At 70.9% G+C, this 56737-nt stretch carries 47 protein-coding genes and 5 pseudogenes (2 of these 52 running past the window's edge); 25 read left to right on the top strand and 27 right to left on the bottom strand.

Annotated features, from left to right (window positions below; genetic code table 11):
- Both ACFZBT_RS22955 and ACFZBT_RS22950 read left to right on the top strand, forming a co-directional pair.
- Positions 1 to 38, top strand: partial view of a hypothetical protein gene (locus tag ACFZBT_RS22955; RefSeq protein ID WP_391106249.1) — the 3' portion only. It extends 367 nt beyond the left edge of the window; 38 of the gene's 405 nt are visible here — the last part of the coding sequence; its start codon lies beyond the left edge, outside the window; it ends in the stop codon at positions 36 to 38.
- 581 nt (positions 39 to 619) lie between these two features.
- A pseudogene (locus tag ACFZBT_RS22950) lies at positions 620 to 1645 on the top strand (6-phosphofructokinase).
- An 8-nt stretch (positions 1646 to 1653) separates the two neighbouring features.
- Here ACFZBT_RS22950 and ACFZBT_RS22945 read toward each other — a convergent pair.
- Together ACFZBT_RS22945 and ACFZBT_RS22940 are read right to left on the bottom strand one after the other, a co-directional pair.
- Entirely contained in the window at positions 1654 to 2541 is an 888-nt protein-coding gene (locus ACFZBT_RS22945) for a universal stress protein (RefSeq protein ID WP_391106247.1), read from the bottom strand.
- A gap of 440 nt (positions 2542 to 2981) precedes the next feature.
- A complete protein-coding gene (locus ACFZBT_RS22940) occupies positions 2982 to 3545 on the bottom strand; it encodes a rhodanese-like domain-containing protein (protein WP_391106245.1) in 564 nt (187 codons plus the stop codon).
- 74 nt (positions 3546 to 3619) lie between these two features.
- Here ACFZBT_RS22940 and ACFZBT_RS22935 point away from each other — a divergent pair, with 74 nt between their 5' ends.
- Positions 3620 to 3901 (top strand): metal-sensing transcriptional repressor, encoded by a 282-nt coding sequence (locus tag ACFZBT_RS22935; protein ID WP_391106293.1) that lies wholly within the window; start codon positions 3620 to 3622, stop codon positions 3899 to 3901.
- Between the two features lie 23 nt (positions 3902 to 3924).
- Here the strand turns inward: ACFZBT_RS22935 and ACFZBT_RS22930 are convergent, their stop codons facing one another.
- The 9 genes and pseudogenes from ACFZBT_RS22930 to ACFZBT_RS22890 all read right to left on the bottom strand — a co-directional run.
- A complete protein-coding gene (locus ACFZBT_RS22930; RefSeq protein WP_391106243.1) occupies positions 3925 to 4674 on the bottom strand; it encodes a TSUP family transporter in 750 nt (249 codons plus the stop codon).
- Positions 4671 to 4919, bottom strand: coding sequence for a rhodanese-like domain-containing protein (locus ACFZBT_RS22925; protein ID WP_391106241.1), 249 nt, complete (start codon positions 4917 to 4919; stop codon positions 4671 to 4673). Before ACFZBT_RS22925 ends, ACFZBT_RS22930 begins: the two co-directional genes overlap by 4 nt.
- 34 nt (positions 4920 to 4953) lie before the next feature.
- Positions 4954 to 6330, bottom strand: a complete 1377-nt coding sequence (locus ACFZBT_RS22920; protein WP_391106239.1) for a rhodanese-like domain-containing protein — start codon at positions 6328 to 6330, stop codon at positions 4954 to 4956.
- Positions 6331 to 6461: 131 nt separating this feature from the next.
- Entirely contained in the window at positions 6462 to 6713 is a 252-nt protein-coding gene (locus ACFZBT_RS22915) for a phosphopantetheine-binding protein (RefSeq protein WP_391106237.1), read from the bottom strand.
- Positions 6710 to 8221 carry a 2-oxo acid dehydrogenase subunit E2 gene (locus ACFZBT_RS22910; RefSeq protein ID WP_391106235.1) on the bottom strand — a complete coding sequence of 504 codons (1512 nt, stop codon included), beginning with the start codon at positions 8219 to 8221 and terminating at the stop codon, positions 6710 to 6712. Before ACFZBT_RS22910 ends, ACFZBT_RS22915 begins: the two co-directional genes overlap by 4 nt.
- Before the next feature lie 2 nt (positions 8222 to 8223).
- A complete protein-coding gene (locus ACFZBT_RS22905) occupies positions 8224 to 9219 on the bottom strand; it encodes a pyruvate dehydrogenase complex E1 component subunit beta (protein WP_391106233.1) in 996 nt (331 codons plus the stop codon).
- 6 nt (positions 9220 to 9225) lie between these two features.
- Entirely contained in the window at positions 9226 to 10308 is a 1083-nt protein-coding gene (pdhA, locus tag ACFZBT_RS22900; protein WP_391106231.1) for a pyruvate dehydrogenase (acetyl-transferring) E1 component subunit alpha, read from the bottom strand.
- Entirely contained in the window at positions 10305 to 12074 is a 1770-nt protein-coding gene (gene acsA / locus ACFZBT_RS22895; RefSeq protein WP_391106229.1) for an acetate--CoA ligase, read from the bottom strand. Before acsA ends, pdhA begins: the two co-directional genes overlap by 4 nt.
- Before the next feature lie 305 nt (positions 12075 to 12379).
- Positions 12380 to 12964: pseudogene (locus ACFZBT_RS22890) on the bottom strand (zinc-binding dehydrogenase); the annotation flags it as partial.
- Between the two features lie 535 nt (positions 12965 to 13499).
- On the opposite strand from ACFZBT_RS22890, the gene ACFZBT_RS22885 reads away from it, so the two are divergent.
- The 5 genes and pseudogenes from ACFZBT_RS22885 to ACFZBT_RS22865 all read left to right on the top strand — a co-directional run bounded on the left by ACFZBT_RS22885 (position 13500) and on the right by ACFZBT_RS22865 (position 17138).
- Positions 13500 to 14105 (top strand): hypothetical protein, encoded by a 606-nt coding sequence (locus ACFZBT_RS22885; protein WP_391106227.1) that lies wholly within the window; start codon positions 13500 to 13502, stop codon positions 14103 to 14105.
- Between the two features lie 39 nt (positions 14106 to 14144).
- On the top strand, positions 14145 to 15545 hold the full coding sequence (locus tag ACFZBT_RS22880) for a nicotinate phosphoribosyltransferase (protein ID WP_391106225.1): 1401 nt from the start codon (positions 14145 to 14147) through the stop codon (positions 15543 to 15545).
- Between the two features lie 11 nt (positions 15546 to 15556).
- Entirely contained in the window at positions 15557 to 15841 is a 285-nt protein-coding gene (locus tag ACFZBT_RS22875; protein ID WP_391106223.1) for a dsRBD fold-containing protein, read from the top strand.
- Positions 15842 to 15994: 153 nt separating this feature from the next.
- A pseudogene (locus tag ACFZBT_RS22870) lies at positions 15995 to 16081 on the top strand (DNA-binding protein); the annotation flags it as partial.
- A 64-nt stretch (positions 16082 to 16145) separates the two neighbouring features.
- Positions 16146 to 17138, top strand: a complete 993-nt coding sequence (locus tag ACFZBT_RS22865) for an Acg family FMN-binding oxidoreductase (protein WP_391106221.1) — start codon at positions 16146 to 16148, stop codon at positions 17136 to 17138.
- A gap of 34 nt (positions 17139 to 17172) precedes the next feature.
- On the opposite strand, the pseudogene ACFZBT_RS22860 reads toward ACFZBT_RS22865, so the two are convergent.
- A pseudogene (locus ACFZBT_RS22860) lies at positions 17173 to 17352 on the bottom strand (BON domain-containing protein); the annotation flags it as partial.
- Positions 17353 to 18065: 713 nt separating this feature from the next.
- Here ACFZBT_RS22860 and ACFZBT_RS22855 point away from each other — a divergent pair.
- From ACFZBT_RS22855 to ACFZBT_RS22835, 5 genes and pseudogenes are all read left to right on the top strand, one after another.
- Positions 18066 to 18470: a hypothetical protein gene (locus tag ACFZBT_RS22855; RefSeq protein WP_391106219.1), complete on the top strand. Its 405-nt coding sequence runs from the start codon at positions 18066 to 18068 to the stop codon at positions 18468 to 18470.
- Positions 18470 to 19279 (top strand): hypothetical protein, encoded by an 810-nt coding sequence (locus ACFZBT_RS22850; protein WP_391106291.1) that lies wholly within the window; start codon positions 18470 to 18472, stop codon positions 19277 to 19279. The genes ACFZBT_RS22855 and ACFZBT_RS22850 overlap by 1 nt, the downstream gene beginning before the upstream one ends.
- A 38-nt stretch (positions 19280 to 19317) precedes the next feature.
- Positions 19318 to 19839 carry a roadblock/LC7 domain-containing protein gene (locus tag ACFZBT_RS22845; protein ID WP_391106217.1) on the top strand — a complete coding sequence of 174 codons (522 nt, stop codon included), beginning with the start codon at positions 19318 to 19320 and terminating at the stop codon, positions 19837 to 19839.
- 68 nt (positions 19840 to 19907) lie between these two features.
- The gene (locus ACFZBT_RS22840) at positions 19908 to 20282 is read left to right on the top strand and encodes a hypothetical protein (RefSeq protein ID WP_189727443.1); all 375 of its coding nucleotides are present in this window, start codon (positions 19908 to 19910) and stop codon (positions 20280 to 20282) included.
- Between the two features lie 97 nt (positions 20283 to 20379).
- Positions 20380 to 21897: pseudogene (locus tag ACFZBT_RS22835) on the top strand (FAD-dependent monooxygenase); the annotation flags it as partial.
- Positions 21898 to 21928: 31 nt separating this feature from the next.
- On the opposite strand, the gene ACFZBT_RS22830 reads toward ACFZBT_RS22835, so the two are convergent.
- From ACFZBT_RS22830 to ACFZBT_RS22810, 5 genes are all read right to left on the bottom strand, one after another.
- Positions 21929 to 22909: an alpha/beta fold hydrolase gene (locus ACFZBT_RS22830; RefSeq protein WP_391106214.1), complete on the bottom strand. Its 981-nt coding sequence runs from the start codon at positions 22907 to 22909 to the stop codon at positions 21929 to 21931.
- A gap of 102 nt (positions 22910 to 23011) precedes the next feature.
- The gene (locus ACFZBT_RS22825; protein ID WP_391106212.1) at positions 23012 to 23506 is read right to left on the bottom strand and encodes a lamin tail domain-containing protein; all 495 of its coding nucleotides are present in this window, start codon (positions 23504 to 23506) and stop codon (positions 23012 to 23014) included.
- A gap of 148 nt (positions 23507 to 23654) precedes the next feature.
- Complete coding sequence (locus tag ACFZBT_RS22820) at positions 23655 to 25019, bottom strand: FAD-dependent oxidoreductase (protein ID WP_391106210.1); 1365 nt, start codon at positions 25017 to 25019, stop codon at positions 23655 to 23657.
- Positions 25020 to 25147: 128 nt separating this feature from the next.
- Positions 25148 to 27883 carry a SpoIIE family protein phosphatase gene (locus tag ACFZBT_RS22815; RefSeq protein WP_391106208.1) on the bottom strand — a complete coding sequence of 912 codons (2736 nt, stop codon included), beginning with the start codon at positions 27881 to 27883 and terminating at the stop codon, positions 25148 to 25150.
- A gap of 190 nt (positions 27884 to 28073) precedes the next feature.
- Positions 28074 to 28619 (bottom strand): hypothetical protein, encoded by a 546-nt coding sequence (locus tag ACFZBT_RS22810; RefSeq protein ID WP_391106206.1) that lies wholly within the window; start codon positions 28617 to 28619, stop codon positions 28074 to 28076.
- Positions 28620 to 29101: 482 nt separating this feature from the next.
- Here ACFZBT_RS22810 and ACFZBT_RS22805 point away from each other — a divergent pair, with 482 nt between their 5' ends.
- Positions 29102 to 29332, top strand: coding sequence for a DUF397 domain-containing protein (locus tag ACFZBT_RS22805; RefSeq protein WP_391106204.1), 231 nt, complete (start codon positions 29102 to 29104; stop codon positions 29330 to 29332).
- 56 nt (positions 29333 to 29388) lie between these two features.
- Entirely contained in the window at positions 29389 to 30303 is a 915-nt protein-coding gene (locus ACFZBT_RS22800) for a Scr1 family TA system antitoxin-like transcriptional regulator (RefSeq protein WP_391106202.1), read from the top strand.
- A 50-nt stretch (positions 30304 to 30353) separates the two neighbouring features.
- On the opposite strand, the gene ACFZBT_RS22795 is transcribed toward ACFZBT_RS22800, so the two are convergent.
- Positions 30354 to 31181, bottom strand: a complete 828-nt coding sequence (locus ACFZBT_RS22795) for an SAM-dependent methyltransferase (protein ID WP_391106200.1) — start codon at positions 31179 to 31181, stop codon at positions 30354 to 30356.
- Positions 31182 to 31319: 138 nt separating this feature from the next.
- On the bottom strand, positions 31320 to 32726 hold the full coding sequence (locus ACFZBT_RS22790) for a GH1 family beta-glucosidase (RefSeq protein WP_391106198.1): 1407 nt from the start codon (positions 32724 to 32726) through the stop codon (positions 31320 to 31322).
- A 120-nt stretch (positions 32727 to 32846) separates the two neighbouring features.
- On the opposite strand from ACFZBT_RS22790, the gene ACFZBT_RS22785 reads away from it, so the two are divergent.
- The 4 genes from ACFZBT_RS22785 to ACFZBT_RS22770 all read left to right on the top strand — a co-directional run bounded on the left by ACFZBT_RS22785 (position 32847) and on the right by ACFZBT_RS22770 (position 35894).
- Entirely contained in the window at positions 32847 to 34529 is a 1683-nt protein-coding gene (locus tag ACFZBT_RS22785; protein ID WP_391106289.1) for a hypothetical protein, read from the top strand.
- The gene (locus ACFZBT_RS22780) at positions 34517 to 35242 is read left to right on the top strand and encodes a serine hydrolase (protein ID WP_391106196.1); all 726 of its coding nucleotides are present in this window, start codon (positions 34517 to 34519) and stop codon (positions 35240 to 35242) included. Before ACFZBT_RS22785 ends, ACFZBT_RS22780 begins: the two co-directional genes overlap by 13 nt.
- Positions 35239 to 35616 carry an antibiotic biosynthesis monooxygenase gene (locus ACFZBT_RS22775; RefSeq protein ID WP_391106194.1) on the top strand — a complete coding sequence of 126 codons (378 nt, stop codon included), beginning with the start codon at positions 35239 to 35241 and terminating at the stop codon, positions 35614 to 35616. Before ACFZBT_RS22780 ends, ACFZBT_RS22775 begins: the two co-directional genes overlap by 4 nt.
- Positions 35617 to 35720: 104 nt before the next feature.
- Positions 35721 to 35894, top strand: a complete 174-nt coding sequence (locus ACFZBT_RS22770; protein ID WP_184586600.1) for a CsbD family protein — start codon at positions 35721 to 35723, stop codon at positions 35892 to 35894.
- A 706-nt stretch (positions 35895 to 36600) separates the two neighbouring features.
- Here the strand turns inward: ACFZBT_RS22770 and ACFZBT_RS22765 are convergent.
- The 4 genes from ACFZBT_RS22765 to ACFZBT_RS22750 are packed head-to-tail and all read right to left on the bottom strand — an operon-like array spanning position 36601 to position 42055.
- Complete coding sequence (locus ACFZBT_RS22765) at positions 36601 to 37602, bottom strand: oligopeptide/dipeptide ABC transporter ATP-binding protein (RefSeq protein ID WP_391106191.1); 1002 nt, start codon at positions 37600 to 37602, stop codon at positions 36601 to 36603.
- Positions 37595 to 39559, bottom strand: a complete 1965-nt coding sequence (locus tag ACFZBT_RS22760; protein ID WP_391106189.1) for an oligopeptide/dipeptide ABC transporter ATP-binding protein — start codon at positions 39557 to 39559, stop codon at positions 37595 to 37597. Before ACFZBT_RS22760 ends, ACFZBT_RS22765 begins: the two co-directional genes overlap by 8 nt.
- 14 nt (positions 39560 to 39573) lie before the next feature.
- Positions 39574 to 40500, bottom strand: a complete 927-nt coding sequence (locus ACFZBT_RS22755) for an ABC transporter permease subunit (protein ID WP_391106187.1) — start codon at positions 40498 to 40500, stop codon at positions 39574 to 39576.
- Positions 40501 to 40513: 13 nt separating this feature from the next.
- Positions 40514 to 42055, bottom strand: coding sequence for an ABC transporter substrate-binding protein (locus ACFZBT_RS22750; protein ID WP_391106185.1), 1542 nt, complete (start codon positions 42053 to 42055; stop codon positions 40514 to 40516).
- A gap of 216 nt (positions 42056 to 42271) precedes the next feature.
- Here ACFZBT_RS22750 and ACFZBT_RS22745 point away from each other — a divergent pair, with 216 nt between their 5' ends.
- Complete coding sequence (locus ACFZBT_RS22745; RefSeq protein ID WP_391106183.1) at positions 42272 to 45433, top strand: glycoside hydrolase; 3162 nt, start codon at positions 42272 to 42274, stop codon at positions 45431 to 45433.
- Between the two features lie 54 nt (positions 45434 to 45487).
- On the opposite strand, the gene ACFZBT_RS22740 is transcribed toward ACFZBT_RS22745, so the two are convergent.
- Positions 45488 to 46933, bottom strand: coding sequence for a glyceraldehyde-3-phosphate dehydrogenase (locus ACFZBT_RS22740; RefSeq protein ID WP_391106181.1), 1446 nt, complete (start codon positions 46931 to 46933; stop codon positions 45488 to 45490).
- Positions 46934 to 47079: 146 nt separating this feature from the next.
- On the opposite strand from ACFZBT_RS22740, the gene ACFZBT_RS22735 reads away from it, so the two are divergent.
- Positions 47080 to 47961: a hypothetical protein gene (locus ACFZBT_RS22735; protein WP_391106179.1), complete on the top strand. Its 882-nt coding sequence runs from the start codon at positions 47080 to 47082 to the stop codon at positions 47959 to 47961.
- A 7-nt stretch (positions 47962 to 47968) separates the two neighbouring features.
- Here ACFZBT_RS22735 and ACFZBT_RS22730 read toward each other — a convergent pair whose 3' ends face one another.
- The gene (locus ACFZBT_RS22730; protein WP_391106177.1) at positions 47969 to 48151 is read right to left on the bottom strand and encodes a hypothetical protein; all 183 of its coding nucleotides are present in this window, start codon (positions 48149 to 48151) and stop codon (positions 47969 to 47971) included.
- Between the two features lie 289 nt (positions 48152 to 48440).
- Here ACFZBT_RS22730 and ACFZBT_RS22725 point away from each other — a divergent pair, with 289 nt between their 5' ends.
- The 3 genes from ACFZBT_RS22725 to ACFZBT_RS22715 all read left to right on the top strand — a co-directional run bounded on the left by ACFZBT_RS22725 (position 48441) and on the right by ACFZBT_RS22715 (position 52088).
- The gene (locus tag ACFZBT_RS22725) at positions 48441 to 48878 is read left to right on the top strand and encodes a Fur family transcriptional regulator (RefSeq protein ID WP_184586573.1); all 438 of its coding nucleotides are present in this window, start codon (positions 48441 to 48443) and stop codon (positions 48876 to 48878) included.
- 51 nt (positions 48879 to 48929) lie between these two features.
- Complete coding sequence (gene katG, locus ACFZBT_RS22720; protein ID WP_391106174.1) at positions 48930 to 51149, top strand: catalase/peroxidase HPI; 2220 nt, start codon at positions 48930 to 48932, stop codon at positions 51147 to 51149.
- 165 nt (positions 51150 to 51314) lie between these two features.
- Positions 51315 to 52088: a carbonic anhydrase gene (locus ACFZBT_RS22715; RefSeq protein ID WP_391106172.1), complete on the top strand. Its 774-nt coding sequence runs from the start codon at positions 51315 to 51317 to the stop codon at positions 52086 to 52088.
- A gap of 49 nt (positions 52089 to 52137) precedes the next feature.
- On the opposite strand, the gene ACFZBT_RS22710 is transcribed toward ACFZBT_RS22715, so the two are convergent.
- The gene (locus ACFZBT_RS22710) at positions 52138 to 53517 is read right to left on the bottom strand and encodes a Tat pathway signal sequence domain protein (protein ID WP_391106170.1); all 1380 of its coding nucleotides are present in this window, start codon (positions 53515 to 53517) and stop codon (positions 52138 to 52140) included.
- Positions 53518 to 53632: 115 nt separating this feature from the next.
- Positions 53633 to 55351 carry a VanW family protein gene (locus ACFZBT_RS22705; protein WP_391106168.1) on the bottom strand — a complete coding sequence of 573 codons (1719 nt, stop codon included), beginning with the start codon at positions 55349 to 55351 and terminating at the stop codon, positions 53633 to 53635.
- Between the two features lie 218 nt (positions 55352 to 55569).
- On the opposite strand from ACFZBT_RS22705, the gene ACFZBT_RS22700 reads away from it, so the two are divergent.
- Positions 55570 to 56737: the 5' portion of a glycosyltransferase gene (locus ACFZBT_RS22700; RefSeq protein WP_391106166.1), read on the top strand. 98 nt of this gene lie beyond the right edge of the window; only the first 1168 of its 1266 coding nucleotides appear in the window; the start codon lies at positions 55570 to 55572; its stop codon lies off the right edge, out of view.

The following is a 56737-nucleotide window of genomic DNA, read 5'->3' as shown; positions in this document are numbered from 1 at the left end:
TCGTCATCTGGGCCCTGTGCGTCGTGCGGGAGGACTGACGCCGACTGCCTGACTGCCGTGGCACTCCCGGAGGGCGTGCTCGCCGACGGATCGCCGGACGGCAGCGGGCCGGGATCCAGGAGGTCTCCGCCCGGCCCCTCGCCCCGCGGGCAGCTCCGCGTACGGGGAATCTCCCCCGCCTCACCCGGCACGGGTGACGCGGGCAGGAGTGTGAGCGTCCCATCTGGCCGATGAGTACGGTGCCGCTACCCGATCCGACCGTTCGGCGCCGGCCCTTCCATCTGCCGGCCAAGCCGGCTGGGGCGGTGTCCAGGAGCTGGATGCCTGCATCCGCCAGTTGACCGAGGCGCAAGGGCGACTTCCTCCCACACTCCGGCACCCACGACGAAACGGCGCTGCTCGGCGCTGCTCATCATGCGCCTGTGAGCAGTGTCGTGCGGAGCCAGAGCCCGCCGGGGCACTGACGAGACGACGCCCTGTGCACCGGACGTGTCGAGTGGCCACCCTGGACGGAACCGAGGGAGGCTGGAAGAAGGCGGCGACAAAGTGCCCCGGCAGGGGTGCCCGGTCGCACCGAGGGCACGAACGGACCGGGTGTGCAGCCGATGGGAGAATGCCCATGAAGGTCGGAGTGCTGACCGGCGGCGGTGACTGTCCCGGTCTCAACGCCGTGATCCGCAGCGTCGTCCGCAAAGGCGTCCAGGAGTACTCGCTCGATTTCGTCGGCGTGCGGGACGGCTGGCTCGGTCTCCTCAAGAACGACGTCGTTCCACTGGACATCTCCAGCGTGCGAGGCATTCTCCCCCGGGGCGGGACCATCCTCGGATCCTCCCGCACGAACCCCTTCAAGCACGAGGACGGGCTGCGACGGGTACGGGACACCCTCGCCGCGCATGATGTGGACGCGATCGTCGTGATCGGCGGAGAGGACACTCTGGGGGCGGCCAGGGATCTGAGCCGACAGGGGATCAACATCGTAGGCGTGCCCAAGACCATCGACAACGACGTCTCGGGCACCGACTACACCTTCGGCTTCGACACCGCCGTCGGTATCGCGACGGAGGCCATCGATCGTCTCCACACCACCGCCGAGTCACACATGCGCGCCCTCGTGGTGGAGGTCATGGGAAGGCATTCCGGATGGATCGCCCTGCACGCCGGCATCGCGGGCGGCGCCAACGTGATCCTCATCCCCGAGCGGCCGTTCGACATCGACTAGGTCTGCGAGCAGGTGAAGCGCCGGTTCCAGATCAACTACGCACCGATCGTCGTCGTGGCCGAAGGGGCCGTCCCCAAGGAAGGGCAGATGATCCTCAAGGACCAGTCACTGGACGAGTTCGGCCATGTGCGGCTGTCCGGCATCGGCGAATGGCTGGCCCAGGAGATCTCCGCGCGCACCGAGAAGGACGCCCGCACCACGGTCCTGGGCCACATCCAGCGCGGCGGCACACCGAGCGCCTTCGACCGGTGGCTGGCCACCCGTTTCGGACTGCATGCCATCGACGCGGTCAAGGAAGGCGATTTTGGCTCCATGGTCGCCTTGCGAGGCACGCGGATCGTTCGCGTGCCCCTTGCGGATGCCACGGCGGAGAACAAAGTGGTGGAGTCGTCGCTGTACGACGAGTTCGAGGCGTTCTACGGCTGAGCGAGCCGTCATCCTGCGTGCGGTACGACTGCTGCCGGACAGCGGGTGTGGTGCAGCACGGCGTGAGTGACCGGGCCCAGTCGGCCTTCTGCCGCCCCTGGCTCGGTGCGGCGCCCCATGACGAGCAGGTCCGCGCTCTGGGAGGCGGTCAGGAGCGCTTCCGCGGGGTGAAGCAGCATGAGGTCGGTGCCGACCGCCACCCGGGCGTACTTCTCCTGCCACGCCCGCAACGCGTCGGAGAGCCCCAGAACCTCCTGGTCCTCCCAGGTCGCACGGTCCTCCTCGGTCACCACCAGGTTCCGGGACGAGACGGACTCGGCGGGAAAGGCCCACGCCTGCACCACACGCAGACGCGCCGCCCGGGCCTCGGCGGCCGAGAACGCGAAGTCGGCCACCTCACCGACCGGCCGATGCGCGTCGAACCCCAGGACGACCTGGCCGGTACTGCGTGCCGAGGGCGCCCCGTTCGCGAAGGTACCGGGGCGGTGAGGTACGAGCACGACAGCACAAGAGGCTGCTGCTGCCGCCCGCATGGCCACCGAGCCGACCGCCAGCCCCTCGAAACCGCCCGTTCCCCGGGTGCCGACGACGAGGAGCCCCGCACCGCGTGCCGCGGTGAGCAGTGCCTCGGCTGGGGCGTCATCAGCATGCGTGCCCTCCACCGGGAGGTTGGGATGGCGGTCGGCCAGGTCCGCGAGCGTCCGCTGGAGCAACTGGACGCCCAGATGGTGCAACCGGTCCAGGGTCGGGCCCGGAACGACGGTGCCGGGAACCCGCGGAGACGCGTGCAGGAGCCGCAGCGAGACGCCGCGCAGCGTCGCCTCCCGCGCCGCCCAGTCGGCTGCGGCCGCAGCGTGCTCGGACCCGTCGATGCCCGCCAGCACAGGGGGACGCATCCTGGCCTCCTTCGTCCGGCCCCACACTCGTGGGCGTCACAGCCCCTGACCTCCTTCCACTGTTCCACGGCGGGACCGCTCTGGCGCCCGGACCGGATTCGGACGGCACACCGCACCGGCAGGGTCCCGTTCATGTCAGCGCCACGGTCTGCTTCGGCTCGGAGCTGTCGGACCGCCCATTGCATACCTGCGCGGTTCGGCGTTCAAGAGGGACGGCGTGGACTCCTCGTGTCGGCCGACCTCACCGGGCGGGCCGATCACCTCGGTGTGACCATCGAGGCCGATATCGTCAAGCAGAAGCAGCCGGAGAACAACCGCGTCGGGCTCATCGACAGCGGCGGGTGAGGCTCCCTCGCCTCCAGGAAGCGGCGACAGCAACGGGTGATGGTGCGGCCGCGGCCCCGCGGCGGGCTGCCCGGTGAGTGCCGGTGAGCGGGGCGTCAGCCGCTCAGCGTGGCGAGCGTGGCGTCGAGGTCGGATGCCCTCGGCCGGTTGTGAGGGAACCTGGCGAGTACGCGGGCCATGCCGCAGGTGTCGGTGAGCGCGGAGAAGACCAGGCCGCCGGCGACGCCGGCGGAGATCCAGCGCGCCCCGGGCCGGAGCCGCCCGGCGAGCAGACCCGCGAGGACGAGGGACCCGGCGGTCAGGCGGACCTGGCGATCCATCGGCCAGGGCGCGCGGGTGCCGGTGGGGCGGTGGACGTCGTGGCCGAGCTGGGTCCAGGCGCTGGTGCCGCCGGTGAGGGTGGCAGATGGAACGCCGGCCTCCGCCAGCCGCCGACAGGCTTCGGCGGAACGGGCGCCCGAAGCGCACACGACCAGGAGGTCACCGCGTTCCGCGGACGTCCTGAGGGCGGGCAGGGCCGCGTCGAGGCGGTCGAGGGGAATGTTGTGGGCGTCCGGCAGGTGGCCCGTCGCGTATTCGCCGGGGGTGCGTACGTCGATGACCGTCAGCTCGTGCAGACGGGCGCTGACCTGGTCGGCCGTGAGGGCGTCGTGTGCCATGGGAATTTCCCTTGCTCTCTGTGCGTCACCCCTTCGGTAGGATACCCATGGGGGTATCCGAAGGAGTGTGGGTCGTGGAACTGGCGATGGCGGCTGAGGAACTGAAGACGGTGGTCAATAGGTTGCGTCGGGCGCAGGGCCAGATCGCCGGTGTGATCAAGATGATCGAGGAGGGGCGGGACTGCGAGGACGTGGTCACGCAGCTCGCGGCGGCGTCCCGGGCCCTGGACAAGGCGGGCTTCGCGATCATCGCCACTGGCCTCCAGCAGTGCCTGACCGGCGGGGACATGGCAGCTTCCGAGGATCGTGAGGAGATGCGGACTCGGCTGGAGAAACTTTTCCTCTCGCTGGCCTGAGGGGTCTATCGCCCCGCGCCCGCTCATGTCAGGGCGTCGGCGAGCATGAAGGCGGCCGCGGCCAGCAGTACGACGGCGAACGTGCGTTGAAGCAGGGTGCCGGAGATCCTGGTCGCCAGCCGCTTGCCGTCCCAGGCGCCCAGGATCGCGGCCCCGGTGAACGGCCCTGTCACCGTCCAGTCGACCCCCGCCGTAGTGGCGCCCCGGGTGGTCAGTGAGGCGAGAGAGTTCGCCGAGATGACCAGCAGGCTCGTGCCGATCGCGGCCTGCATCTCGAACGCCAGCGCCGTGACCAAGGCGGGCACGGCCAGAAAGCCCCCGCCGACGCCGAGCAGTCCGGTCAGGGCCCCCAGCCCCGCTCCGGCTCCGGCGGCCCGCGCCGGGCACGCCCCCTGGGGGCCTGCCGGGACGTCCTGGACGGGGCGCAGCAAACGGACGGCCGCGACAGCGGCCACGGCGGCGAACGCGACGGTCAGCAGCGGCTGCGGCAGACGCCCCGCCAGGGCCCCGGCCACGGCGGCGGGCGGCAGCCCTGCCGCGGCGAACAAGGCACCCGTCCGCCACCGCACGTTACCGGCTCGGGCATGGCCGTACAGGGCGGTCAGCGAGGTGGCGACGACGATGAACAGGGCGGTCGTGGTGGCCGCCGCCGGGGTGAAGCCGAGCAGATAGATCAGCGCGGGTACGGCCAGGACGCTGCCGCCGCCGCCGAGTGCGCCGAGCGCCAGCCCCACCACGCCTCCGGCGATCAGGGCCAGGATCAGCTCGCTCACGCTATGACACCGCCGCTGCCGTTCACGCCGGTGACCGGAAGGCCGGGCCGGGCCCAGGCGGCCATTCCCTGGGCGGTGGCGGCCAGAGGGCCGCCCGCCATCAGGCGGGTGAGAGGCAGGTGCAGCACGCCGGGCGCGTGTCCGGCGTTCCACTCCTGCCTCTCGCGGACATCGACGAGGACGGCCTGCCCGTCGGTGACCAGCAGGTCAGCCTGTTCGGCGCTGGGGCGGAAAAGGGACGACATGGTGCGTGTCTCCGTAGGGAAGGTGCGATGCGCTTCAGTCGATGGCGACGGGCGCGGTGAGGGACAGCCCCCCTTCGCCTGCAGCGGTGAAGGCGTCGTCGACGGCGACCACCTCACGGCCCGCGGCGTCCAGCAGGGAGGCGGCGATCGCCGCGCGCATCCCGCCGGCGCAGTGCACCCACACCTCGCCGGCGGGGACCTCGCCGAGACGGCCGTGTACCTCGTGGACCGGTATGTGCACCGAGCCGTCGACGTATCCGGCGGAGCGCTCGGAGTCACGTCGTACATCCAGCACCACCACCTGCTCGCCGCGTGCGCGGACCTCGGCGAGATCGGCGAACCGGGCGCGGCGGAACGAGGCCGGTCGCTCGTCCTCGCGGACCCAGGTGCTCGGCTCGCCGGTCGCGGCGGCGGCCGGACGGTCGATGCCGACGCGGGCCAGTTCCCGCTGTGCCGCGGCGATCTGCTCCGGTGTGGAGGCCAGCAGGGTGACGGGTTTGCCCCAGGGGATCAGCCATGCCAGGTACGTGGCCAGCTTGCCCTCGCCCTCGAAGTTGAACGAGCCGGCCACATGCCCCTCGGCGAAGGCGACGCGGTGGCGCAGGTCCACCACCCATTCGCCGGCCGCCAGCCGGGAGGCGATCTCCTCGGCGTCCGCCGACCGCGGCGGAGTCAGATCGATGGGCGCGGGGCCGGAGGAGTTGGCCGGGCCCATGTGCGCGTAGTAGGCGGGCACATCGTCCAGGCCGGCGAGCAGCTCCGCGACGAAGGTGTCCACGTCCAGGATCAGCGCGTCGTTGTTCTTGCGCTCCGCGCCGATCGTCGTGGCGTCCCCCTCGAACTGTGAGGAGGAACAGAAGCTGCCGAAGCCGTGGGTGGGCAGCACCCGGACGTCGTCGTCCAGGGCGTCGGCCAGCCGGTGCGCGGAGGCGTGCTGGGCGCGGGCCAGCGACTCGGTCAGCCGTGGCTCGACCAGGTCCGGCCGCCCGACGGCGCCGATCAGCAGTGATCCACCGGTGAAGGCCGTGACGGGCCGGCCGTCCTCCTCGAGGACGTAGGACATGTGGTGCGGAGTGTGCCCGGGCGTGGCCATGGCGCGCAGTACCAGCCCTTCGTCCACCGTGATCGAGTCGCCGTCGCCGACGGGGGTGCGGTCGAACCGCACCGACGCCCCGGCCGGTACCAGGTAGCGGGCACCGGTCGTGCGGGCGAGTGCCGGACCGCCGGTGACGTAGTCGTTGTGCACGTGGGTCTCGGCCACGTAGGCGATGCGCACCCCGCGGCGGGCGGCTGTGGCGATGACCTGGTCGATGTCGCGCGGGGGATCCACCACGACCGCGGCATCCGGCCCGCCGGCCAGGTAGCTGCGGTTGCCCAGGCCCTCGAATTCAAGGGTGTCGACGAAGAACACGGCTACGACTCCTCTAGGGACGGTTACCCCGGGGGGTATCTGTCTTCACCGTAACAGAAATACCCGGGGGGGTATTCAGGGGTGAGGAGTGGGCTCCGCCGGGCCGCCTCACCAGCCTGCGGTGCGGGAGGTCACTTCGAGTGGGTGACGAGGAAGTCGGTGCTGGCCGACAGGGTGGTGAGCCGAGGCGTGTCCTCGTCCTCGATGCGAACGCCGGACCGCTCGCTGAGGACCTCGACGAAGCTCAGGAAGTCCAGCGAGTCCATCTCCAGCGCGTCACGGAACGCGTCATCGGGCCTCAGGGCGGAGACGTCGGCGTCGGGTATGACGTCGGAGATCGATTCCCTGACCATCTCCAGCGCATCGCTTCGGTTGATGTTCACAGCTGCTCCGGATTCTGGAGGAGACGGTCGACCGCTGTGAGGTAGCGGGCGCCGACGGCACCGTCGGTCGCCCGGTGGTCGGCCGAGAGAGTCGCCGTGACGACGGGGCGCACACCGAGAAGGCCGTCGACGGCGCTGGGCCGGTCGACCACGCGCCCGAAACCGACCAGGGCCACCTGGGGCGGGTGGATCACGCCGAAGACGCTCTCCACTCCGTGATCGCCGAGGTTCGTGACCGTGATCGTGGCGTCGGACACCTCGGAACCGCGCAGTCTGCCGGTGCGGGCCCGGGTGACCAGGTCCTTCAGGGCTGTCATCAGCTGGGGGAGGGCCAGGGTGTCGGCGTTTCGCAGCGCGGGAGCGACGAGCCCTCCGCCGCGCAGGGACACGGCCACGCCGAGGTGGACGGCTTCGCCGGCGGTGAAGCGGTCGTCGCGCCAGAAGCCGTTGAGCGCGGGGACCTCCCGGGCCGCGAGTGCCGCGGCCTTGAGCAGCAGGGCGGCGGGCAGCAGCCGCTCACCCACCGGGCTGACGCGGTTGTGCTCGTGCAGCCAGTCCGTCGCCGCGGCCAGATCCACGGTGGTGGAGAGGTAGTAGTGGGGGATGTCCCGGTTGGCCCGGCTCATCAGGTCGGCGATCGCCCGGCGCATGGCCGACGCCTGGCCCTCGGACGGCTCTGCGGCAGCGGGCCGCTGGGCGGCAGGGCGTGCCGGGGCGGCGTGCCGGGGCGGCGCCGATATCGGCCGAGGCCCGTCCGTGACACGGGTGGCCGGCTTGCGCGGGGGCGAGGCCGACGGGCCGGGGGCGGCTCGGCGGACGTCGTCGGCTCGGACGGCCGATCTCCTGCCCGTTCCTCTCACCGTGGCGAGGTCGACGTCCAGTTCAGCGGCGAGCCGCCGGGCCAGCGGGGTGACCCGCGGCCGTGCCGGCCCGGCACCGGCTCGGGCAGCAGCCGCGTGCTCGACGTCGGTCCGCATGACACGTCCACCGGGCCCGGTGCCGCGCAGCGTCTCCAGGTCGACACCGCTGTGTTCCGCCAGGTGCCGGACCAGGGGCCCGGCTTCGATGTGGTCCCGGTCCCGCAGCCGAGCCGCGGAAGTGGCCGGCACCGGGGCCGGTCCGGGTTCAGCCGCCGGCGAGGGCGGAGCGACGGGCTGGGCACGGACGGGCTCGGGAAGCTCTACGGGCGTGGGGAGTTCAGCGCGCTCGGGGAGCTCGGTGGGTCCGGAACGCTCGCCCTTCTTCGACGCCTGCCGGGCGGCCCGGTGCTGCTTCGCCGGCCCGATCAGCGCGAGCGGCGTCCCGACCGGCACCGTGGTACCGGGCTCGACGAGCAGTTCCGTCATGGCCCCGGTCTCGAAGCACTCCACCTCGATCGTCGACTTGGCGGTCTCGACGACCGCGACCGGGTCTCCCTTGTGGACGAGGTCCCCGGGCTCCACGAGCCACTCCAGGAGTGTGCCCTCGTCCATGTCCGCGCCGAGAGACGGCATCGTGAACTCGGCCATGATCAGTCCACCGCCCGATGGGCCGCGGCGACGATGTCGGCGGTCTGCGGCAGGGCGGCCTCCTCCAACTGCCGGGCGTACGGCATGGGCACCTCCGCGCTGCACACCCGCTCGACCGGCGCGTCGAGTTCGAAGAACGCCTCTTCGGCGATACGGGCGGATACCTCGGCGGCGAAACTCCCCGTCCGCCACGCCTCGTCGACGACCACCGCACGGTGGGTCCGGGCCACCGAGCCGGTCACCGCCACGACGTCGAGAGGGCGCAGAGCCCGCAGGTCGACCACTTCGGCGTTGACACCCTCCGCGGCCAGTTCGTCCGCCGCCGCGAGGGTCTTGGGCAGTGAACCTCCGTATGTGATCAGTGAGATGTCGGTGCCGGGGCGGCGGATCGCGGCATGGTCCAGATCCAGGGGTGTGGTGGTCGGGAGGAGTTCCCCGGACACGTTGTACAGGCTGCCGTGCTCGAAGATCAGTACGGGGTCGGGGTCGGCGAGCGCCGGGGCCAGCATGCGGCGGGCGTCCTCCAGTGTGGCGGGGGCAAGGACGCGGATACCGGGGATGTGCGCGTACCAGCCCTCCAGACTGTGCGAGTGCTGTGCGGCGAGTTGCCGGCCGGCGCCCGTGGTCATGCGGATGACCAGCGGCACGGGCAGCTGGCCTCCTGACATGTGCAGCAGGGTCGCTGCGTTGTTGAGGATCTGGTCGAGGGCGAGCAGGCTGAAGTTGACGGTCATGATCTCGACGACGGGCCGCATCCCGGCCAGGGCGGCGCCGATGCCGGCACCCACGAACGCCGACTCCGACAGCGGGGTGTCGCGGACACGCTCGGGACCGAATTCCTCCAGCAGGCCGAGGCTGACCCCGAAGCACCCCCCGTAGCGGCCCACGTCCTCGCCCATCAGGAACACCCGGTCGTCGGCACGCAGCGCCTCCCGAAGAGCCTCGCGCATCGCCTCCCGGTAGGTCGTCTTCGCCTCCTGTGTCTCGCCGCCGCTCATGTCAGTTCACCCTTCCTCCGCCGAGGAACTCGTCACATGACGGAGCAGTCGGCCGACGGGTTCCTCGGGTGCCTGTTCGGCCGCATCGACGGCGCGGTCGACCTCGGTGGTGACCCTCTGCTCGATCCGTTCCAGCTCCTTGTCACCCAACTCGCCGCCCTCGCGCATTCGGTCGGCGAGCAGACCGATCGGGTCCCGGGATCTCCACTTCTCGACCTCCTCCTTGTCGCGGTATCGGTCCGGGTCGTACATGGAGTGGGCGCGGAAGCGGTACGTTCGCAGTTCGAGGAAGTGGGGTCCGTTGCCGTTGCTGATGCCCTCGGCCGCCCGCCGTGCGGCCCGTTCGACGGCCTCCACGTCCATGCCGTCCACGGCCCAGGCGACCATGCCGTAGGAGGCCGCGCGCATGGCCAGATCGGTCTGGGCCTCGTGCCGCTCCAGCGCTGTCCCCATGGCATAGCGGTTGTTCTCACAGACGAACAGCAGGGGCAGGTTCCACAGCGTGGCCAGGTTGGCGGTCTCGTGGAACTCGCCCTCGGCGAAGGCCCCGTCTCCGAAGAAGCAGCAGGTGACGCGGTTCTCTCCGCGCATGCGGTCGGCGAGTGCGAGGCCTGCGGCCAGGGGGATTCCGCCGGCGACGATGGCGTTTCCGCCGTAGAAGCGGTGGCTCGCGTCGAACAGATGCATCGACCCGCCCCGGCCGCCGCTGCACCCGCTGGTCCTGCCGTACATCTCCGCCATGACCGCCTCCGCCGTGACCCCTCGGGCCAGCGCGTGGCCGTGTTCGCGGTAGGTGGAGACGACGGAGTCCTCGGGTGTCAGGGCTTCGTTGACGCCGACGGCGACGGCTTCCTCACCGATGTAGAGGTGGACGAAGCCGCGGATCTTGGCGGCGCTGTACAGCTCCACGCACCGCTCCTCGAAACGCCGGATGCGCAGCATCGCCGCCAGCAGGTCGGTCCGGTGCCCTGCGGCACTTCGAGAGGCGGGAGACCGGCTGCTCGCGCTCCGCTTCCCCGTCGCGGACCTCCTGCCGGGACGGGGTGCGGCCGGTTCCTTGCGTGTGCGGGTGGGGCGGGCCACGCTCATCCGGATCCCTCCAAGGTCGACAGGTCGCCTGCGGGCAGGCCGAGTTCACGCGCGCGCAGCACGCGGCGCATCACCTTCCCGCTGCGCGTCTTGGGCAGGTTCTGGTCGAACGCGATCTCCCTGGGAGCGACCGCGGGGCCCAGCCTGCGGCGGGCGAAGGCCAGCAGTTCCCGCTGGAGACCAGGAGTCGGCCCGACGCCGGGGCGCAGCGACACGAATGCCTTGACGACGTTGCCGGCCACCGGATCCGGCCGTCCGATCACTCCGGCCTCGGCGACCACAGGATGCTCCATCAGCGCGCTCTCCACCTCGAACGGACCGATGAGATGCCCCGCCGACTTGATGACGTCGTCGGAACGTCCGACGAACCAGTACCAGCCGTCGGCATCCCGGCGGACCAGGTCACCGGTCAGGTACCAGCCGCCGGCGAACGCGGCGTCGTAGCGCACCTTGTCGTGCAGGTAGCCGCGGAACATCGACGGCCAGCCCGGCCGCAGTGCCAACTCGCCTTCCTCGCCCGGCCCGTCCACCTCCACCACCCTGCCGTCCTCACCCTGCTTCAGCACGGTCGCCTCGACGCCGGGGAGCGGACGCCCCATCGACCCGGGCCGGATGTCGCAGGCGGCGAAGTTCGCGATCATGATGCAGCCGGTCTCCGTCTGCCACCAGTTGTCGTGCACCGGCAGGCCCAGCACCTCCCGGCCCCACACAACGGCCTCCGGGTTGAGCGGCTCGCCGACGGAGGCCACGAAACGCAGGGCCGTCAAGTCGTAGGAGCGCGGTAGGTCGTACGGGCCCTGGCGGGGTGTGGCGCGCATGAGCATGCGCAGGGCCGTGGGGGCGGTGTACCAGACGGTGACCCGTTGTCCGCCGAGGATCCGGTACCAGCGCCGGGCGTCGTAGTCGCCTTCGTCGAGGACCAGCGTCACGCCGTGGACGAGCGGGGCGATGATCCCGTACGACATGCCGGTGACCCAGCCGGGGTCGGCGGTGCACCAGTACACGTCGTCGGGGTGCAGATCGAGCGCGTACGCGGCCGTGGCGTGGTGGGCGACGACGGCCTCGTGGACGTGGACCGCGCCCTTGGGGGTGCCGGTGGTGCCACTGGTGAAGTGCAGCAGGGCCATGTCCTCGGGCGAGGTCGCAGGGATGGTGAAGGTGTCCGCGGCGGCGGACATCCGGTCGTCGAAGGAGGCCGTGCCGGGAAGCTCCTCCGCGCCCGGTCCGACGATCAGGACGTGCTTCAGTCCGGGAACCGATGCGCGGCGCTCGGCGACCTTGCGCCGGTAGAGGGCTGCGGTGGTGACCAGGACCTGCGCGTCGCCCAACCGCAGCCGCTGTTCCACCGGGTCGGGGCCGAAGGCGGAGAAGAGCGGGCAGAGCACGCTGGTGTTCTTCAGCGTGCCCAGCACCGTGGTGTAGAGCTCGGGGCAGCGGCCCAGCAGCGTGAACACCCGGTCCCCGTGGCCGACGCCCAGCGATCGAAGCAAATTCGCGAAACGGGCTGTGCGGCGGGCCAGTTCCGCGTACGTGATGGTCGAGACGGAGTCGTCCCGGGCGACACAGCGCAGCGCGACCTTGTCCGCCTGGTCAGAGGTCGCGTGCCGGTCGACGGCCTCGTGAGCCATGTTGAGGCCGCCGCTTGGCAGCCCGGACAGTGCGGTGCGCGCCCGTGACCAGGTGAATGCGGAGCGCGCCCGGTCGTAGTCGGTGAGTCGGGGTGGGACGACCGGTGCGGTGTCCTTGTGAATGGTTTCCCAGTGCATGGGGCTCCTCCCGGCACCGTCCCCTGAACTCCAGGGCCGCCGAGCCCGGCTCTGGCCGCATTTCTGCCGGATGGGCAGGGGCTTTGGTGGGACGGCGGCGGTCGCTGCCGACGCTCATGGAGCCGAGGGCCGCCCGCTTCTTGCGGGCCCGAATTCCACGGTGCGCGGTTTCGCTCCGCTTCGCCGTGCCTCCTGTGGCGCCCCCGGCTCACTTCCATAGCACCGCCGCTCGCCGGCGAGTTCCAGGGCCGGATGGCCCAGAAGAGGGGCCGTCCGGCCTTTTCGGACTCCTGTCGGCCGGGCCCTCACTCACGGCGCAGTACGACCTTGAGTGCGCCGGAGGTCGTGCCGCGGGAGAACACTTCATAGGCGTCCTCCACCCGATCGAGGCCGAATGTGTGGGTGACCAGCTGTGAGACGTGCAGGCGTCCGTACCTCACCAGCTCCATCAGCCACGGTATGGGGTACGTGTCCACCTGGCCGGTGCTGATCGTCACGTTCTTGCGCCCCAGGGATGCGAGGCGCAGCGTGACCGGTATGCCGTGGGTGCCGATGTCGGCGATGTGCCCTCCCGCTCGGACAGCGCGGGTGCACAGGACGAAGCCCTCCGGTTCCCCCGACGCCTCGATGACCACGTCGGCCCCCGGCCCCTCGGACAGCTCGGCGATCATCGTCCCCGGTGGTTCTGCGGCATCGGCCCCCACACGGGCGGCGGCTTCCAGCCGGGTGGAGGACAGGTGCACCACAATGATCCGGCGGGGCGAGTAGAGCCGCGCGACGACGACGCATGCGAGGCCGACGGGACCCGCGCCCACCACGACGACGGTGTCTCCCGGGCCCACCGCTCCGTTCCGCACACCGACTTCGTAGGCGGTGGGAAGGACTTCGCTGGTTCCCTCCACCGACAGGGGACCGCGCCGGTAGTTCACGCGCAGGTGGAAGACGAGACGGACCGCCTCCGCGACCAGCTGTGGCCGACCGAGGAGGGCGGGGATGGCGGGGGCTGCGCGCGGAACGGCCACCGCGCGCAGCCATGAGGGGGTTCGACCGCCTGACGCCGCCGCCCAGAACGCCGTGTGCGTGAGGATCAGCCGTCGGTGGGCAACCGCTCTGCGTTCCCTGCCTTAGGAATCGAGCAGCACCTCGGCATCGAGCCCGTCCACGCACCCCCCCCGTGGAACCGCTCGCTACGAGCGTAACGCCTTCGCGCTGGTGCTGGGGTCCAGAGGGTTCGCGCCATGTCCGATCGCGGTCGTCCCCCGGATATGACCGGACAGGCGGAGACGGACCACGTCGACGGTCGGCCCCTACGGGGCCGGAAGCCGTTCCCGCAGGGACCTTCGGCCCTGTGACCGGAGGCCGGTGCCGTCCCATGGTGGGACAAGTGGTGGAGGAACGGACCAGCGACCTGCTGGAGGCCGAGTCATGAGTGCACAGAATTCGCCGCGCGCGTCCGATGGGCCTCCGCCACGCCAGGAGCAGGCGTCAAAGGGGCCGAACCCCCTCCGACGTAGGTCCGACCGGTTCGAGTCCTGGTTCCGCCGCTTCCTGATGCTGGTCCTCGTCCTCGGCCTGCCGGCGACCGCGCTCAGCGCGGGACTGACGGCGTACGAGTCGTCGATGCGCACCGTGCAAGCCCAGTCGGCGGAACGCAACGAGGTCGAGGCCCGGCTCACGTCGACCGCCAAGGGCGTCACCGGAGAGGGGAAGCAACGGGCGCAGGTCCGCTGGACCGACGGCAACGGCACGGTACGCACCGGAACAACCCTCGTGACGGCGCACACTTCCCAGGGCGCCACCGTGCGGGTGTGGGTGGACCGGGACGGCAGCCTCACCAGTGCGCCGATGAGCGAGCTCACCGCGACGGCCAATGGCTGGTTCGTGGGTGCTATGGCGGCGGTCGGCGTAGCCGGCGGCGTCTACGCGGCGCGCGCAGGCATGCGCCGTGTACTGGACCGCAGAAGGTACGCGCAGTGGGACGCCGAGTGGGACCTGGTGGAGCCCACATGGTCCGCACGCTTCCGCAGGTGACCGAGAGGAATCCCGGACGGGAGCCGAGGAGGCGACGAGATGTCCGACGCGACGACCACCGACCTGTACGAAGTGACGATGGCCCTGTCCTACCAGCGGGAGGGCATGACCGGTCCAGCCACGTTCAGCCTCTTCGTCCGCGACCTGCCTCCCGAGCGCGGCTTCCTGGTCGCCGCGGGGCTGGATTCGGCCCTGGACTACCTGTCCGGCCTCCATGTCGGTCCGGACGACGTCGACGCTTTCGCCTCCGCTCTCCACCGCCGGCCGGGGGAGCTCGAGCCCCTGCTCGGCCTGGAGTTCACCGGCGACGTGCGGGCGGTGCCGGAGGGACGGATCGTGCTGGCGGGAGAGCCCCTGCTGGAGGTGACCGCGCCTCTCCCGCAGGCGCAGCTGGCCGAAACGTACGTGCTCAACCAGCTCAGCCACCAGACCGCCATCGCCTCGAAGGCCGCGCGGTGCGTCCTCGCGGCGGCAGGGCATCCGGTCGTGGACTTCTCCCTTCGGCGGACCCACGGCCCGCAGGCCGGATTCCAGGCCGCCCGTCTCAGTGCGATGGTCGGCTTCGCCGGAACCAGCAACGTGGCCGCGGCCACCGCCCTGGGTATCCCCGCCGTCGGCACGATGGCGCACTCCTTCGTGGAGGCGTTCGCAACGGAGGAAGACGCTTTCCGCGCTTTCGCGCGGTCGCACCCGGGGCCGGTGACCTTGCTGGTGGACACCTACGACACCGAGGAGGGCGTCCGCGTCGCAGCGCGCGTCCTGCGAGACCTCGACCATACGGCCCGCGGGCCCGGCTCGGCCGTACGGCTGGACAGTGGCGACCTCGAGGTCCTGGCGGTACGGGCACGGGCCGTCCTCGACGACGCGGGCCTGCCGGACGTACGCATCATCGCCAGCGGCGGTCTCGACGAGCGCGCCATGGACGACCTGGTGCGCTCCGGGGCACCGATCGACACGTACGCCGTCGGCACCCGTGTCGGGGTCTCGGCCGACGCACCGTATCTGGACTCGGCGTACAAGATGGTGGAGTACGACGGACGGCCGGTGATGAAGCTGTCGTCGGCGAAAGTGACGGCACCCGGCCGCAAGCAGGTGTTCCGCCGCCCTGGATACGCCGACGTGATCGGTCTGGCCGACGAGCAGTCGTCCGGCGGTGGCAGGCCGCTGCTGGAGACGGTGATGCGAGGCGGGCGGCGCACCGGCACCAGGTCCACGCTCGACGAGAGCCGGGTGAGATTCACGGCGGACCTGGGCGGGTTGCCGTCGGAAGCCCGACGGATCCGAGCGCCGGTCGTGCCTCGGGCGACGGCCTCGGAGCGGCTGAGCGCACTCGCCGCCCGCGTCCGGCGCCACATCGAGGAACAGACGGCGGCGGCTTCCGCACGGTCCCCGCTCCCAGAACGAACCGTGTCCGGACCTCACGGGTCCGTATCGAGGTGAGGAGGAAGGCGATGCCGCACACGGCGGAGTGGAAGGTTCGACTCCACCTCTTCGAGGACGAAGACGGAACCACGAAAGCACATCTGGTGCTGGAGACCGGCACCTCGGCGCTCACCGGTCACGGGACCGCGCATTGCCATCCGGCGGACGCCAACGTGCCCGAGATCGGCGACGAGCTGGCGGCGGGCCGGGCCATGAACGACCTGGCCCGACAGCTCTTGAACATCGCCGAGCGGGACATCGAGGGCATGGGCGCGCAGCGGCCCAGTCGACGGCTGACCGGATGGCCCACGTGACCGACGGTCGGCACGGCAAGTCAAGGAGGATCAGCCATGACACAACCCGTACGGCCCAGCAGAGGTGGGCTCTCGGCAGCCATGCATGAGCTGGACGATCTCCGTACCCGGATGGATCAGCTCATGTGGGCTCGCCCAGCGCGTACACCCCAGCCTCGGGCGGGCGGTGCACGCGAGATGTGGGTGTCGATCCGGCCCACGCGCCTCACGGGCCGGCGCATCACTCCGGCCGATCAGTAGGCGCCCACGGCCGTCGAGAGCGGCCCCGTCTCAGCGGGCCGCCGACTCACGAGGGGAGGCTCCGGTGAGCCGACAAGCACCGTCCGACGAGCGGGTGGCGGTCCTGGTCCACGACGCGGTTGCCGCCCCGTCCATGCACAACGCGCAGCCCTGGCTCTTCCGCTATTTCCGGCACAGCCGCACGTTCGAGATCCGCGCCGACTTCGAACGCACCATGCCGCACTCCGACCCCGACACACGCGGCCTGCACATCGGCTGTGGCGCCGCACTGCTGAACCTGAGGGTCGCCGTGGCCCACGAGGGTTGGTTTCCGGAAACTCTCCTGGCGCCCGACCCAACGGATCAGGCGCTGCTCGCGAGCTTGCGGCTGATCGGCTCCGCGACCGACGAGAGCGCACTCGGCGCGCTGCATCCCGCGATTCACCAGCGGCACAGCAGCCGTTACCCCTTCGAGGAGAGAGAGATCCCCGATGCCGTGCGGGAAGCTCTCACCGCAGCCGCCCGCGTCGAGGGAGCAGCGCTGACCTTCCCGACCTCATGGCATCAGCGGGAGGTGCTGGAACTGGTCCAGGAAGCCGAGGCACGCGGCATCACCGACCTCGGCAGCGACCAGGAGCTGGCGCGGTGGACTCGTATCGACGCTCGGTCGGCGGGCACCGCCGACGACGGAGTCCCGTACTACGCCTTCGGGCCGCGCAAGCGCGGGGGCAAGGCCCCCATGCGCGATTTCGCAGGCCCCCGGAGGGTGGCGGGCCGTGACGCCGCGGACTTCGAACGCACTTCTCAGCTGGCCCTCGTCAGTACGAGCCACGACGACCCGGAAGACTGGCTCCGCGCCGGTCAGGCCGTCGAACGCGTCCTTCTGCTGGCCACCCTTGAGGGCCTGTCCACTTCCTTCGCCACCCAGCCCCTCGAATGGACCGACCTGCGCTGGCCGCTGCGCGACCCGCTGTCCGGGACCGGCTACACCCAGATGCTCCTGCGCCTGGGGTACGGTCCCACGGGCCCCGGCACACCGCGTCGCCCGGTGCCGGACGTACTCGACATCCAGCCCTGACCCTCCCGTGAACCGCGGCCGGCCTCGCGCACGGTCACTGAGCTGTACCTGGCCTGTCCCGGCCAGCTGCCTCGCAGGTGAGCTGTGGCTCGACGTGCACGACGCCTTCCACGGCACGCACCAGGCGCACGGCGACCGGGAGCAACGAGGTGTCACGGAAGTGCCCGCGGAGCGTGACGACGCCCTTGTGCACGTTCATGTGAATGGCGTGGCTGGTCCAACCGCTACGACCACCTGCGCGAGGTCACCCGCGACGACATCCTCGGCCACCTGAGCACCGTCCACGGCTCGCATCGCGAGCACACCTTGGCCGCCCTGCCGTCGCTGTCAGAACAGCCGCGGCGCCACCCTTGTCGCTGAGGTCATCGACGCCGGTCTGCTGGCCCAGAGCGCGTAGCTGGTTCCGGTGCCCGGCCAGTCGGATGCCATCTACCGCGCGGAGGTGGCATGGCGGGCAGGGGCTCGGTGCCGATCGGTAGGACGCCGTGTGCTGCTCGTCCGAGGCGCGGGACAAAAGCGCTGGCTACGGGCGCAGGTTGCGGCCCCGTCCCGCCGTTGCCGAGTACCGGCAGGCGCCTTCCGCAGTGTGGAGTGAGGTCGCCACATCGACCTGATTACCCGTCAGTAATGTCAGCGCGTGGTCAGCGTGAGTCCTGCGAAAGCCTGCGAAGGCTTGCCGAACCTGCGAATCGCCGCGGGCGTGCCCAGGTGTGCCCGAGGCGTGAAGGTGCAGGTCAGGGGCGATGGTCAATCGCCCTCTAGCGCCCTGCGATGCATCCTGCCCGCTTCCGATCAAGCCGGTTCGACCCCCGCCCGCTTCCCTGCACATTCCTTTGGAAAATGCCAAAGCGTTCACCTGCTCCGAGCACACACCGTAGTGTCGTGCTCACGTTCGCGGGAACGGCCGTGCAGGGGAGGGGATTCGGCGTGCCCGGAATTGACGAGAGTCTGCTGGAGGCCATGCGGTTGCCCGGCGCGCGAGGGGCATCGGTGGTCGACTGGATCAGCGGTCTCGCCCTGGGCGCGGTGGGTGACGCACCGGGCGGCGACCTGGAGGCGACGGCGGCTGAGACCGCCGAACTCGCCCGCCTCGCCACGGAGAGTGGCCTCCTCGCACCGGTCGGCGGCGACGCGGGAGAGATATCAGGCAAAGAACCACCCGTACAGGATCTGATCATCACGAACGCCGACTCGTACCACCTGCTCAGGTTCGTCAGCACGACGTTCGACAGCACCGTGTTCCTGCACTTATGGCTCGACCGCAGTGACGGAAACCTGGCCCTGGCCCGCATCCGGCTGGCCGAGATGGCGGACAGACTGGTGCTCGGATGATGACGCCGGCCCGCACCTCACGCACGGACGAACCGGCCTCGGCCCTGCTCGGCACCCTTGCCGCGCAGGGCGCGAGCGGCGCGCTGTCCACCGAGTCGGGCGTCGTCTACCTGGCCTCGGGACACGTCGTCCACGTCGAATCCGCCGTCACACCCGACCTCGGCGACCTGCTCACCCACAGCGGTGCGCTCGCCCCGGACGGGTGGTGGGCCGCGATCGACCAGGCGGGCCGCCGCTGCAGGGTCGGCAGGCAGTTGGTCGACAGCGGCCACCTCGCCGCCGGCGCGCTGGAACTGTGCCACCTGGGCGCCCTGTTCGACGCGGCGTACTTCGTCCTCGCCCACGACGGGCCGGCACTCCGCTTCCGTCCCGGAGTCGCGCACTGGCTCGGCGCGGTCCGCTCCGTACCGGTGGACGCCGTGCTGCGCGAGTCGAGACGCCGTCGCGAACTGCTCCACCGCATATGGCCCGAACCCTGCGTCGACCTCGTCCCGCTCGCCCGGGTCCCCGACGTCGACCCCTCGGACCTGCCGGCCCGCCGCAGCCGCACCCTCGCCCAGGTCGACGGCGTCCGCACCGCCGCCCAGATCGCCACGGCCCTCGCCTGCCGCACCTTCCACACCCTCGTCGAACTCCGCCGCCTGGCCGCCGCCGGGATGGTCGTCCCCGCAGCCACATGCCCCGCTCCCGCCAAAGCCCCCGAACCCGCGTACGCCGAGCCGGCCCCCGCCCCTTGTCCGGTGGTGGTACCGGACGAGCCCGACACCGCACTGCTGCGACGGCTCCTGCACGCCTTGGAGGCACTGTGATCCGCGCGCGAAGACAGCGTGCCGAAAGGAGAATGCTCATGGCCGTCGAGACCGACGTCCTGGACGAACTGCGTCGGCTCCGCACCCGCGTACCCCGGCTGACGGGCTCCCTCGCGGCCACCGTCGACGGACTCGTCATCGCCCACGACGTGCCGGAGGCCGAGCCTGAGGGACTCGCGGCGCTCACCGCCGCCGCCCTCGGTGTCGCGTACCGCCTGACCGACGCCGCCGGCCGCGGCGACTTCCGCGAACTGCTGGTACGCGGCTCCCGGGGCTACGTAGCGACCTACGCGGCCGGAACCACCGCTGTCCTCACCCTCCTCGCCGAGGACCGAGTCAACGTCGGCCGCCTCCACCTGGAGGGCCGGCGCAGCGGCGCCCGGATCGCGGACCTGGTGGCCACGCGCGTCGGGCCGGGCACCGGCCGCCACGCCGACCGGCCTGCCCCCGCCGAACACCTCGCCGCGGCGCCTCCGGCCACGGCCCGCCCCATCGGCACCCTCCCGGTCCGCACACCGCAGCGGCCCACCCACCAGCCACGCCCGCACACCGGCCTCTGAGCCCGCCCGAACCACCTGAACCTTACGACCACCCACCGAAGCAAGACAGAACGAAAGGAACCGAGCGCATGGCCAACACCGAGACCGCGCTGAAGGAATGTCTGAGCTCCATCGAGGGAGCCACGGCCGCAGCCCTCGTCGATTACACCAGCGGCATGGCCCTAGGCACCCTCGGCGGCACCAAGGACTTCAACCTGGAAGTCGCCGCCGCCGGCAACACCGACGTCGTACGGGCCAAGCTGCGCACCATGGAGCTTCTGGGGCTGAAGGAGGAAATCGAGGACATCCTGATCACCCTGAACTCCCAGTACCACCTCATCCGCCTGATCAAGGGCCGCGGAGGCAGCGGGCTGTTCCTCTACCTCGTGCTCGACGGGAGCCGGTCCAACCTGGCGATGGCCCGCCACCAGCTCCGCCGTATCGAAGCCGATCTGGAGGTCTGAGCCCACACCACCCTGAACCGGCACCACGGGAGCCCTCCGGACGCGACACGGGTCGGAGGGCCCCGGCCCGCAGTCGGCCGCGACTACCGTTGAGGCCATGACAGCACCCCTGGACGTGCTGGTGGTGGGCGCGGGCCCGACCGGACTCGCGCTCGCGACGCAACTGCGCGCCTACGACATCCCGTTCCGGATCGTGGACCGCTCACTGGACCGTGCCCGGGAGTCACGCGCGCCGGCCATCCAGCCCCGGACCCTGGAAATGCTGGCCGGACTCGGGGTGACGGACGACTTGGTCGAGCGGGGCAGTACGGCGGTCCGGCTCCACCTGCATCTGCCCCGACGGGAGCTGCGGGTGCCGGTGTTCGACGTCGGCTGCGAGGACACCCCGTACCCCTTTCTGCTCTTCCTCCCGCAGTCGGAGACCGAGGCGGTCCTGACGGCCCGGCTGGCAGCCCGGGACGTGACCGTCGAACGAGGCACGGAACTGGTGAGCACCGAGCGGGAGGGCGGGTACGTCAGCTGCCGACTCCGATGCCCGGACGGCAGCCAGGAGACGGTGCGGGCGCGCTACGTCGTCGGCTGCGACGGGGCGCACAGCACCGTGCGCGCCCAGGCGGGGATCGCCTTCGAGGGGCACGCCTATCCGCAGACGTTCTTCCTCGCCGACCTCGAGGTCGAAGGGCTGGAGCCGTGCGCCGCGCACACGTACATGACCGCGGCCGGAATGCTGTTCTTCTTCCCGCTCGGCACACCGGCGACCTGGCGGATGATCGCGATGCGCCCGCCGGGTTCCCCCGCGGGCGAGGTGACACTCGACCTCCTCCAGCGGCTCGCCGACGACTGGACCACCGTCCACGCCGACCACACCGGGCACCACCAACGCCTGATCCTGCGCGATCCGGTCTGGATGACCGCCTTCCGCATCCACAACCGCGGCGCCACCCACTACCGCAACGGCCCGTTCTTCCTCGCCGGGGACGCGGCGCACATCCACAGCCCGGCCGGGGGACAGGGCATGAACACCGGCATCCAGGACGCCCTCAACCTGGGCTGGAAGCTCGCTCACGTCTGCCGGGGCGCGGCGTCCGAGGAACTGCTGGAGACTTACGAGGCGGAGCGGGCCCCGGTCGGCCACGTCGTGCGCCGCCTCACCGACCAGGCGTTCACCGTCGGCACGAGCGGCAACCCGGCCCTCCGGTTCGCCCGCACCCAGCTCGCCCCGCGCCTGGCCCCGCTGCTGCTGCGCACGACCCGTCCTCGCGCACGACTCTTCCGCGCGGTCTCCGAACTCGGCATCCACTACCGCCGCGGGCCTGCCTCCACCAGCGGACCGCACCGACCACGACAGGGCCCGCAGGCGGGAGACCGGCTCCCCGATGTCCCGCCCGGACTGCAGGAGCGCATTGCCGCACGGGGCTACCACCTCCTGCTCACCGGCCCTGCCCGTCTCTGGCCACCGGAGGTGCCGGAGCGCGGACGCCACGACCTGCTCAGCGTGCACCACCTCGGCTCGGACAGCCCTTGGCCGGACGTCGCCCATGCCCTCGTACGCCCGGACGGTTACGTGGGATACGTATCGCGCGGCAACGACCTGACCGGTCTGCGCGCCTACCTCGAGCGCTGGCTGCCGGGCCCGGTCCTCCAGATCAGCGAAGACCGGCGAGCCACTCGATCAGGAGCCGATTGGTCTCGTCCGGCTGTTCCTGCTGCGGGAAGTGACCGCAGCCTTCCAAGATGTGAGAAGCCGTCAGGCCGGGCAGGGTCGTCGGGTACGCCTCGATCGCGTCGGCGAGCCAGGTCGTGGAGGCGTCCAGGCCGCCGCCGATGAACAGGGAGGGCTGGGTGACGGGAGCGCCGGCGAGGTCGGCCAGGTCCTCCCAGTCCCGGTCCATGTTCCGGTAGCGGTTCAAGGCGCCGGTCATCCCCGTACGTTCGAACTCCCCGGCGTAGACGTCCAGGTCGGTCTCGTCCAGCCAGTGCGGAAGCCGGCCGGCGGGGAAGCGGTCGCGCAGCTTTCCGCCGCGGCCGACGAAGTGGGGGTCGGGGGCGCCGGCTTTGGGCATCGTGTCCGCGGACAGGGCGGCGTAGAAGCCCGCGAGCCAGCCGCGTACGTCCGGCTCGATCTCGGCCTCGGCCCGGCCGGGCTCCTGGAAGTAGGAGACGTAGAACTCCTCGTCGCCGCTCATCCGGGCGAAGACCTCGCTGGGCCTCGGGCCGCCGGGCGGGGTGTAGGGCACGCTCAGGAGTCCCACCGCGCGGAACACCTCGGGCCGGACCAGCGCGGAGGTCGCGGCGATGCCCGCACCCCAGTCGTGCCCGATGACCACTGCGGACTGTTCGCCCAGTGCACGCACCACGGCGACGTTGTCCTCCACCAGTTCCCGCATCCGGTACGACTCCACCGTCGCGGGGCGGGACGAGCGCCCGTAGCCGCGGACGTCGACGGCCACCGCGCGATAGCCGGCGGTGGCCAGCGCCGGCAGCTGGGGGCGCCACGTGTACCAGGACTCGGGGAACCCGTGCAGCAGCAGAACGAGGGGTCCGTCTCCCTGCTCCACGAGGTGCGTGCGACCGGCTGGTGAAGGCACCAGACGGTGGGCCGGGCCGATGGCGGACGTCTGCGGCATGGATCCTCCCTGGGTACTCGGACCCTCTGATCATGCTGCGTCCGGCAGGAAGAACGTGAGGTCTGTTGCCGGAACGGCAACAGACCCCACGCTCATGCCATGTCAGCCGTGGTACGTGATGTACCCGTTGCCGTCCCCGTCGGAGCCGCTCTTGGTGTACGAGTGCACGTCGGCACGGCTGCCGGACGGCTTGTACACGTAGATCGTGTCCTTGTCGTTGTTCCACATGAAGTTGCAGTTGTCGCGGTAGACGACGTTCTTCGAGTCGGAGTCCGACCCGTTGCCGCCGCGCAGCTTCACGTAGTCACCGGGCTGAAGAGTGTGGCTGGCGGTGAACGTGAACTTGTTGCCGGCGGCGTCCTTGACGACGTACCCCTTGAGGTTCACGGTCGTCGACCGCGAGTAGTTCTTGATCGTCAAGTACTCCGCGGCGGTGTTCCCGCCGGAGCAGCGGTTGGAGTCGCGGCCGGGAGCGTCGTACTGGATACCCCGGATCTTCAGCGCGGAGCTGTACTCGGCGGCCTGGGCCGGAACCGCCGTCAGGGCGGTCAGGGCTCCGGCAATCGCCGCCGTGGTGGCGACAAGGCGTATGTGCATGGACGTTCGTCCCCCCTTGCAAGGCCCTCTTGTGAAGGCCGCGTGATGATTCGGTGAAGCATCCGGATCGTACACGCTTCAAGCACACATAAGGGCGGGTCCGGTGACATTGCCACCGGACCCGCCCCACACGCCTACAGGACGGGCGTCAGGCGCCGCTCGCCCGCAGCATGTCCTCGCGCTCGACGAGCTTCACGCGCTCGCGGCCCTCCGGCTCGCCCAGCGCCTTTTCCGCGGCGTCCAGCTTGTACCAGCCGTCCCAGGTGGTGAAGCGGACGTTCCGCTCGGCGAGGAACGCGTCCACGGCCTCGGGAGCGGGGGTGGCGGGCGTCTGCAGCCGGCCGTTCGCGTAGTCGTCCAGCAGGTTGGACACCGTCTCGTTGGCATCGCCCTTGGTGTGCCCGATGAGGCCCACGGGGCCGCGCCGGATCCAGCCGGTGACGTACGTGGACTGCAGGTGCTCGCCGGACTCCTGCATGACCCGGCCGCCCTCGTCGGGGACGGTGCCGGAGTCGATGTCCCAGGGCAGCTTGGGGAGTTTGTCGGAGAGGTAGCCCACGGCGCGGTAGACCGCGCCGACGTCCCAGGTGTTGAAGGTGCCGGTGCCCTTGACGTTGCCCGTGCCGTCGAGTTCCGTGCGCTCGGTGCGCAGACCGACGACCTTGCCGTCCTCGCCGAGGACCTCGACCGGCGACTCGAAGAAGTGCAGGAAGAGCTTGTGCGGCCGGTCGCCGGTGTCGCGGATCGCCCAGTTCTCCAGCGTCTTGGCGACCATGTCGGCCTGCTTGTTGCCGCGCCGGGTGGCGATCGAGCCCTCGTCGTAGTCGATGTCCTCGGGGTCGACGATGACCTCGATGTTGGGGGAGTGGTCCAGCTCCCGCAGCTCCATCGGGCTGAACTTCGCCTGCGCCGGGCCGCGGCGGCCGAACACGTGGATCTCCATGGCCCGGTTGGCCTTCAGGCCCTCGTAGACGTTCGCCGGAATCTCCGTCGGCAGCAGTTCGTCCGCCGTCTTGGCCAGGACGCGCGCGATGTCCAGGGCGACGTTGCCGACGCCGAGCACGGCGACCTTCTCCGCCTCCAGCGGCCAGGTGCGCGGGACGTCGGGGTGGCCGTCGTACCAGGACACGAAGTCCGCGGCGCCGTACGAGCCGTCGAGCTCGATACCGGGGAGGGGCAGTGCGCGGTCGGCCGTCGCGCCGGTGGCGAAGATCACGCCGTCGTAGAACGCGCGGAGGTCGTCCAGGCTGATGTCGGAGGGGTAGTCCACGTTGCCGAAGAGCCGGATCTGCGGCTTGTCGAGGACCTGGTGCAGGGCCGTGATGATGCCTTTGATCCGCGGGTGGTCGGGCGCCACGCCGTAGCGGATCAGTCCGAACGGCGCCGGCATGCGCTCGAAGATGTCGATGGACACACCGGGGTCGGCGGCCACCTCGGACTTGAGCAGGGCGTCAGCGGCGTAGATCCCGGCGGGGCCGGATCCGACGATGGCTACCCGCAGGGGGCGGGGCATGGTCAGGTTCCCTTCGAGCGGCGACAAGCGATCTCGTCGGGAAGCCTAAACTAAGGCATGCCTAAGTCGGTACGCGGGTCCGGTCTATGAGCTCATAAGGCAACTTTATGAGCACCTCCAACCGCTGCTTATGGCAGCGGCTGCTCCGCCCAGATCACCTTCCCGGCGGGCAGATAGCGCGTCCCCCAGCGCTCCGCGAGCTGTGCGACGAGGAACAGGCCCCGACCGCCCTCGTCCGTCATCGTCGCGTACCGCAGATGCGGCGAGGTGCTGCTGCTGTCGAACACCTCGCAGATCAGGTTGCGGTCGCGCAGCACCCGTACATGGATGGGGCCGCCGCCGTACCGGAGCGCGTTGGTGACCAGCTCGCTCAGGATGAGCTCGGTCGTGAACGACAGCTCGTCCAGCCCCCACTCGGCCAGCTGCCGGGTGACCGCCGCCCGCACCTCGCTCACGGCCGCCGGGTCGGCCGGCACCGGCCACTCGGCGACCTGGTCGGCGGCGAGCGCCCGGGTGCGCGCGACGAGCAGGGCGATGTCGTCGCTGGACCGGGCCGTGAGCTGCGAGTCGAGCACGACCCGGCAGGTGTCCTCCGGGGACTGACCGGCCCGGCTCAGTGCCTCGCGCAGCATCTCGAGACCGACGTCTATGTCCCGCTCCCGGTCCTCGACCAGCCCGTCGGTGTAGAGCACCAGCCGGCTGCCCTCCGCCAGCTCCAGCTCCGCCGTCTCGAACGGCAGACCGCCGAGCCCGAGCGGGGGACCGGCCGGCACCTCCGGGAACTCGACACTGCCGTCGGGGTGGATCAGCGCCGGTGGGGGATGCCCGGCCCGGGCGACGGTGCAGCGCCGGGAGACCGGGTCGTAGACGGCGTACAGGCAGGTCGCGCCGGTGACCGGGGCGCTGCCGTCCTCCTCGGTCTCGTCCTGGTCGATGCGGCCGACCAACTCGTCCAGCAGGGCGATGAGTTCGTCCGGCGGGAGATCGAGGGCGGAGAAGTTGTGCACGGCGGTCCGCAGCCGCCCCATGGTGGCCGCGGCGTACAGCCCGTGGCCGACGACGTCCCCGACCACCAGCGCCACCCGGGCACCCGACAGCGGCAGTACGTCGAACCAGTCGCCGCCCACCCCGGCCTGAGCAGGCAGATAGCGGTAGGCGATCTCCAGCGCGCCCTGCTCGGGCAGGTTCCGGGGGAGCAGGCTCCGCTGGAGCGTCACGGCCATGCTGTGCTCGCGGGTGTAGCGGCGCGCGTTGTCGATCGAGACGGCGGCCCGCGCGACCAGTTCCTCAGCCAGGGCCAGTTCGTCCGTGTCGAAGGGCTCCGGCTTCTCGAAGCGCCAGAAGCTGACCACGCCCAGCACCAGGGTGCCGGCCCGTAGCGGCACGGTGATCAGGGAGTGGATGCCGTACTCCACGATCTCCGCGGAGCGCTCGAGGTCCTGTGCCTGCCAGCCGGGGGCCTCACCCAGCCGGGGTTCCAGGACGGCCCGCCCGGTGTCGAGGCTGTGGCCCTGCGGAGAGGAGTCGACGAACCTGATCCGCTCGCCGACGGGGTAGAGCGGAGCGTCCTTGCGGATCCCGCTCAGCGCGGTACGGCTCAGCGCGGCCGCCGCGTCCGGCTGTCCGCCGCCCAGCACCGCGTCGAACAGGTCCACGGTGACGAAGTCGGCGAACCGGGGTACGGCAAGCTCGGTCAGCTCCTCGGCGGTGCGGGTCACGTCCAGGCTCGTCCCGATGCCCACGCCGGCGTCGTACAGCATGTTGAGCCGCTCCCGCGCGGTCTCGGCCCGGCCGGAGAGGGCACGCAGCTCCGTGGAGTCGCGCAGGGTGGCGACGCTGCCGGGCGGGCCGCCCGCGCTCTCCGTGGTCCGCTGGTTGACGGCCAGGAGCCGGTCCCCGACGAGGTGCACCTCGTCCGTGGCGACGCGCCCGGAGGCCAGCAGGTCGGCGGTGCCGGGGTCGAGACCCAGGCCGAGGACGTGCCGGCCCTCGGCGTCGGCAGGCAGTCCGAGCAGGCGGTGCGCCTCGTCGTTGGCGAGCAGCAGGGTGCCGGAGCCGTCGAGGATGAGCACGCCCTCGCGGACGGCGTGCAGCACGGCGTCGTGGTGTTCGTACATCCGGGTCATCTCGTGCGGCCCGAGCCCGTGGGTCTGGCGCAGCAGCCGCCGGCTCACCAGCGCGGCGCCCGCCGTCGCCAGGGCGAGGGCCACCGCGGCGGCGGCCAGCACGAGCGGCAGCTGACGGTCGGCCGTGCCGCCGACGTTCTCGGTCGTGATCCCCGCCGACACCAGGCCCACGACCCGGCCGTCCGGGTCCTTCACCGGCACCACGGCCTGCAAGAGGTGGCCGATCGTGCCCTGTATCTCCTCGGTCACCGATTCCCCGGCCAGCGCGGGCGCGATCGTTCCGACGAACTGCTTCCCGATGCGGTCCGGCTTGGGGTGGGTGTAGCGGATGCCGTCGGTGTTCATGACGACGATGAAGTCGACCTTCGACTGCTCGCGGGCGGCCTCGGCACGCGGCTGGAGCACCGCCGTGGGATCGGAACCCTGCAGCGCCTCGGCCGTGCCGGGAGCGTTGGCGAAGGTCTCCGCGACGGCGAGCGAGCGGTTACGGGCCTCCTGGGTCGTGTCGTGCCGCACCTGCAGGACCAGCGCGGCCACCGCGGCCACCACCAGCAGCAGCACGATCACCACGACGAGCAGGAACACCTGTCCGGCGACGCTGCGTCCGCCCACGACCGATCGCAGCCCCGCCATCGGATGCCACCGCGACGATCCCGCCTCCCGCCGCTGCCGTGCGGACGGCGCAGCGCCGGGCCGCAGGGGCGATCGAGTCCCGGATCGACCCATGAGTCGGACCATGTGCCATGTCTACACTGCCCGGCCCTGCGAGGCGAGGGGCATCACCCATGGTGACAGGGGGCCCTCACGGTTTCGTCACGTCTCCCGGCGGCGAGGCGCACGGGAGACGCCCTACTGCCGGGCGCGCACATTCACCTTGGCCCGATCGGCAACCTTCCGCAAAATCTCGCTCGCCACAAGGTCCCGGGGCTCAGGTTCCCAGGGAGCGCGCGAGCTCGTTCGTGGCCCGGGCGATCTCGGTGTCCTCGTCGGCCATCAGCCGGCCCAGCTCTCCGCGGCGCGCACGAACCGCCTGGCGCGCCGCGCGCTCCCACACCACCGGGTTCTCCCGATGATTCAGCAGCTTCGGATAGACGGCGGCGGTGCTCTCCCACTGCCGGGCGTCGGCGATGTTCTTGAGCAGCTGGATGATCTGGGGGCGGCAGGTCACCTGCGGCAGCTTCGCCAGCTCCCACAGGAACGGAACCGTGGCGGCGGTGGCCTGCTCCACGACGAAGCCGAACTGGCAGATCCGTCTGCGCAGGTCGTCGAGTGCGGACCGGGCCGTTTCGGCGTCACCCCAGGCGATGCCGCTGAGCAGGACCGGAATGGCCGCCGCCGAGCCCGTGGAGTCCTGGATGTCGCCCCACGGCACGCGGTCCAGCGCCGTGAGAGGTGCGGCCCGGGCTACACCGGTCGGGGCGTCGGGGCGCTGTGGGCGCTCGCTGCTCGGGTGTTCCGTCGAAGCGCTGCGCATGGCGAGGGGCCTTTCCGCGGCAGTCGTGTCAGATGGGGGGAGGGGCCGAGAACCCGGCCCGGACCGTCTTGCCAGCCGGGGGACGGGGGTCCAGCCCCACTCCTCGGCCCAGGCGTCGACGATGCACAGGTCGAGCGACCAGGTGTGCGGGGTGCCCACTGGAGAGGCCCGGCCTCGTCTCCGGCATCGGTGCGCTCTCCTGTGCGCCAGCCCCGCTCGGCGGCCGGAGTACGTGCTGCGCAGGTGATGACACGGCATCTCCCCGATGCGACGTCAGGACGCGGCGCCAGCACAGGGGTTGACGCCGCAGCTATTATCCACGCTGACGGTGCTCGCGTGCAATTGCACGAGAAATTGCGTGAAAATCAAGCCGTTGTGGGTACGCAAGCCGGGACGAGCACGGCCGAGTGATGCGGCCGGTCTCGGCTGGACGGCCGGGCACACCGTGCCCGGCGTGGTACGAGAACAGCAAGGAGACCGCGGTGCCATCAGTGCGGAACGGAGTGCGGGCGAGCAAGTTGGACGCCCGCTGGATCAAGAGCCGGCACAGCAACGCCGAGGGCAACTGCGTCGAAGTCGCCCCGCTCGTGGACGGCGGGATCGCGATGCGCAACTCCCGTGATCCCGACGGGCCCGCGCTCGTCTACACGGCGGCGGAGGTAGCTGCGTTCCTGGCCGGTGCCAAGGACGGCGAGTTCGACCACCTGCTCTGAAGAGGGTGGGTGCGATAGGGTAAATCGCCCTTGTGTCTGGTCTGCTGGGAGTCAGGATGTCCGCCGCGTCGCATCGCATCTCCCGTCTGGAACCCTACCTGGACAGGCCCGAGCCGGCCCCGACTCTGCTGAAGATGCTGGTCGGTGTGCAGCTGGCCGGCTTCCGTGAGGATGCCGGACTCGCCCAGGACCAGGCTGCGCGCGCTGTCGGGTTCAGTCCCGCGAAGCTGTCCCGCATCGAGTCGGGCAAGGGCCGCCGCCCGCCGACGGAGAACGACGTCCGCGCGCTGCTGCGGCTGTACAACACCGGCGAGTACGAGGTGTCGGTGCTGCTCAAGCTGCTGCGGCGGGCCGGAGAGCCGGGCTGGTGGCAGCGGTACGACAAGCGGCTGATGCCCGAGTGGTTCGACCGGCTGGTCGGACTCCAGGAGGCCGCCGCGACCATCCGTACGTTTGAGATCCAGTACGTGCCGGGCCTGTTGCAGACACCCGCCTACACCAGGGCCGTGGTGGAGCGCGGCCTGCCGAACGCACCGGCCGGCGAGGTGGAGAGACGGGTCGAACTCCGCAAGCACCGGGCCCGGTTGCTGCTGCGGCAGGAGGCCCCGCAACTGTGGGCGGTGATCGACGAGTCCGTACTGCTGCGCGTCCTGGGCAGCACCGACGTGATGCGGGAACAGCTCGCGCACCTCGTGGAGATGGCCGAGCGGCCGAATGTGACGGTGCAGATCGTGCCGCTGAGCGTCACGAACGCCTCGGCGCCCGCCATCCCGGTCACGTATCTGCGCTTCGGCGGCCTCGACCTGCCCGACGTGGTCTACCTGGAACACATCAAGAGCGCGAACTTCCTCGAGGACCGCGACGAGACCGAGGAGTACCGGATCGCGCTGGACCGGCTCGCGGACGAGGCCCTCAAGCCACGTGACTCCCTGGAACTGCTGCGGCAGACGATGGAGCAGCGCTACCCGTGACGATGGAGCAGCGCTACCCGTGATGTGCGGGTGCTCTCGCTACTTCTCCGTCACTTCTCCGTCGGAATCCGTCCCACGCCGCCGAACTCGATCCACTCGTGCGTCAGCTGACGCGGCGCCACCTCCGTGTCCGGACGCCAGGTGGACACCTCCACGAGGCCCGGCTCCAGGATCTCCAGGTCCTCGAAGTACGCCTCGACGTCCTTGGGCTCACGCACCCGGCCCCAGTGCCCCTGGGTGGCCTGGTCCATGAAGTTGGTGACGAAGTCACGGACTTCGGCATCCTCGCTGACCAGCTGGCACATCACCAGGAAACTGCCGGGCGCGAGCCGCTCCCGGACGCGGCGGGCCACGGCGAGCGGCCCGTCGGTGTCGCTGTCCGGGATGCAGTGGAACACCGAGTTGAAGAGCACGCACACCGGCTCGGAGAAGTCGATCAGCCGTTTGGTGTCGGGGTGGTCGAAGATCAGGTCGGTCTCGCGCATGTCCGCGTGGATCACGGTGGTGCGCTCGTCCTGTTCCAGCAGCGCACGGCCGTGGACCAGCACCATCGGGTCGTTGTCCACGTACACCACGTGGGTCGTGGGCTCGATGCGCTGGGCGACCTGGTGCACATTGTCCTGCGTCGGCAGGCCTGAGCCGTGGTCCAGGTACTGCCGGATGCCGTACTCCTCGGACAGGGTCCGCACGACGCGCTGGAGGAAACGCCGGTTGTTGAGGGCCAGGCTGCGCGTGCTGGGCACGACCTTGTCGAGTTCCTCGCACGCGGCGCGGTCCGCCGCGTAGTTGTCCTTACCGCCCAGATAGTGGTCGTACATGCGTGCTGCCGTCGGCACGGTCGCGTCGATCTCGGTGGACAACTGCTTCTCGGAGTGCATCGTTCCCCCTGCGAAGTGCCGCGCCAACGGCCTGGCTGGACAGGAAGTACATCCTAGGGAGCGGGAGTTGGGCGGTGCCAGCCTCTCGGCGCACATCCACCGGATCGAACGACAAGATGATTTCCTCGGGCGGGGTCGTCACCGCCGCTGCGCGGCGATCATGGCCCGGTACCAGTGGTAGCTGTCCTTCGGCGTCCGCTGCTGTGTGGCGTAGTCGACGCGGACGATGCCGAAACGCTTGTCGTAGCCGAAGGCCCACTCGAAGTTGTCGAGGAGCGACCACACGTAGTAGCCGCGGACGTCGACGCCGGCGTCCATCGCGGCCCGCAGCGCGGTGAGGTGGTCGCGGAGGTAGGCGACCCGGTCGTTGTCGTGGACGGACCCGTCGGCGCTCACCTCGTCGTCCTCCGCCGAGCCGTTCTCGGTGATGTGGAGGGGCGGCAGAGCGTCGTCGTAGCGCTCCTTGAGCCGCACCAGAAGATCCGTGAACGTGCCGGGCGCGACGGGCCAGCCCATGGCGGTGTGCCGCACCCCGGGCAGCCGTACCTCCTCGTAGTGGTTGTCGGTCGCCACGCGCAGCGCCGGGTCGCTCTCGCGGTACGGGGCGTCGGCGACGACGATCGGCCGGTAGTAGTTGATGCCGACGAAGTCCAGCGGCTGGGAGATCAGCTTCAGGTCGCCGTCCCGCCGGAAGTCCTGGCCGGTGATCAACTCGCCCCAGGTCTCCTCCTCGGTGGCCGGGTAGCGGCCCGCCAGGATCGGTTCGGTCCACACCAGGTTGTGCAGGGTGTCGGCGCGGGTGACGGCCTGCCGGTCGGCGGGGGAGCCGGTGGCGGGGAGGTGGTGGTCGAGGTTGAGGGTGATGCCCGCCTCGCGTACGCCGGCCGCCCGCAACGCCTGCACGGCCAGGCCGTGCCCGACCAGCAGGTGATGGGCCGCGGCCAGCGCGCCCCGGCCCTCGCGGGCGCCCGGGGCGTGCCGGCCGACGGAGTAGCCGAGGAAGGCACTGCACCACGGCTCGTTGAGGGTGATCCAGCGCGGCACGCGGTCGCCCAGACGCGCGGCGACGACGGACGCGTACTCGCCGAACCGCTCGGCGGTCTCCCGGGTCCGCCAGCCGCCGCGGTCCTCCAGGGACTGCGGCAGGTCCCAGTGATAGAGCGTGGCCGCGGGCTCGACGCCGGCCGTGAGCAGTGCGTCGACCAGCCGCGAGTAGAAGTCCAGCCCCTTGGGATTCACCGGACCGGACCCGTCCGGGACGATGCGCGGCCAGGCTATCGAGAACCGGTAGGAGTCCACGCCGAGCTCACGCAGCAGCGCCACGTCCCGCGGATACCGGTGGTAGTGATCACAGGCGACATCACCGCTGTCCCCGTTCGCCACCAGGCCGGGGGTGTGGCAGTAGGTGTCCCAGATCGACGGCCCGCGGCCGTCCGCCCGCGCCGCGCCCTCGATCTGGTACGCGGCGGTAGCGGCCCCGAACACGAAGCCGGGCGGAAAACTCGGGAAGCCAGTCAGGTCGGTCAGGTGCGCCGGAAGCTGCATCCGTGCACTTTACCGAAATCCGAAAAGGTGATCTGGTGATAGTCGGAATTGGTAGAAGGTCGAGAGAAGGTGCACGGCCGCTATTCTCACCGGATCGGGCCGATTCTCCAGGAGATGACCATGGACGATTACTACGACCTCGGCACCTACAGCCGACCCGTCACCACGTCCTCTTCCGCAGCTCAGCTCTGGTTCGATCGCGGTCTGCTGTGGACGTACGCCTTTCACCACGAAGAAGCCGTCGCCTGCTACGAAAAGGCCGCCGAGGCCGACCCGGAGTGCGCGATGGCGTATTGGGGCATCGCCTACGCGCTCGGTCCGAACTACAACAAGCCCTGGGAATTCTTCGACGACGACGAGTTGGTGCGGACCGTCGAACGCACCCACACCGCCGTCGAACGGGCTCACGAGAAGGCCGTCAACGCCACCCCGGTCGAACAGGCCCTGATCGCCGCGCTGCGCGCCCGCTATCCGCAGTCGGAAGCCGTCGAGGACTGCTCTGTCTGGAACGAGCCGTACGCGGACGCGATGCGCACGGTGTACGAACTGGCACCCCACGACCCGGACATCGCCACCCTGCACGCCGACGCCCTGATGAACCTCACCCCGTGGCAGCTGTGGGACCTGAGGACGGGGCAGCCGGCCGAGGGCGCCAGGACCGTGGAGGCCAAGGCCGTACTCGACGGCGCCCTCGCCACGGACGCCGGCGTGGGACATCCCGGGGTGCTGCACCTGTACATCCACCTGATGGAGATGTCCCCGACGCCGGAGCAGGCCCTCACCGTCGCCGACCGGCTGCGCGGCATCGTGCCCGACGCCGGGCACCTGCACCACATGCCCTCGCACCTGGACGTGCTGTGCGGGGACTACCGCCGGGTCGTCGCGGCGAACAGCGAGGCCATCGCCGTGGACGAGAAGTACCACCGGCGCGCCGGCGCGATGAACTTCTACACCCTCTACCGGGCGCACAACTACCACTTCAAGATCTACGGGGCCATGTTCCTCGGCCAGGCGCAGGTCGCCCTCGACACCGCCGCCCAGCTCGAAGCGGCCATCCCCGAGGACCTGCTCCGCGTGCCGAGCCCCCCGATGGCCGACTGGCTCGAAGGCTTCCTGGCCATGCGCGTCCACGTGCTGATCCGCTTCGGCCGCTGGACCGACATCCTCGCCCTGCCCGCCCCCGCCGATCCCGAGCTCTACGCGGTCACCACCGCCATGCGGCACTACGCCCGCGGCGTCGCCCTCTCGGCCACCGGCGAGGTCGGTCCCGCGGAGGCCGAGCGCGAGCTCTTCCGCGAGGCGGTGAGCCGGGTGCCCGAGACGCGGATGCTGTTCAACAACACCTGCCACGACATCCTCGCCATCGCGTCGGCCATGCTCGACGGAGAGCTCGAATACCGCAGGGGCAACCACGACCTCGCCTTCGCCGCCCTGGAGCGCTCCATCGAACTGGACGACAGCCTCCCCTACGACGAGCCGTGGGGCTGGATGCAGCCCACCCGCCACGCCTACGGCGCACTGCTGCTGGAACAGGGCCGCGTGGCGGAGGCCGAGGCCGTCTACCGCGCGGACCTCGGCCTCGACGCCACCCTGCCCCGCGCCCAGCAGCACCCCGGCAATGTCTGGTCCCTGCACGGCTTCCACGAATGCCTGCTCCGGACGGGCAAGACCGGCGAGGCCGCCCTAGTCGCCCAGCAGCTGAGAATGGCGACCGCACTGGCCGACGTCCCCGTCGAGGCGTCCTGCTTCTGCCGCCTGGAAACCGGTCCCGGCCCCCGGACCGATGACGGGTGCTGCCACTGACCTCGACGCAGGCGCCGGCCGGGCGGGCGATCACCTGGCGCCACCTGCTGGACCAGACCAGCCAGTGGGAGGGCGAGCTGTGGTCCAAGCCGACGTGGGTGGACGCCCAGAGCACCCGCGAGGGAACCGAGTCGGCGGGCGGACCGCCCGGCGCCGGCTGGGCCTACAACGACGTGCGCGTCAACCTGGCCGCGCTGGCACTCACGGCCCTGTTCCGCCGCTCTCTGCCGGACGTGCTGCGCGAGCGCGTCATGGTACCGACCGGTGCCTCCGACGGCTGGTCCTGGCACGGCTACGACCACGCCGTGATCGCTCTCGACGGCACCGGGGTACCGGTGGTCTCCGGCGGCGCGCACTGGGGCGGCGGACTGTGGATCAGCGCCCTGGACCTGGCCCGCGTGGGCCTGCTCTGCCTGCGGGAGGGGTGGTGGGGCGGGCGACGGGTCCTGTCGCGGCGCTGGATCGAGGAGTTGTGGACGCCGTGCCCGGTCAAGCCCGACTACGGCCTGTCCTGGTGGCTCAATGACCGCGGCACGGTATGGCCCCGGGCCCCGCGCACCGGCCGCTGCGCCCGCGGTAACGGTGGCAACCACCTGCTGTGGGTGGACCCGGCACGCGACCTGGTGATCGCCTCACGCTGGGGGAGCGAGGTGGAGCGGCTCCTGGCCGAGGTGTCGTCGGCGGTGCCGCCCTGCCCTACATTGGCGCCATGAGCACCCACTCCGAAGCTCCTGTCACGCCCGTCGAGGCCTATGAACCCCCCTACTACGTGGTCGTCTTCACCTCGGTGCGAACCCAGGACCAGAGCGGCTACAGCGAGACCGCCGCACGCATGGAGGAACTGGTGAAGGACGTCCCCGGTTTCCTGGGGATGGATCACGCGCAGGCTCCTGGCGGGCTGGGCATCACCGTCGGGTACTTCCGCGACGCGGACGCCCTCACGGAGTGGCGGACCAATGCCGAGCACCGCGCGGCGCAGAAGCGCGGGCAGGCCGAGTGGTACCAGAGGTACACGCTGCATGTGGCGAAGGTGGAGCGGAGCCACGGGTTCACACGAGCGCAGGATGGCGGTTCCGCGACCACATAGCGACACGGTCGTCGTGCTCCGTTCCTCACTCACGTTTGACCGTCTCTCCCTGGGTCACTCGGCAGGTGACCCCGAAGTCGGACACGACTTGGAGTGAACGAATCGTGGCTGGAGAACAGAAGTCCAAGGCGAAGGCCGAGCAGGCCAAGGGAAAGGCCAAGGAGACGATCGGCCGTGCGGTGGGTAACGAGCGGCTGACGGCCGAGGGCCGGGCGGAACAGTCCAAGGGAGACGCCCGGCAGGCCAAGGAGAAGACCAAGGACGTCTTCAAGCACTGAGCGGCGGGCAGGGCCCTGCGGCATCATGCCGCAGGGCCCTGCCACGTGCCCGTCGGGAGCCTCGCGCGCGCACGGCGTCACGGTCCGGACCACGAGAGCGACGGGACGGGGATTGGCAGAATTCCGGATTGTCCATGGCCAGAGGCACGACGAGGATGGCCGGACATGGGGAGACAGCGTCCGTTGCCGCACGAGGCGCGCAGCGCCGCGGAGTTCGTGGACTGCCTGCGAAGGCTCAGAAAACATTCCGGCCTGACCTACCGGCAGTTGGAAAGGATCGCGGAACGGCGCGGTGATGTGCTCGCGCGCAGCACCGCGGCCGACGCGCTGCGTCGGGACTCGCTGCCGCGTGCCGAGGTGGTCGTCGCGTTGGTCCGCGCCTGCGGAGGACACGAGGACGTCGCCGTCTGGGGCTGGAGGCCAAGGACCGGCTGGCCACCGCCGAGCCGTCCGAGACGGACGGTGAGGCTATGCCCCCTGACAGCGGGTCGGCACACGCCGCCGACGGAGCGACGCCCGTTCCGGGACCCGCCGCGGCCCCGGAACACCCCACCGGACCCGCGGCCACGCCCGCGAGCACCGGCCCGGCCGCGGCCAGGGCCGTCGGCCGGGTCCAGAACCGACGAGCGCCGAGATCGCCCAGCAGCGGTGCACAGGGGCCCGTGACCAGGAGTTCCTGGTGGACGTGGTCGAATGACACCGCCCGTCACACGGCGACCGAGGGTGCCTCCTCCAGGGGGAAGTGGCATGCGGCGCCGTGGAGAGGCGCACCCGGCGGCGGTTCGGGTGCGGCTTCGGCGCACAGGTCCCGCGCCCGAGGGCACCGGGTCCGGAACCGGCAACCGGACGGCGGGTCGGCGGGGGAGGGGATCTCGCCGGTGAGCACGATCCGTTGCCGCCGGCGCCCGCTCCCGGCCACGGGCGAAGGGGCCGCCGACAGCAGCGCCTCCGTGTACGGATGGCGAGGTCGCTCGTAGACCTCCTCCGTCGGGCCCGTCTCCACGATCCCGCCGAGGTACATCACGGCGACCCGGTCGGCGAGGTGCCGCACGACGGACAGGTCGTGCGAGATGAACACGTACGACAACCCGAGCTCGTCCCGCAGATCGCACAGCAGGTTGAGCACCTGCGCCTGTACCGACAGGTCCAGCGCGGAGACGGGCTCGTCGCAGACGATCACCTCTGGTTCCAGCGCCAGGGCCCGGGCGATGCCGATCCGCTGCCGCTGACCGCCCGAGAACTCGTGCGGATGACGGCCCGCGTCCGAGGCGCGCAGACCGACCATCTCCAGGAGTTCGGCCACGCGCGCCGCCCGCCGTGCAGCGGGGACGAGGCCGCGATGGGTCAGCCAGGGCTCCCCGATGAGATCCGCCGCGCTCATGCGGGGGTTGAGTGAACCGAACGGATCCTGGAAGACCATCTGCACCTTCCGCCGCCAGGCCAGCAGTTCCGCACCCGACAGCGCGAACGGGTCGACGCCCTCGTACCGCACGGTGCCCGCGTCGGGCCGTTCCAGCAGCAGGAGGATCCTGGCCAGCGTGGACTTGCCGCAGCCGGACTCGCCGACCAGGCCGAGGGTCTCCCCGCGCCCGAGGGCCAGGTCCACCCCGTCCAGCGCCCGCAGCCGGGTGCCGCCGCGCACGGTCCGCCGGACGGTGAAGCTCTTGGCCAGACCGGCGGCCTCCAGCAGGGTCCCGCGTTCAGGCATCGGCCAGTTCCTTCCCGAAGTGGCAGGCGGCGGCCCGGCCGGGGCCGGTGCCGGTCAGCGCCGGGCGGTGGGTCACGCACCGCTCACGGGCCAGGGGACAGCGGGTACGGAAGGCACAGCCGGCCGGCACCGCCGCCGGGTCCGGCGGGCTCCCGGGAATCGACGTCAGGCGGGAGCCCCGGTGCTGCTCGGCCGGTACCGACTCCAGCAGGCCCCGGGAGTACGGGTGGTGGGGCCTGCCGAACACCTCTGCCACCGGCCCGGTCTCCACCACCGTCCCCGCGTACATGACGGCGACCCGGTCCGCGTGCTCGGCGGCGAGCCCGAGATCGTGCGTGATGAGGACGAGCGCCGTCCGCTGCTCGGCCCGCAGTTCACCGAGCAGGTCCATGATCTGTGCCTGCACGGTGACGTCCAGGGCCGTGGTGGGCTCGTCGGCGATCAGGACCTTCGGCCGCAGGGCGACCGCCGTCGCGATGAGCAGGCGCTGCCGCATGCCTCCCGAGAACTGATGCGGATAGGCCCCCGCCCGGGAGCGGGCCTCCGGGATGCCCACGCGCTCCATCAGCTCCACCGCCCTGGCCCGCGCCGCGCGGCGGGACATGCCCTCGTGGATGCGGAACGGCTCGGCCAGCTGCGTTCCGACCGTGTGGACGGGGTTGAGCGCGCTGAGCGCGTCCTGGAAGACCATGGCCAGCCCCGGCCCCGCCAGTCGGCGCCTGGCCCGTGCTCCGAGCGCGAGCAGATCCTCGCCGTCGAGCCGGACCTGCCCGCCCACCACCTCCGCGACCGGGTCGAGCAGATTGGCGACCGCATGCGCGGTCATGCTCTTGCCGCAGCCCGACTCGCCCAGCAGCGCCAGCGTCTCGCCCGACCGCACGGCGAAGCTCACGTCGCGGACGACGTGGACCGGCCCGGTGGGAGTGTGCACGTCGACGGACAGGTCCTCCACGACGAGGCCCGCGCTCGCCGTACGGTCGCCGGCGCCGACCGCGCTCCCCGTCACCGAACCCTTGCCGCTCCCGCCCTCCGCACGTGACGCGCGGGAACGCCGTCCAAGACCCTGGCGCCACCGCTGCCCAGGTTCCGTCGTCAGCCGGGCCCAGGAAGCGAGCACGGTCGCCGACACGGTCGTGACGACGATCGCGAGCCCCGGAAAGAGCGCGATCCACCACGCACTCCGCAGCTCCTGCCGCCCCTGAGCGACCATCAACCCCCAGCTCACATCCGGAGGTTGAATGCCGATCCCCAGGAAGCTCAGCGACGACTCGGCGAGCATCACGAAACAGAAGTCGAGCGCGGCGACGGTCAGGAGCGTGGGCAGCACGCTCGGCGCGACATGGCGCCGGATCGCCGCCCAGCCGCCCGTGCCGAACGTCCGGGCCGCGTCCATGAACAGCCGGCCGCGCAACTCCGCCGTCTCGGCCCGGGCGGTGCGCAGATAGACCGGGACCCGGGCGACGGCCAGCACCAGCACGATGCTCGCGGCACTCGGCGAGAACACGTACAGCACGACCACGGCGAGCAGCAGGGAGGGGAAGCTGAGGATCACGTCGGCCACCCGCAGCGACACGCTCTCGCGCCAACCGCCGTGATAGCCCGCCCACATGCCCCACACCGAGCCGATGACCAGCGAGCACAGCACGGCGGGCACCGCCACGGCCAGGGTCGTCCCGGCCGCGGCCAGCAGCCGCGCGGCGACGGGCCGGCCGAGGGAGTCGCTGCCGAGGACGAAGGCCCAGCCGTGGTCGAGACTGAAGGGAGGCCGGCCCGGGGCGCGCAGGTTCTGACGGGTCGCCAGGTCCCCGGCCAGGAGCGGCCCCAGTACGGCGCTCAGCGCGACCAGGAGCAGGAGCAGGGCTGCCGCGCAGGCGTACCGGTCCTGGAGCAGCAGGGCGAGCCACCGCCGCCGTACCGCCGTGACGTCCGTCTGGGATGTGGCCTTCTGCTGAAGCATGTCCCGTCCTTGGCTCATGCCGCCGCCCGCTGCCGGACCCGTGGGTCGAGGAGCGCGTGGCAGAGGTCGACCAGGATGTTGAGGGCGAAGATCGCCAGTGCGGTCACGAGCACGGCTGCCTGAAGCACCGCGAAGTCGCGCTGCAGCACCGAGTCGATCATGAGCTTGCCGATACCGGGCCAGCCGAAGATCGTCTCGACGACGACCGCCCCGTTGACCAGCCCCACGGCCAGATCACCCGCGACGGTCAGTGCCGGGGCGGCGGCGTTGCGCAGGGCGTGCCCGAAGACCACCCGGAGTTCGGAGGCACCCTTGCCGCGCGCCACCTTCACATACGGGGCGGACAGCGCCGAGACCATGGCGCCGCGCACCACTTGGACCAGCACGCCGAACGGGCGGATGAACAGCGTGGCCACGGGCAGCACCCACGCCGCCGCGCCGCTCGTGCCGGACGTGGGCAGCCAGCCCAGGGTGACCGCGAAGACCAGCACGCCCATGATGGCGATCCAGAAGTCGGGGACACTGGCGGCCGTGGAGGACAGGAAGCTCGCGACCCGGTCGGTCGCCGAGTTCGGGCGGTAGGCCGCCAGACTGCCGATGACCACCGCGCCCACGATGGCGAGCAGCATCGTCCAGCCGGCCAGCTGGAGCGTCGCCGGGAAGGCTCGCACCACGGCCTCGCCCGCCGGCTGGGCGGTGCGCAGCGACTCGCCGAAGTCGAGGTGGGCGACCTGGGCGAGATAGTCGCCGAACTGGGTGATCAGCGGTTCGTCCAGGCCGTTGCGCGCGGCGAACTCGGCCCGCATCTCGGGCGTCGCGCTCAGCGGCAGATACAGGTTGGCGGGGTCCCCGGTGAGGCGGGCCAGGAAGAAGACGCCCAAGACCACCACCAGCAGGGGGATGACGCTGGAGACCGCGCGGCGGCGCAGCAGGGTCAGCACGTGAGGTCCTCCCTCAGTCCGCGCGGCGCATGTCGGCGAGCCGCATCTCGTCGTTGGTGGCGGAGTCGGGCCGGTAGCGGACCTTGGGGGAGAGGGCCAGCAGACCGGTCATGTTGGCCATGACGGCGTCCCGGACGACCTGGTCGTTCTGATGGGTGAACGCGTTGGCGAACGCCTGCTGCCGTTTCCCGCCCGAGGCGAGCTGCGCCTCCTCGATGAGCGTGTCGAGCGCCTCGGTGCCGTAGCTGCTCTGGGCGCCCTCACTGCCGTAGATCTGTCCCATCGTGAACGCGGCGTCCCCGGCCTGGTTGCCGTGCTGGGCCTGGAGCAGGGTGGGGCCGGTGTCGCCGGCGGGGAAGGGGCGCAGCAGGTACTCCAGCCAGGCGTTGACGTCCAGCATCTTGATCCTGACCTTCAGCCCGGCCTTGATCAGACCGTCCTGGACGACCTCCATCGCCTCGGCGGCCTTCGGGTAGATGCCGTTGCGGCCGACGAGGGTGATGGTGGTGCCGGTGCGGACTCCGTCGGCCCGGGCCTCGGCGACGAGCCTTCGGGCCCGTTCCGGGTCGTACGGCCACGGCTTGATGCGCGGGTCGTAGCCGGTGACGCCCTTCGACACGAGCTGTCCGCTGGGGCGGCCGGCGAAGACCGCGGTGACCAGGCCCTCCCGGTCGATCGCGTAGTTGACGGCCTGTCGGATCCGGATGTCGTCCAGGGGCGGCTCGGTGGCGTCCATCCGCAGGTACGACACCTCGTTGGTGGCGAACTCGACCGCTCGGTCACCGGCCCCGTCCTCGGGGGCGAGCCCGATCGCCACGTCCGCCTCGTCGTTCGTCACCATGGCCGCGCGCACACTGCCCTCGGCACGCCAGACGTAGGTGGCGGCGGCGAACTCGGGAGCCTTCCCCCAGTAGCCGGGGAAGCGCTTCAGCCGCAGATGACGGCCCTGGTTCCAGTCGTCGATCCGGTAGGGCCCCGTGCCGACCGGCTCGCGCACGCGGGAGTCGGGGTCGGTGCTCGTCGGCACGATCTCGACGAAGGACAGGCGCAGCGGCAGGATCGGGTCGGGCTTCGCAGTCGTGACTCGGAGCGTGGTGTCGTCGAGAGGCGTGGCGGACAGCTCGCTGTCCGCGAAGATGTAGCCGTCGACGTTGCAGTCGATCTTCGAGTCCGTGGCGCGCTTGACGGAGAACGCGGCGGCGGCCGCCGTGAAGGGCGTCCCGTCGTGGAAGGTGACACCTCTGCGGAGGGTGAAGGTCCACGAAGTGGCGGAGTCGCGGGTCCACTTGGTGGCGAGAGCGGATCCCAGGCGTCCGGTGGACGGATCGCGCTCGGTGAGTGCCTCGGTGATGTTGGCCCGAGTGACCCGGCCCGTCGCGGTCAGCGAGGCATCACACGGTTCGAGGGTCGGCGGTTCCTCGGGCAGGACGATGCGCAAAGTGTCCGGACCGCCGCCGATGGGGTCGGCACCGGCCACCGAGCAGCCGGAGACGGCGAGCAGGGCGGCGAGGGAGGCGACGATCGGACGACTGCGGGTGGTGCGTAAACCGGTCACTGCGCCTCCGTGCTCGCTCGCGTACACAACAGAGAACGTCGTTTAGATATGTGGACGGCGTATGGATGGTCATTATTGGGGTGGCGAGGCGGAACGCGTCAAGGGGTGTGCGTCGATCCCAACTCGCCCCACCTCTTGACGTGTTGATTGCCGTCCTAAAACATTCGGGAAACTCGATTGGTTCTGCGCGGTTCTGTTCACTCCCGAAGGGAATCCATGTCCAGCAGACATCGCCTCGCCCCGGCCTGGGCGGTCGCCATCCCTCTCGTCCTCGGCGCGGGACTCGTGACCGTGCCTCCCGCCGCTGCCGCCGAACCGCCCGGCAGCGCGGTCACGGTACGGATCGACCCGTCCTACCGGCAGCAGGAGTTCGAAGGGTGGGGGACGAGCCTCGTCTGGTTCGCCAACATCACGGGCCGCTACCCGGAGCCCATCCGCCAGAAGCTCGCCGACATGCTGTTCGGCGAGGACGGCCTCCGCCTCAACATCGCGCGCTACAACATCGGCGGCGGCAACGCGCCCGACGTCCGCAAGGACTACATGAAGACCGGCGCGACGATGGACGGCTTCTGGAAGGCCCCGGCGGGCACCACCCGGGAGGACACCGACTGGTGGAACCCCGACGACCCCGAGCACTGGGACTGGTCCGCCGACCCGGGACAGCGCTGGTGGGTGGACCGGGTCAAGAACAAGGTCACCAAGTGGGAGGCCTTCAGCAACTCGCCACCCTGGTTCCAGACCGTCAGCGGCTATGTCTCGGGCGGCTTCGACGCCAACACCGACCAGATACGGCCGGACCGCGTCGACGACTTCGCCGCCTACCTGGTCAAGGTGACGGAGCAGCTGGAGAAGAAGCACCGCATCGAGTTCGACACCCTCGCCCCGCTCAACGAGCCCAACACCAACTACTGGGGCACCCAGATCGGCCCCGACGGACAGCCCACCGGCGGCCGCCAGGAGGGCGCCCACGCCGGCCCGGAACTCCAGCAGAAGGTCGTACTGGCCGTACGCCGCGCCCTCGACAAGGCGAGGACCCGCGCCACCGTCTCCGCCATGGACGAGACCAACCCCAGCACCTTCGTCCGCAACTGGAACGCCTACGACAGCTCCGCCCGCGCCGCCGTCGACCAGCTCAACGTGCACACCTACGGCACCGGCATGCGCACCAGCGCCCGCGACAGCGCCAAGGCCGCCGACCGGCCGTTCTGGATGAGCGAGGTGGAGGGCACCTGGGGGAGCGGCACCGACTTCACCGGCATGGAGCCGGGGCTCGGCATCGCCACCCGGGTCGTCGAGGACATCCGTGAACTGGAGCCGTCCGCCTGGGTGTTGTGGCAGCCCGTGGAGGACTCCATCCCCCAGGCGCAGGCGGGCAAGAACTGGGGCAGCATCCACATCCCGTTCAACTGCACGGCGAAGGACACCCTGGAGAGCTGCCCCATCCGGGCCAACACCAAGTTCCACACCCTGCGCAACTTCACCCACCACATCCGCCCCGGCGACCACTTCGTGAAGGCCGACGACCCCTCCAGCGTCGCCGCCGTACGCAGGTCCGGCCGCGGAGCGACCGTCGTGCACGTCAACAGCGGAACGGCCCCGCGGGCCGTGACTCTGGACCTCTCGCGCTTCGGGCGCGTCGTCCCCGGTGCCAAGGTGACCCCCGTGGTGACCAGCGCCGACGGAGCCCTGGTACGCGGCGCCCCGGTGAAGGTGAAGGACGATGCCGCCACGCTGACCGTCCCCGCGAAGTCGGTCACGAGCTTCCTCGTCGACGGTGTCTCGGGTACCGACAAGGACGCCGCCCTCGTCCAGCCCGGCCACGCCTACCGCCTCCAGGGCGCCCAGAGCGGCAAGTCCCTGGCCCCGTCCGCCGACGGCAACGGCGTCGTCGTCCGTACGGCCGATCCGGCCGCCAAGTCACAGCTGTGGTCCGTGAAGCAGCTGACCAAGGGCGACGGCAACCGGGAGCGCTACGCCCTCGTCAACGCCGCCACGAACACGCGGCTCGCCGTGCGTGACAACGAGGCGGTCCTGGAGGAGAGCGACACGACCGCCGCGCGGTGGATCATGTCGACCACCGGGGACGGGACCTGGACCTTCGTCAACGCCGCCACGGGCCGCCTGCTCGACGTCGTCGGCCAGTCGACCGCGGACGGCGCACGCGTATCGGCCTACCTGCCCACCTCCAACGCCAACCAGCGCTGGGCCGTCACCGACGAGACGGTGCTCCGCACCCGGCAGGCCAAGGCGTTCACCGTTCCCGGCCGCACGCCCGAACTGCCCGGGACCGTGACACCCGTCTACCGGGACGGCGCCCGGGGATCGCTTCCCGTGCGGTGGACGCTGCCCTCCGAGTCACGGTGGGGCAAGCCCGGAACCGTCCGGGTGAAGGGCCGGGCCACCGACGCGCTCGGCCGGACCGTCCGGGCCGAAGCGGTCGTCACCGTGGACACCATCGCCTCGACGCTCCCGGCCCGTGCCAAGACCTACACCGGCGGACGCCCCGACCTGCCCACCACCGTCAGCGGCGTCGGCCGGCACGGCGGCACGGCCGACCTCCCGGTCACCTGGGACCCCGCCCCCGACGGCGCGTTCGACCAGGCCGGGGTGGTGACCCTGCGCGGCACCGCCCGGGTCCCCGGCGGAACGACGGCAGCGGCGGCCGTACGTGTCCAGGTCACCGCGCCCCGGGACACGAACGCCGCGCTCGACGAGGGCGTGACGGTCGGCGCGACCTACACCGAGAGCGGCTACTCAGCCGAGGGCCTGCGCAACGGGAACACGTCCGAGAAGGCCTGGTCGAACTGGAGATCAGGCACGAAGAACCCGGCCGACACCATCACCTTCACCCTGCCCGAGGCACGTGATCTGACCCGGGTCGTCACGCACTTCCACCGCGACGGCGGCAACCTCAGCCTCGCGCAGTCCCTCAAGGTGCAGGTGCGCGGAGCCGACGGCACCTGGGCCGACGCGAGCGACGAGGTCGCCGTGGGCACCGAGGGCACGCCGGTGGCCGACGTCCCGGTGCGCGCCACCGGCCCGGTGACCGGGGTCCGGGTGGCCATGACGGCACGCCCGGGCGGCTACATCACCCTCGGGGAGATCGAACTGCGCGCCAAGGCACCGGGAGCCTCCGCCGACTCAGCCGCCGCGGCGATCGAGGTGGACGGCGAACCGCTCGACGGCTTCGACCCGGACCGGACGAGCTACCGCGTGGCCGCCGACCGCCCGGACCGGGCGAGGATCACCGCCACGCCCCGCGACCCGTACGCGACCGTGACCGTCCGCAAGGAGACATCGCGAGCGGCCGTCGTGACCGTGAGCAGCGAGGACGGCTCGCAGACCCGGCAGTACCGGATCGAACTGACCGGCTCCTGACGCACGACGACGCGGGGCGTGCCGTCCTGGCACGCCCCGCGTCGCCGGCCGGGATCAGACCGCCGGAGCCGGGTACGTCGGGTACTCCACGCCGGACACGTGCTGCACGACACGGATGACCTGGCACGAGTAGCCGAACTCGTTGTCGTACCAGAGGTAGAGGATCGCGTTGTCGCCCTCGACCTTGGTCGCGCCGGCGTCGACGATCGAGGCGTGGCGCGAGCCGATGAAGTCGCTGGAGACCGCGTCCGGGGCGCTGATGAAGTCGATCTGGCGCTTCAGTGGCGAGGTCAGGGAGACCTCACGGAGGTAGTCGAGCACCTCCTGGCGGGTGGTCTCGCGCGCGAGCTGCAGATTGAGGATCGCGATGGAGACGTCCGGCACCGGCACCCGGATGGAGCTGCCGGTGATCTTCGCCTTCAGCTCGGGCAGCGCCTTGGAGACGGCGGAGGCGGCACCGGTCTCGGTGATGACCATGTTGAGCGGCGCGCTGCGGCCCCGGCGCTCGGACTTGTGGTAGTTGTCCAGCAGGTTCTGGTCGTTGGTGAACGAGTGGACGGTCTCCACGTGGCCCCGCTGGACCCCGAACTCGTCGTCCATCGCCTTCAGCGGCGGCACCAGCGCGTTCGTGGTGCACGACGCGCAGGACAGGATCTGCTCGTCCGGCTTGATCGTGTCGTGGTTGACGCCGTGCACGATGTTCGGGACGTCGCCCTTGCCTGGCGCGGTCAGCACGACCTTGTCGATCCCGGGGCGCAGGTGCTGCGACAGGCCCTCGCGGTCGCGCCACTTGCCGGTGTTGTCGATGAGGATGGCGTCCTTGATGCCGTACGCCGTGTAGTCGACCTCGGACGGGTCGTTCGCGTAGATGACCTTGATCTCGTTGCCGTTGGCGACGATCGTGCTGTTCGCCTCGTCGACGGTGATCGTGCCCTGGAACTGGCCGTGGATCGAGTCGCGGCGCAGCAGCGAGGCGCGCTTGACGATGTCCTCCTCGCCCCCGCCGCGGACGACGATGGCCCGCAGCCGCAGACCGTTGCCCGAGCCGGACTTCTCGATGAGCAGCCGGGCCACGAGCCGGCCGATGCGGCCGAACCCGTAGAGGACGACGTCACGCCCCTCGCGGCGCTCGATCTTGTTGGCCCCGGTGGCACCGGCGACGGCCTCGGCGGTGAACTCCGCGATCGACAGACCGCGGTCGTCCTCGCGGTACGTCGCGGCGAGCATGCCGATGTCGATCTGCGACGGACCGAGGTCGAGCTCGGCCAGGGTCGTGAGGAACGGCAGCGTCTCGGTGACGGAGAGCTCCGCGCCCGCGATCTGGCGGGCGAACCGGTGGGTCTTGAGGATGCTGACCACCGACTTGTTCACCAGGGAGCGGCTGTGCAGCAGGACGGTCACGTCCTGCTCCCGGTGCAGCTTCCCGATGATCGGGATCATCGACTCCGCGATCTCCTCGCGGTGCTTCCAATTGGTGAACGAGTCGTCGTTGACAGTCACAGATCCATCTTTCGAGCTAGGCGGCGCTCATATGTTAAACCGTCGATTTCCCGATCATGAAGGGGGTGCCTCCGGATCCTTCCGCGAGCCGCAGCCGACGTGGCCTGAGACGATCGAAACGGAGCTTCCGCGCGAAAGGGACGCTCATGGAGTACGACGCCGTGGCCGACGAGCTGTACGCCCTGCGGCCGGAGGAGTTCACCGCGGCCCGCGCATCCGCCGTCGCCGCCGCCCGTACCGCCGGTGACCGGGACCTGGCCGAGCGGATCGGCGCGTTGCGCAGGCCCAGCCTCGCGGCCTGGGTGGGCAACCTCCTGGTCCGCGGTCTCCCCGGCGAGGTCGAGTCCCTGCTCCGCCTGGGGGAGGGCCTGCGGCAGGCCCACCACGACCTGGACGGCCCCCAGCTGCGCGAGCTGAGCCGGCAGCAGCACGCGATCGTCCGCGCCCTGTCCGCCCAGGCCCGGCAGCTCGCCCTGGAGGCCGGTCACCCGGTCGGCGACGGCGTGCTGCGCGAGGTCGAGAACACCCTGCACGCCGTCCTGGCCGACCCCGAAGCCGCCCGGATCTGGGCGAGCGGCCGGCTGGTCAAGCCGCTCAGCGCCACCGTCGGCTTCCCGGTCGTCGGGGAGCGAGCCGTCACGCGGGGCGCCGGGGCCGAGCGTCGCCCGTCTGCATCGGCTGCCCCTTCCCGCTCGAACGGGAAGGCGGACGGGGAGCGCCGGCGGCTGGCCGAGGCCCGGCGGGCCGCCGAGGCCGCCGAGCGGGAGCTCCGGGCACTGCGGGACGAGGCGGCGGCCGCCGGCCGGGCCGTACAGGAGGCGAAGGAGCAGGAGGACCGCCTCCGGCGACGTGTCGGCGAGCTCACCGAGGAACTGGAACGCACCAGGGGCGAGCACGAGCAGGCCCGCTTCGCCCAGCGGTCGGACCGGGAACGGGCGCGCACGGCGGACCGCCGCGTCCGCGAGGCCGATCGCAAGGCCGCCACGGCCACCGCCAAGCTCGAACGCCTGACCTCCACGAACGCCTGAGCCTCCGTCAGAGGGAGAGAGCGCCGGTGGCGAGGGCGCCGGCGGTCATCACAAGCGTGGTGGCGAAGGCCCAGCGGAAGATGAACCGCTGGTGCTCGCGCGGACGTCGTCCACGTCGCCCGCCGGGCGCGGGCGACGCCGCCCGCGCGGTGGGGCCCCACCGCCTCGTCGCCCGGGCGGACGTCGTCATCTCACCCTGCGCGCCGGGCGGCTGCGCGAGTGGGATCTCGACTGGGAGGCCGTGCACCGGACCAACCCCCAAGACCGGTCGACGAGGTCATGGCCGCGACGGCACGAGCGGTGCTGACACGCCACGGACGCGGCTGACCTCCGCCGACGGCACCCCACGACACAATCGCTGTGACGGAGTTCACAAACCTGCGATGAAGCCCGCCACACAAGGCCTCACGAACACGACACCAAAATTGAACCGTTCGTTTTCTTGAACCAGTCGTGTTTGTGCCGTTAGGTTGTCCGGCATGACCGCATCCCGGAACCCGACCACCGCCGAAGAGCTCCGCGGTGCCGGCCTGCGGGTGACGGCCGCCCGTGTCGCGCTGCTCGAGACCGTGCGGGACGGTGACCACCTCGGAGCCGAGGCGATCGCCTCCGAGGTCCGCGGCCGCGTGGGCCACATCTCCGTCCAAGCCGTGTACGAAGGGCTCCACGCACTCACCGCGGCAGGCCTCATACGCCGCCTCGACCCCCCGAACAGCCCGGCCCTCTACGAAGGGCGGGTCGGTGACAACCACCACCACCTCGTCTGCCGGTCGTGCGGAGCCGTCGCCGACGTCGACTGCGCGGTCGGCCACGCCCCTTGTCTGACCGCGTCCGACGACCGCGGCTTCGCCGTCGACGAGGCCGAGGTCATCTACTGGGGCCTGTGCCCCGCCTGTTCCACCGCACGCAGTTCCTGAGCAATGTGATCCACCCGAGCACTGTGATCCACCCCGTCCGGAAGGATTTCCATGACTGAGAACCACGACGCGATCGTCACCGACTCCAAGTCGGAGGAGACGGGAGGCGGCTGCCCGGTCGCGCACGGCCGCGCCCTGCACCCGACCCAGGGCGGCGGCAACCGCCAGTGGTGGCCCGAGCGGCTCAACCTGAAGATCCTTGCCAAGAACCCCGAGGTGGCCAACCCGCTCGGTGGGGACTTCGATTACGCCGAGGCCTTCAAGAACCTCGACCTCGACGCCGTCAAACAGGACATCGCCGAGGTACTGACGACCTCGCAGGACTGGTGGCCCGCCGACTTCGGCAACTACGGCCCGCTGATGATCCGTATGGCCTGGCACAGCGCCGGCACCTACCGCATCAGCGACGGCCGCGGCGGCGCCGGCGCCGGCCAGCAGCGCTTCGCCCCGCTCAACAGCTGGCCGGACAACGGCAATCTCGACAAGGCCCGCCGTCTGCTGTGGCCGGTCAAGAAGAAGTACGGCCAGTCCATCTCCTGGGCCGACCTCCTGATCCTCACCGGCAACGTCGCCCTGGAGCAGATGGGCTTCGAGACCTTCGGCTTCGCCGGCGGCCGCGCCGACGTCTGGGAGGCCGAGGAGGACGTCTACTGGGGCCCCGAGACCACCTGGCTCGACGACAAGCGCTACACCGGCGACCGCGAGCTGGAGAACCCCCTCGGCGCGGTCCAGATGGGCCTGATCTACGTCAACCCCGAGGGTCCGAACGGCAACCCGGACCCGATCGCCGCGGCCCGCGACATCCGTGAGACGTTCCGCCGCATGGCGATGAACGACGAGGAGACCGTCGCCCTCATCGCCGGTGGCCACACCTTCGGCAAGACCCACGGTGCCGGCCCCGCCGACAACGTCGGCGCCGACCCCGAGGCCGCCTCCATGGAGGAGCAGGGCCTCGGCTGGCGCAGCACCTACGGCACGGGCAAGGGCGGCGACGCCATCACCTCCGGCCTGGAGGTCACCTGGACCACCACGCCCACCCAGTGGAGCAACGGCTTCTTCAAGAACCTCTTCGAGTTCGAGTACGAGCTCGAGCAGAGCCCGGCCGGCGCCAACCAGTGGGTCGCCAAGGACGCCCCGGAGATCGTCCCGGACGCGCACGACTCGTCGAAGAAGCACCGCCCGAAGATGCTCACCACCGACCTGTCGCTGCGCTTCGACCCGATCTACGAGCCCATCTCCCGCCGGTTCTACGAGAACCCGCAGGAGTTCGCGGACGCCTTCGCCCGCGCCTGGTTCAAGCTGACCCACCGTGACATGGGCCCGAAGTCCCTGTACCTCGGCCCGGAGGTCCCGGCGGAGACGCTGATCTGGCAGGACCCGCTGCCCGAGGCCGAGGGCGAGACCATCGGCGCCGAGGACATCGAGACCCTGAAGACCAAGCTCCTCGAGTCGGGCCTTTCCGTCTCGCAGCTGGTGTCCACCGCGTGGGCCTCGGCGTCCACCTTCCGCGGCAGCGACAAGCGCGGCGGTGCCAACGGCGCCCGCATCCGCCTGCAGCCGCAGCGCGGCTGGGAGGTCAACGAGCCCGACGAGCTCGCGCAGGTCCTGCGCGTCCTGGAAGGCATCCAGGAGGAGTTCAACTCCGGCGCGAAGAAGGTCTCCCTGGCCGACCTGATCGTCCTCGGTGGCTCCGCCGCCGTCGAGAAGGCCGCCAAGGAAGCCGGCTTCCAGGTGCAGGTTCCCTTCGCCGCGGGCCGGGTGGACGCGACGGAGGAGCACACGGACGCCGAGTCCTTCGAGGCGCTCGAGCCCACCGCCGACGGGTTCCGCAACTACCACGGCAAGGGCAACCGCCTGCCGGCCGAGTTCCTGCTGCTCGACAGGGCGAACCTGCTCACCCTGAGCGCTCCCGAGATGACCGTCCTGGTCGGCGGCCTGCGCGTCCTGGGCGCCAACTACCAGCAGTCCCAGCTCGGCGCCTTCACCAAGACGCCCGGCTCGCTGACGAACGACTTCTTCGTCAACCTGCTCGACCTGGGCACCGAGTGGAAGTCGACGTCCGAGGACCAGACCACGTTCGAGGGCCGCGACACCGCCACCGGCGAGGTCAAGTGGGCCGGCAGCCGCGCCGACCTGGTCTTCGGCTCGAACTCCGAGCTGCGCGCGCTCGCCGAGGTCTACGCGAGCGACGACGCGAAGGAGAAGTTCGTGAACGACTTCGTCGCCGCGTGGGTCAAGGTCATGAACCTGGACCGGTTCGACCTGGTCTGATCACCCCCGCCTGAACAGGACGCCCCCGGATCGGCCCGGGGGCGTCCTGCTTTTTTCCTGAGAGACCGTCAAAGACCGTTCAAGGTAAGAACATCACTTACCCAACTCTCACCATGAAACGGCAAGGAACGCGGCCGGGCGCACATCCGGGCGTACGTTCTGGTCGTGAACACAGATTCCGCTGCCCACAGAGGCGCCGGCCGTGAACCGCACCCCTTCGCCGGTCCACGGCCCACCACCGGTGGCACCGTCCGCCGCACTCTCCTGCGCACCGCGCTGACCGGGGCCGCAGCCCTCGGCGCGGGCCTCGGCGCCGCCCGGCCGGCCACCGCCGCCCCCACCCGAGGCGCACGGCCCGGCACCCCGGCCGAAGCCCTCAAAGAGCTGGCGGCGGGCAACCGCCGCTGGCGCGCCTACCGCGAACGCCACCCGCACGAAACCCCGGAGATCCGGCGCACGTTGGCCACAGCTCAGCACCCCTTCGCGGTCGTGCTCGGCTGCATCGACTCCCGCGTCCCCCCGGAGCTGGTCTTCGACCAGGGACTGGGTGACCTGATGACCGTCCGCACGGCCGGTGAGGTCCTGGACGAGGCAGTGCTCGGCAGCGTCGCCTACGGCGTCCTGGAACTCGGCATACCCCTGGTCGTCGTGCTCGGGCACCAGTCGTGCGGCGCGGTGCGTGCCGCTGTCGAGGCCGAGGGGTCCGGGAGCCACCTGCCCGCGCACATCCAGTACCTGGCCGACCAGATAAGCCCGGCCATAGACCACGGCAAGGAAGGCGACGCCCGCATCGACGCGACCGTCGACGCGAATGTCAGGCTCGTCCGCTCCAAGCTGGAAGCGGAGCCCGACCTCGCGGCCAGGATCACCACCGGCAGGCTGGCGATCGTGGGCGCCCGCTACGAACTGACCGACCAGACCGTCCGCCCCGTCCGTTGAGAAGCTGCCCGGTCCGCCACACGTCTCGGCGGACCGGGCAGGCAGGCCGTCACGCCTGCAGCGGATTGAAGCGCGCCGCCGCCATCAGGTACCAGGCGGTCGCCCCCGTGTGCCGGTACGGGTAGTAGCCGAAGCCGAACCCGGTGTCCAGCGGACTGCTCGCGGATACGACTCCGGCCCGCTCGGGGAGGGCCTTGCCGCCGACGGTCTGACCTCCGCCCAGCAGATCCTGGGCCTGCTCGATCGAGGCGATCAGGCGCCGGGCGCGTGCCTCGTCACCACGGTCCCGCAGGGCGAGCGCCAGGTGAGCCGTCCCCTCGAACCACACCGCGTCGCGGTCGGGTCTGGGCTGGCCCTCGGCGATCGGCGCGTCCTCGTTGGCCACGAGGCTCGCCGAGCTGAAGGTGACCCCCTCGTACGACTGCCCCGCGGGCACCGTGCTGTTCCTGCGCCCGGCATGGTCCAGAACGGCGAGCTCGGCCGCGGCCCAGTCCAGCGAACGCGAGGAGCCACGGCCGGCGGAACCGAGCGCGAGATGGGTCCAGGTCTGTGTGTCCTCCGGGACCGGGGACTTGTTGACGGTCACTCCGTCGTTCGTGCCGGTGTAGAAGAAGCCCCCGGACGGCTCCCACATCCTCCGCACGAACGCCTCGGCCCGCCCGCGCCGCTCCCGCCACACCCGGTCCCCGGTGAGCCGGGCGAGCCTGCCGAAGAGACACACCAGGTCCGTGTTGTGCTCGGTGGAGGTGAACGGCAGCTTCTGGTTCTCCCCGTCCACCCCGAACTTGTAGCCGCCGAGCGGCTCGTCGGTCCGCCCGGTGCGCTCGATCCACTCGCCGATGCGTACGGCACCGGCGAGGAAGCGGCGCGCCTTGGTGCGGCTGGCGAGGGCGCTCAGCGCGATCCCCGCCCAGGCCATGTCGCCCACCGCCGTGCCGGTGAAGCCGAACTGCGTACCGACGTTGGCGCTGCCGTCCGCCCGTACGAATCCGTCGGGCTGCCGTGAGCCGTCGTAGAAGGTGTACGGCCCGACGTTGTAGGCCTGCCGGAGCCTGCCGTCGTCGTACGCCGGGTCGTGGGACTGGGCGTAGAGCAGGGCGTCACCCAACGCCATGGCCCTGCTGAGACCACCCGGGGTCCGGGCCGCGAGGTGGGCCAGGATCGCCAGGGCGTTGTCGTAGGTGAACGCGGTGCTGAACAGTCCGGCCTGGTCGGTGTAGCTCTGGGTCAGCCGGATGCCGCCGTGGTCGGGGTAGGCGTCCATGGCCGCCGCGAGGAAGGCCCGCCCCCGAGCCGGGGCCGATCCCCGGCCGGTGCCGGCCGCCACGGCCTGTCCCGAGCCGGCCGCGGCAAGCCCCAGGGCACTGATGCCGAGTCCGGCACCGATGAGCGAACGCCGGCTGAACGCCGGGCCTTGTCTGCCAGTCATGGATCTCCCTTGAGAGCGCTCTCAGCACTGCGCGCTCATTCTGCTGACGCCTCAGGGAGGGGTCAACGCCCCGGCAGGAAAGGAGAGTTCCAAGTGAAGACGAACGACGGGTGGATCACTCGCACACGATCTCGTCACGCGGGGTGTAGTGGGTGCGGTACGGCTCCCGCTTCACTTCCCTGCCGTCGTTGTAGAAGACCCGCTCCACGGTGACGTCGAACCCTTCGAGCGGCGTCTGCGGCACGCACTCCTTGTCCTTGCTCACCTTCTTCGACGGCTTCTTCACCTGGGTGCGCGGCCCCTTGACCGACTTGATCTCGTCGTACTCGCGGGTGCCGAGGAAGCTGACGGTCACGGACGTGTCCGTGGACTCCGCCTGGATGTAGATCGCCTTGCCGGAGTCGTTGGTGAATCTCAGGTCCAGGCTGCCCCAGGCGACCGTGGCCTCGCGGCCCTCCGGGTAGCGCTCGATGTAGAAGGAGTGCGCGCCGTGCTCCACGGGCTTGACCCCGGCGAAGAACAGGGCGTTGTACATGGTCGTCGCCACGGCGGAGACGCCGCCGCCGGACGCCTTGGTGAACTTGTCGTCGAGGATGATGATGCCCTCGACGAAGCCGTTCGCCTCGGTGCGCTCGCCGACGGTCCGGTTGAAGCTCCACGTCTCGTCCGGGCTGACGACGGAGCCGTTGATGAGTTCCACCGCCCTGCCGATGTTCTTCGTGCGGTACTCGGCCGGTTCGAAGTGGACCGTGAAGGAGGACATCTTCTCCGTCAGCCCCAGCTCCGGGGCGTTCTCCCGGGTCACCTCCGGCTGCGTCTCGCGTACGGCCACCTCGCCGTCGCGGTCGACGCCCGATCGCGTGAGCAGCGGCAGCACCGCCTTGCCCAGCGCCTTGTCGGTGACCTCCCGGCCCACCCTGGCGTCCTCGGCGACCACGACCTCCTCGCCGTCCGCGCTCAGCCTGGCGTTCTCGGCGGTGGTGGTGACGTCGTCGAGCGGGCCGGCCACAGCGGGGTCGGTGCGCAGCCCCTTGGCGTCGAGCTCCGGTCTCAGTCTGCCCCCGGCGTCCGGCCGCATCGTCAGATGCTCGCCCAGCACGTCCGGGCCGACCGTGAACCGCTTGCCGCCCGCGGTGAGCGTGACGGGCGCCGACACGGCCGGCTCCGCGAAGGTACGCACCGCCCGCCCGACCTCGTCGGCCGTGACCTTCGGCCGCGTCTCCCGGACGGGCAGCGACGTGACCGCGCCGGCGTCCCCGCGCAGGAAGGAGTCGCGCAGGGGAGTGACCGCGGCGTTCACGTCCAGCGCGTACCCCGTGCGCGCTGCGACATCCTCGACCCGCCCGCCGTCGAAGGAGACGGCACCGTCACGGACCTTCTGGTCGAGCCCCTTCGCCAGCCGCCCGAGGGCTGCCCGGGCCTTGTCCTCGTCCAGGCGTACGACCGGCTCGATCACACCGCCCGAGCGGAAGAACCCGCCGAACACGCTGAGCGGATCGGCACCGGTGCGCGCCGCCCGGTCGACGGTCTCCCGGACGTCGAAGGAGAGCCCGGCGCGCCGCGGATCGACCGTGCCCGTGCGCTCCCCGACCTTCACGGGCAGGTCCCGCGCGCCGTCCGCGCCCAGGTGCCGATCCAGCTTCCGCACCGCCTCCGCGCGGCTCAGCCCTCCGATCTCCACCCCGCGCACGGTCGTGCCGGTGTCGATCTCCCCGCCCGTGAGCATCAGCCCCGCGAGATACAGACCGCCCACCCCCACGGCCAGCGCGCCGCCGGCCAGGGCGAAGGGCGGGAGGGACGTGATGCGTGGAACAGAGGTTATTCGGGGGCGCATGGGTCTCCTGAAGATCGATACGAGGGTGCACCCGATGACGCGACACTGCTGCGGGCAAACACATCAAGCTATCCACAACCGGGCGGCAAACCGGTATGGCCCAGACCACTTATGTCCGAGATCACGTCGGAACCGGCGGGAAAGCCCACCCTGCACCGCACGGCCACAGAGTGGTAACGACGAACAACGAACCGGTCGTTGACGCGGTCTAGGCCACCATGAAGATCTCTTTCCTGATCCACAACGCCTACGGAATCGGAGGCACGATCACCACCACGTTCAACCTGGCCGGGGCACTCGCCGAGCGGCACGACGTGGAGATCGTCTCCGCCTTACGCCACCGGGAGGACCCCAACCTCACCCCGCACCCCGGGGTGCGGCTGCGGCCGCTGGTGGACCTGCGCAAGGAAGCGGACCATCCGCTGCACCGGAGACCGGCGCGGGTGTACCCGCCCGCCGAGTACCGCCACCACCAGTACAGCGAGCTGACCGACCAGCGGATCGGCGAGCACCTCGCGTCGCTCGACGCCGACGTCGTCATCGGCACCCGCCCGGGCCTCAACGTGCACATCGCCCGCCAGGCCCCGCATCACGTCCTGCGCGTCGGCCAGGAGCACCTCACCCTGGACAACCACTCCCCGCGGCTGCGCACCGCGCTGCGCCGCGCCTACCGCCGGCTCGACGTCGTCACCACCGTCACCGAAGCGGACGCCGCCGCCTACCGGCGCAAGATGTGGCTGCCCGGCGTCCATGTGGAGGCCCTCCCGAACAGCGTCCCCGACCCCGCGCTGCCTCCCGCCGACGGCACCGCCAAGATCGTGATCGCCGCCGGCCGGCTCGTGCGGGTGAAGCGCTACGACCTCCTCATCGAGGCGTTCGCCCAGGTCGCCGCAGCGCACCCGGACTGGCAGCTGCGCATCTACGGCAAGGGCGAGGAGCAGCCCGCCCTGCGGCAGCTCATCGAGCGCCTCGGCCTGTGGAACAACGTGTTCCTGATGGGGGCCGCCACCCCCATGGAGGCCGAATGGGCCAAGGCCTCGATCGCCGCGGCCACGTCCGACTTCGAGCCGTTCGGCATGACCATCGTCGAGGCGATGCGCTGCGGGCTGCCCGTCGTCAGCACCGACTGCCCCTACGGCCCCGGCGAGATCATCAAGGACGGAGCCGACGGCCGGCTGGTGCCGGTCGGAGACCGCGACGCCCTCGCCTCGGCCCTGCTGGAACTCGTAGGTGACGACGAACGCCGCCGCCGCATGGGCCGCACCGCCCTGGAGAACGCCCACCGCTTCGCCCCGGGCCCCGTCGTCGCACAGGCCGAACGCATCATCGACGAGGCCATGACGGCCAAGAACACAGGCCGGCGGGCCACCGGGCAGCACCGCCGTA

Origin of the sequence: Streptomyces sp. NPDC008137 (assembly GCF_042957035.1) — a bacterium.
Classification (GTDB): Bacteria; Actinomycetota; Actinomycetes; order Streptomycetales; family Streptomycetaceae; genus Streptomyces.
This window is presented reverse-complemented; position numbering and strand designations above follow the sequence as displayed.

What these genes read in the sequence shown, in the direction of transcription:
- ACFZBT_RS22945 (WP_391106247.1), bottom strand. Translation starts at nt 2,541, where the DNA reads ATGCGTCCCCCTGTGCTGGCGGGCATCGACGGGTCCGAGCACGCTGCG.
- ACFZBT_RS22940 (WP_391106245.1), bottom strand. Translation starts at nt 3,545, where the DNA reads ATGGCACACGACGCCCTCACGGCCGACCAGGTCAGCGCCCGTCTGCAC.
- ACFZBT_RS22925 (WP_391106241.1), bottom strand. Translation starts at nt 4,919, where the DNA reads ATGTCGTCCCTTTTCCGCCCCAGCGCCGAACAGGCTGACCTGCTGGTC.
- ACFZBT_RS22910 (WP_391106235.1), bottom strand. Translation starts at nt 8,221, where the DNA reads ATGGCCGAGTTCACGATGCCGTCTCTCGGCGCGGACATGGACGAGGGC.
- ACFZBT_RS22905 (WP_391106233.1), bottom strand. Translation starts at nt 9,219, where the DNA reads ATGAGCGGCGGCGAGACACAGGAGGCGAAGACGACCTACCGGGAGGCG.
- pdhA (WP_391106231.1), bottom strand. Translation starts at nt 10,308, where the DNA reads ATGAGCGTGGCCCGCCCCACCCGCACACGCAAGGAACCGGCCGCACCC.
- acsA (WP_391106229.1), bottom strand. Translation starts at nt 12,074, where the DNA reads ATGCACTGGGAAACCATTCACAAGGACACCGCACCGGTCGTCCCACCC.
- ACFZBT_RS22885 (WP_391106227.1), top strand. Translation starts at nt 13,500, where the DNA reads ATGAGTGCACAGAATTCGCCGCGCGCGTCCGATGGGCCTCCGCCACGC.
- ACFZBT_RS22880 (WP_391106225.1), top strand. Translation starts at nt 14,145, where the DNA reads ATGTCCGACGCGACGACCACCGACCTGTACGAAGTGACGATGGCCCTG.
- ACFZBT_RS22875 (WP_391106223.1), top strand. Translation starts at nt 15,557, where the DNA reads ATGCCGCACACGGCGGAGTGGAAGGTTCGACTCCACCTCTTCGAGGAC.
- ACFZBT_RS22850 (WP_391106291.1), top strand. Translation starts at nt 18,470, where the DNA reads ATGACGCCGGCCCGCACCTCACGCACGGACGAACCGGCCTCGGCCCTG.
- ACFZBT_RS22845 (WP_391106217.1), top strand. Translation starts at nt 19,318, where the DNA reads ATGGCCGTCGAGACCGACGTCCTGGACGAACTGCGTCGGCTCCGCACC.
- ACFZBT_RS22840 (WP_189727443.1), top strand. Translation starts at nt 19,908, where the DNA reads ATGGCCAACACCGAGACCGCGCTGAAGGAATGTCTGAGCTCCATCGAG.
- ACFZBT_RS22830 (WP_391106214.1), bottom strand. Translation starts at nt 22,909, where the DNA reads ATGCCGCAGACGTCCGCCATCGGCCCGGCCCACCGTCTGGTGCCTTCA.
- ACFZBT_RS22825 (WP_391106212.1), bottom strand. Translation starts at nt 23,506, where the DNA reads ATGCACATACGCCTTGTCGCCACCACGGCGGCGATTGCCGGAGCCCTG.
- ACFZBT_RS22820 (WP_391106210.1), bottom strand. Translation starts at nt 25,019, where the DNA reads ATGCCCCGCCCCCTGCGGGTAGCCATCGTCGGATCCGGCCCCGCCGGG.
- ACFZBT_RS22815 (WP_391106208.1), bottom strand. Translation starts at nt 27,883, where the DNA reads ATGGTCCGACTCATGGGTCGATCCGGGACTCGATCGCCCCTGCGGCCC.
- ACFZBT_RS22810 (WP_391106206.1), bottom strand. Translation starts at nt 28,619, where the DNA reads ATGCGCAGCGCTTCGACGGAACACCCGAGCAGCGAGCGCCCACAGCGC.
- ACFZBT_RS22800 (WP_391106202.1), top strand. Translation starts at nt 29,389, where the DNA reads ATGTCCGCCGCGTCGCATCGCATCTCCCGTCTGGAACCCTACCTGGAC.
- ACFZBT_RS22795 (WP_391106200.1), bottom strand. Translation starts at nt 31,181, where the DNA reads ATGCACTCCGAGAAGCAGTTGTCCACCGAGATCGACGCGACCGTGCCG.
- ACFZBT_RS22790 (WP_391106198.1), bottom strand. Translation starts at nt 32,726, where the DNA reads ATGCAGCTTCCGGCGCACCTGACCGACCTGACTGGCTTCCCGAGTTTT.
- ACFZBT_RS22785 (WP_391106289.1), top strand. Translation starts at nt 32,847, where the DNA reads ATGGACGATTACTACGACCTCGGCACCTACAGCCGACCCGTCACCACG.
- ACFZBT_RS22775 (WP_391106194.1), top strand. Translation starts at nt 35,239, where the DNA reads ATGAGCACCCACTCCGAAGCTCCTGTCACGCCCGTCGAGGCCTATGAA.
- ACFZBT_RS22765 (WP_391106191.1), bottom strand. Translation starts at nt 37,602, where the DNA reads ATGCCTGAACGCGGGACCCTGCTGGAGGCCGCCGGTCTGGCCAAGAGC.
- ACFZBT_RS22760 (WP_391106189.1), bottom strand. Translation starts at nt 39,559, where the DNA reads ATGCTTCAGCAGAAGGCCACATCCCAGACGGACGTCACGGCGGTACGG.
- ACFZBT_RS22745 (WP_391106183.1), top strand. Translation starts at nt 42,272, where the DNA reads ATGTCCAGCAGACATCGCCTCGCCCCGGCCTGGGCGGTCGCCATCCCT.
- ACFZBT_RS22735 (WP_391106179.1), top strand. Translation starts at nt 47,080, where the DNA reads ATGGAGTACGACGCCGTGGCCGACGAGCTGTACGCCCTGCGGCCGGAG.
- ACFZBT_RS22730 (WP_391106177.1), bottom strand. Translation starts at nt 48,151, where the DNA reads ATGACGACGTCCGCCCGGGCGACGAGGCGGTGGGGCCCCACCGCGCGG.
- ACFZBT_RS22725 (WP_184586573.1), top strand. Translation starts at nt 48,441, where the DNA reads ATGACCGCATCCCGGAACCCGACCACCGCCGAAGAGCTCCGCGGTGCC.
- katG (WP_391106174.1), top strand. Translation starts at nt 48,930, where the DNA reads ATGACTGAGAACCACGACGCGATCGTCACCGACTCCAAGTCGGAGGAG.
- ACFZBT_RS22710 (WP_391106170.1), bottom strand. Translation starts at nt 53,517, where the DNA reads ATGACTGGCAGACAAGGCCCGGCGTTCAGCCGGCGTTCGCTCATCGGT.
- ACFZBT_RS22705 (WP_391106168.1), bottom strand. Translation starts at nt 55,351, where the DNA reads ATGCGCCCCCGAATAACCTCTGTTCCACGCATCACGTCCCTCCCGCCC.